Raw genomic sequence first — 56,828 nt, forward strand, 5'->3', positions numbered from 1 at the left:
CCATCAGTTCGTCCTCCTTGCGCGTGCCGGGCAATGCCGCGCCCAGGGCCGCGCCGAGGGCGATGCCGATCGCGGCCAGCACCAGCGGCTGGTCCTTGAGCAGGTGGTCGAACTGGCCCTTGAGCTGCGCGGCCTGGGCCTGCACCCGGTCGCTGGCGTGGTGCGCGGCCTGGCGCACCTTGTCGGCCGAGCTGCCCAGGCTGTCGCCGGCGTCGCGCGCCTTGTCGTGGGCCACGTCCGAGGCGTGGTGCAGGTGCTCGCCGGCCTGGGCCATGGCGCCCTTGATGCCGCTGGCAGCGTCGCCCAGCGTGTCGGCCAGGCCGCTGCCGCCAAAGGTCGGCGAGCCGGGTGAGAAGGGGCGGTTCTGGTTCAGCACCAGCCACGCCAGGCCCACGCCGGTGAGCACGGTGGGCACCGGGTTGTGCTTCAGTGTGGTGCCCAGGTTCTGGAAGAACTCGCCGCCGTTGCCCTTGAAGTACGCCATGCCCTGGTCGATCAGCTGGCCGGGGGTGAGGCGGTGTTCCAGCGAGTCCACCAGGTGGCTGATGCTGGCGCGCTTGGCGTCGATCTCCTGCTCCAGGGTTTCCGGGCTCTTGTGCGATTCGGCTTCGAATGAGGTGCTCATGAGACTTTCCTCTTCAGTGCGTCCTTGTCCTGTTGCAGAGCATGCAGGGTGCGGTCAGGGGTGAGGTTGGACGGGTCGAACTGCTTCTTGCCGGCCTGCAGCATCACGAAGCCGATGACCAGGGTCACCGCGCCCACGATCAGCGCCGCCAGCCAGGGCGCGACCACGTAGGCCAGGCCGTACACCGCCGCCATCAGCAGGATGATCAGGCCCGCCAGCAGCACCATGGCGCCGCCGGCCACGGCGGCTGTACCGGCCTTGAGGGTGGTCAGGCTGCGTTGCAGTTCGGCCTTGGCCAGTGCCAGCTCCTTGGTGAACAGCTCGGGCACTTCACGGGTGAGCTGGCGCAGCAGGCTGCCGATGCTGGTGTTGTCGTGCTCGCCCGGTGGCGCGGGGGGCAGGGTATCGAGTGGGTCGCGTTCCATCACACACCTCCCTTGAAGCTGTCCTGGGTGTTGGGGCCATCGGCCAGGGTGCGGCCCAGCGGGTCGGCGGGCACGGGGTTGTCGCGCAGCGGCGGTACCGAGCTCTGGTAGGGCGTGCTGGCGCCGTAGGCCTGCGTGGGGGTGCCCGACGCGGTCGGGTGGCTGCTGCTGGCGCGCAGGAAGCGCGACAGGCCAAAGCCGATGGCGACGCTGCCGGCCAGGAACAGCGTGGGGTTGTCGCGGGCCAGTTGCGCGCCCTTGTGCACCATGTCCTCGATGCTGTTGTCGCGGACCTGGTCGGCAAAATCGCCCAGCCCGCTGGCCAGTTGCGCCATGTACTGGGCCAGCCCGAGGGAATCCTTGCCTTCAAGGGCCGAGGCTGCCGACTGGGCGCCTTCGACCAGCGAGTCGAGCTGTTCGGCGGCCAGGTCGCGATACTGCTCGTACTGTCTGGCGCCGTGTTCCCTGGCGTCGTCGAGCAATGCCCCGGCGTCTTCGGCCAGGGTGTGCAGGTGTTCCTGCGGGGTGCCCTGGGGCGACTGCGAGGCGTCGCCGTGGGCCGACTGATCAGTCCCGTTCATTGTGGTTCTCCCTTACGTTCGGATAAACGCCGGGCACACTGCGCTGATTGCCAAGCACTGTTTTACGGACTCTCAGGCGGATGACGATGGACGTGGCGGCAGAGTTCAAGGCAAGTGACAGGTGACTGCCAAGGGCACGACCAAAGGTGGGACGGGCCCGCCCGGCGGCGGGCCTGGGGAAGGGATCAGTGGCTGGTGGTATTCTTGAGGGCCTTCATGTAGTTGGCCTTGAACGCCTGCATCTGTTCGCCAAGGGCCTCGAGTTCGGCCTTTTTCAGCAGCTTGCGGGCCTGCGGGAACATCTCGGACTCTTCTTCCTCGATATGGTGCTCGAGCAGCTCCTTCACCACCTTCACGCGGCCGGTGAACTCCGGGGTCGACGGGTCGGTGGTCTTGAGGTCGGGTAGCACCAGGGAGTCGACGGTGCGGTGCTCTTCCTTGGCCTCGTAGTACATCACGTCCTGTTCCTTGCCGCCGGCCTGCTTGAACGCCGGGTAGAGGATCTGCTCCTCGATCTCGGTGTGCACGGTGATTTCCATCTCCAGTTCGGCAAGCAGCTGGGTGCGCGTCTTGACGCCGCGCTCGGTGGATGCGCTCAGTTTTGCCAACAGGGCCTTTACGCGCTTGTGATCGGCTTCGAGCAGTTCAATGGCATTCATGGTGATCTCCGGTGGCGGGTACGGTGGCGTGTTCGCCTCGGTAGTCGTTGCATCAACGATGCCAGCCTGCACCGCTGGAAAAACCTCGTTGAATCAACGGCGTCGCCAGCGCATGGGCAGCGTCAGGCTTGCAAATTGCCCGAAACGGCCACCGGATCATGCAGTTTGGATGAAGGCACACTGCCCACGCCCACGCCGCCTCAGCGAAGTGGCGTGGGCATGCAATCAGCGCTTGCGCTTGGGCAGCACCGCGCTGAGCACCTGCTTGGCGGTCTGGGTGATCACGCCGGCTTCGTCGGGGTCGCCCTTGAGCAGGGTGGTGGCGAAGTTCTTCGCCTGTTGCACGGTGATGTGCGGCGGCAGGGGCGCCACGTTGGGGTCGGTCTTGAACTCGATCAGCACCGGGCAGTCGCTGGCCAGGGCCTGCTCCCAGGCGGCGGCAACGTCTTCTTCACGCTCGACGAAAATGCCCTTGAGCCCGATGGAGATGGCAAACAGGTGGTAGGGCACGTCGGGAATGTTCTGCGACGCCTCGAACTTGGGGTCGCCCTCCATTACCCGCTGCTCCCAGGTGACCTGGTTGAGGTCCTCGTTGTTGAACACCGCGCAGATCCAGTTCGGGGTCTGCCACTGACGCCAGTACTTGGCCACGGTGATCAGCTCGGCCATGTTGTTCATCTGCATGGCGCCGTCGCCCACCAGCGCGATCACCGGGCGCTCGGGGTGGGCGAACTTGGCCGCGATGGCGTAGGGCACGGCCGCACCCATCGAGGCCAGGCCGCCGGACAGCGAGCACTGCATGCCGCGGCGGATCTTCAGGTCGCGGGCGTACCAGTTGGCGCACGAACCCGAGTCGCTGGTGATGATGGCCTGGTCGGGCAGCCGCGGGGACAGCTCGTGCACCACCCGCTGCGGGTTGATCGGGTTGGCGCTGACCAGTGCGCGTTTTTCCAGGGTCTTGTCCCAGCGGGCGCGCCAGCCTTCGACCTTCTTGCGCCAGCTGCGGCTGGTCTTGCTGTCGAGCAGCGGCAGCAGGGCGCTCAGGGTTTCGGCCGCATCGCCCACCAGGTTGACCTCCATCGGGTAGCGCAGGCTGAGCATGTCGGGCTGGATATCGATCTGCACCGCGCGGGCCTGGCCCTCCTTGGGCAGAAACTCGGCGTAGGGGAAGCCCGAGCCGATCATCAGCAGGGTGTCGCACTCCTGCATCAGCTTGTAGCTGGGCTCGGTGCCGAGCAGGCCGATGGCGCCGGTGACCCAGGGCAGTTCGTCGGGCAGGGCGGCCTTGCCCAGCAGCGCCTTGGCCACGCCGGCGCCGAGTTTTTCGGCCACGGCGATGACCTCGTCGGTGGCGTTCAGCGCGCCCGCACCGACCAGCACGGCGACCTTCCTGCCCGCATTGAGGATGTCGGCGGCGCGCTGCAGGTCGGCCTCGTAGGGCACCACCCTGGGCTTGCTGTAGCCGACGCCCGAATGCAGGGTGCCGTGGGCGCGGGCGGGTTCTTTATAGGGCAGGTCCTGCAGGTCGTTGGGCAGGATCACCGCCGTGACGCGGCGCTCGCCCACCGCCGTGCGCACGGCACGGTCGATCAGGTGGCGTACCTGGGAGGGTTCGGAGGCCTGCTGCACGAAGGCGCCGGCCACGTCCTTGAACATCGACAACAGGTCCAGTTCCTGCTGGTAATGGCCGCCCAGCGCGGTGCGGGCCTGCTGGCCGACGATGGCGAGTACCGGCATGTGGTCCATGCGCGCATCGTAGAGACCGGTGAGCAGGTGCGAGGCGCCGGGGCCGGAGGTGGCGATGCATACCCCCAGCTCGCCGGTGAACTTGGCATGGGCTGCGGCCATGAACGCGGCCATTTCCTCGTGCCGCGCCTGGATGAATTCGATCTTGCCCCGGGCCCGGTCGAGCGCGCCGAACACGCCGTTGATGCCATCGCCAGGGTAGCCGTAGATACGTCGCACGCCCCATTGATACAGCCGCTCAACCAGGAAGTCGCCCACTGTCGTCGTCATTCGATCCCTCACGTTTACAAGTGATAGTCAGAGGTCTGGACCGGGGGCGCGCGCAGAAAGTTTCAACTGTCGAGTGTGGCGACGACTATCGCGGCGGGGGCATTTGAAGGCATATTGCCGTGCCACCCGGCGTGCTCTGCACGCTTTACCAGAACAACCAGAAGAGGCAGAACGTGGTGCAACGGCGGCAGTTCAGCGGTGCCCTGCAGGGCTCGAACCTGCGTTTTGTAGGCGGGCAGGGTCACGGCAGCGGGCCCCGGGCGCGGGTGGGCTTTGTGCTGCTCGAACATTTTTCGTTGCCGGCCTTCACCCAGGCGCTCGATACCCTGGTCACCGCCAACCTGATCCAGGCCGATGCCTTCGCCACCACCACCTTCAGCCTTGACGGTGCCTCGGTGGTCAGCGACCTGGGGCTGGTGATCTGCCCGGATGCGCCGCTGGGGCTGAAGACGCTCGAAGGCCTGGACCTGCTGGTGGTGTGCGGTGGCCTGCGCACCGTGCTGCGCCCGCTGCCGGAGCTGGCCCTGTTGCTGCAACGGGCTGCGCAGGCGGGGGTGGCGTTGGCGGGGCTGTGGAATGGTGCCTGGTTTCTGGCCCAGGCCGGCCTGCTCGATGGCTACCAGTGTGCGGTGCACCCGGAGAACCGTGCGGCGCTGGCCGAGCTGGCCAGGCATAGCCAGGTGACAGGGGAGAGCTACACGGTGGACCGAGACCGCCTGACGGCGGGCAGCCCGGCGGGGGCGTTCAACATGGTGCTGGAATGGATCGGCCAGCGTCATGGGCGTGGCCTGGTGGATGCCGTGGTCGATATCCTGGCCTACGAGGCCTCGCGCTTTCGCCGGGTGCAGCCGACCGTGCACCAGAACATGAGTGCGCCGCTGCGCGAGGCGATCAAGCTGATGGGGGCCAACCTTGAAGAGCCGCTGAGCCAGGTGCAGTTGGCGCAGTATGTGGGGTTGTCCCGGCGTCAGATCGAGCGGCTGTTCCAGTCGCAGTTGGGGACCACGCCGGTCCGTTACTACCTGGAGTTGCGCATTACCGAGAGTCGCCGGTTGTTGCAGCACTCGGACCTGGCGTTGATCGATGTGGCCCTGGCGTGCGGCTTTGTTTCGCCCAGCCATTTCAGCAAGTGCTACACCTCTTTTTATGGGTACGGCCCGTCGAAGGAGACGCGATTTGGCTGCGTGAATGGGCCGCAAAAGCCGGATATGCCGTAAGCCATGCGGTAACCACCTGTTTTTTCTTTATTTTTTAGCGTGGGGGCTTCCCTGGCGAAGCGAAAGTTGGTACATTTCCGCTCATTCCTGCCGAGGCCTTTCATGGGCTTCCAGTTGCATCACAGGGGCGTCGCCAAGCGGTAAGGCAGCAGGTTTTGATCCTGCCATGCGTTGGTTCGAATCCAGCCGCCCCTGCCATTTTTTCTCGTATCAACCTTCCCCAACTATCAAAAGCTGCTTGATTGCGGTCGGCTTCCGTTCGTGTTGCGTTTCGCTGCCGGGCCAGCGGCGCCAAGGCATGCAGGCCATGGCGCTCGGTTTAAGCAATGCAGGTTCAAGCGCTGGCCGCAGGGCTAGTGATCGTTGTGCTTGACCTTGCGCACCCGCACCAGAATCAACCCCAGCACGCCGATGGCCAGCGGCGCCATGCCCAGCAGTGCGTCCCGTGCGCTGACCTGCAGCCCCATCACCGTCAGGCCTGAATAGATCAGCTTGAACAGGTTGAGCAGGTAGTAGGTGATGGCGATGATCGACAACCCTTCCACTGCGCGCTGGATCTTGATCTGGGTGTCGGCGCGGGTGCTCAGGCTCTTGAGGATCTCCGCGTTCTGCTCCTCCATTTCCACCTGCACCCGTGCCTGCAGCAGGTCGCCCAGGTTGGCCACGCTCTTGGCCAGCTGGTCCAGGCGCTGTTCGGTCACGGCGCAGTAGCGCACCGTGGGCTTGAAGCGCCGTTCGATGAAGATACCCAACCGCTGGCAATCGCCCAGGTGGCTTTCGCGCAGCTCGCCCAGGCGCTCGAACACCAGTTGCGCATAGGCCTGGGTGGCGCTGAAGCGGTGGCGGGTCTTCGCGGCGCTGCGCACCATCTGCGCCGACAGCCCGGCAATGTCGCCCAGCAGTGCCTTGGCGTTGCCCGGCTGCGGGTCGGCGTTGCGCTCGGACAGGCTCACCAGGGTTCTGTCGTAGGCATTGAGCTCCACGCTCAGGGCCTTGGCGGTGTCCAGCGACAGCGAGGCCATCATGCGGTAGGTCTCGATCTCCAGCAGGCGCCGGATCATGCGGCCCTGGCGGTAGGCATTGAGGCGCCTGTTGACGAACAGGAAGCGGTTGGTGCCGTCCTCGCCCAGGCGAAAATCGCTCCATACCCGCGCATCGCCCCCGCCAATGCACGAGCCGCACGGGTCCTTGAAACCGTAGCGCGACAGCTCGCCGGCAAATGCCGCGTCGTTGTGCACCATGATCTGCACGGCATTGATCAGGTACGGCAAAAAGGCATCGACCCTGTCCATCAGCAGCGCGGGCAGGGGCTGCCAGTCCGGCGTCTGCTCGGTGGTGGTGACCACCAGGGTGAGGGTGACGAACTCGGCGTGCCGTTCCCATTTCAGGGCGTGGCCTTGCAGTCGGGTGATGCCCTGCACGGCGCCGGGGCTCACCGGCTCCGGGCAGCACTGCTGCAGTAGCGCCTCGCAACGTGCGTCGTCGCTGAGAAAGGCCAGGTGGTAGACGTGGGCGGGCTCGTCGAAGTACAGCGAGGGGCGGGCGTGCAGCTCGTTGTGCAAGGTCTTGCGCTGTGGGTGCATGTAGATCAGGCCATGTTGGAATTGTTCTTGGCGCTTTCGATGATGCCCGTGACGAAGGTGATCAGGGCCTGGGTCAGGCCCTGTTCGCTGACCTGCACCCCGCGCCACTGCGCGTGCCCGTACAGCATGCCGATGACGGCATGGGTGACGAGGCCGATCGCGCCTCCCTGGCGCCCGTCGCGTGCACACTCGCTAGCAATGATGCCGCTCAGGATCGACGCATGGCTGCGGTTGAGCGCGTCGATCTGCAACTGCTGTTCGTGGGACAGGTTGACGTACTCGCGAGTCACCAATTGCACGCGATGGGCGTGCGCCAGGTTGAACCGCACAAACGCCTGGACGAAGCGCTGCAGGCGTTCTTCGGGGGTTCTGGCGCCTTTCATGCAGCGTTTTGTGTCGAACACCAGGTCGGCCAGGGTCGACTCGATCAGCTCGAACAACAGGCACTGCTTGTTCTCGATGTGGTGGTACAGCGAGCCGGCACGCAGGCCCAGATGGCTGGCCAGGTCGCGCAGGCCGATGGCCTGGTAGCCGCGGGTGGCGAACAGTTCGGTGGCCGCGTCGAGCAGGCGGTCCCGGGGCGAGCAGGCAGTAGCGGCAGCGGGCATGGCGCAGTCCTGTATGGGCATCGAGCGGGGCAAATTCGGTTTGACCAAATGTAAGACAACAGGCATCTTACGTAAAGACTAATGCGCGGAGGTGGTTATGGAAGGTCAGACGGTCGTAATCGTTGGCGGGGCTTCGGGTTTGGGCCTGGAGACCGCCAGGTTGATGGTCAAGCGTGGGGCACGAAAAATCGGCTTGATCGATCGCAATGAGCAGTTGATGGCCGAGGCGGCAAGCACCTTGCGCGCCCTGGATTGCGAGGTGGCCACGGCGGCGGCGGACATTTCGCGCCAGGCCAGCGCCCATGCAGCCTTCGGGCAGGTCGTCGAGGCACTGGGGCGGGTGCACTGCCTGGTCAACAGCGCGGCGATCTACCCGCGCCAGGACATCTTCGAGATCACCGACGAAGAGTGGGACCTGGAAAACGCGGTCAACATCAAGGGCACCTACCACATGATGGTCGCCGCCGTGCGCCACATGCAGGGCTTCGTCGCGGCGCCGCAGGTGACCGGGCGCATCGTCAACGTGACCTCGGTGGACGCCTTCAAGGCGCACCCGCAGAACGCCCACTATGCCGCCACCAAGGCGGCGGTGGTGAGCCTGACCAAATCCTTCGCCCAGGCCTGTGCCAAGGACCAGATCCTGGTCAACTCGGTGGCGCCGGCCGGCTTTGCCACCGAGCGCGCCCGCCAGCTGGGTTTTCTCGGCGAGCTGGCCGCCGCCAACCCGCTGGGCCGCGCGGCGGAACCTGCAGAGATCGCCGAATGGATCGTGATGATGGGCAGCAGCCGCAACAGCTATGCCACGGGTGAGAACGTGATTGTCAGCGGGGGTTACATCTATGCCTGAAGCAGCCGCATTACCGGCGTCCTACCGATGTGCACTGGTGACCGGTGCCACCAGCGGCATCGGCAAGGCCATCGTGCTGGCCCTGCGCGATGCCGGCCTGCAGGTGATTGCCGTGGGCCGCAGCCGTGAGGCGCTGCAGGCGTTGGGCCAGGAGCAGGGCGTGGTGACGGTGGAGGCCGACGTGCGCCAGGCCGACGCCTTTGCCCAGGTGCTGAGCCAGTACCCGGTGGACGTGCTGGTCAACAATGCCGGGGTGCTGTCGAGCCGAGCCGCGTTCCAGGACATGGACCCGGCCGAGATCGACACCATGCTCGACATCAACCTCAAGGCGCCCCTGCACCTGACCCGTCAGGTGCTGCCGGGCATGGTGCAGCGCGGCCATGGCCACCTGTTCTTCATCGGCTCGAGTGCCGGGCGTGCGCCGCACCCCGGGGCGGCGGTGTATGGTTCGTCGAAGGCCGGCATCAGCCTGTTCTGCGACGCGCTGCGCTGCGACCTGCTGGGCAGCGGGGTGCGGGTGACCGAAATCGCCCCGGGTCGCGTGCAGACCCAGCTGTACCGCACTGCCATGGGCATGCAGGCCGCGGGCAGCGAGCTGTATGACGGCTACGCCTCGATCATGCCCGAGGACATCGCCCATCTGCTGCTGGCGGCCTTGCGCCTGCCCGAGCAGGTGGACGTTTCGCGTCTGGAGGTGTTCCCCACGGCCCAGGCCGTGGGCGGCGCGCGGATGGTCAAGACGCTCGGCTGAGGCAGGCGGTGCCGGTGCGCACGGCGCATCGGCACGCCAGCCCGGGCGAGGGTGGAAAAGCGTGGTGTTAGTGCTTGACCACCTGTAAGACAACATATAACTTACATTAAGCCCGCCAACCAGTCGGGTGTGACAAGCACAAGAATTCAGGGGAACGACGATGACTGCTACAGCATGCCGAGTCGGCGTGGACATAGGTGGGACCTTTACGGATATCGCGCTGGATGTCGGCGGGGTGTTGCACTCGACCAAGATTCTGACGGACTACGCATTGCCCGAGCGTGCGATCCTCACGGGTGTGCAGGCGGTCGTCGACGCGGCAGGCCTGAAGCTGTCGGATATCGAGCAACTGATCCACGGCACCACCCTGGCCACCAATGCCCTGATCGAGCGCCGCGGCGCGCGCACTGCGTTCATCACCACCGAAGGTTTTCGCGACACGCTGGAGATGCGCACCGAAAACCGTTTCGAGCAGTACGACATCAACATTGCGCTGCCACCGCCGCTGATCGAGCGCGAGCACCGCTACACCCTGCGCGAGCGCCTGGACGTACGCGGCAACGTGCTGATCGCCCCGCAACAGGCCGATATCGACGCGCTGGTGCAGCGCATCGGCGAGGGCGACTACCAGAGCGTGGCCATCGGCCTGATCCACAGCTACATCAATGGTGCCCACGAGCGCCTGTTGCGCGACGCCCTGCAGGCGCGCCTGCCACACCTGTCGATTTCGATCTCCAGCGAAGTCTCGCCGCAGATGCGCGAGTTCGAACGCTTCAACACCGTGTGCGCCAACGCCTACGTCAAACCCCTGATCAAGTCGTACCTGGACCGCCTGGTGATCACCCTCAAGGCCGCCGGCGCCGATTGCCCGGTGTTCATGATCCATTCCGGCGGCGGCATCATCTCGGTGCAGAGCGCCGCCGAGTTTCCGGTGCGCCTGGTGGAGTCGGGCCCGGCGGGCGGGGCGATCTTCGCCGCCGACATTGCGCGCAAATACGCGCTCGACGCGGTGGTGTCGTTCGACATGGGCGGCACCACGGCCAAGATCTGCCTGATCGAGAACCAGGTGCCCAAGACCGCCAAGACCTTCGAAGTGGCGCGCACCTACCGCTTCAAGAAGGGCAGCGGCATGCCGATTTCCATCCCGGTGGTGGAGATGGTCGAGATCGGCGCCGGCGGCGGTTCCATCGCCAGCATCGACAGCATGCGCCAGATTCGTGTGGGCCCGCACAGCGCGGCGTCCGAGCCGGGCCCGGCCTGCTATGACCGCGGTGGCCTTGAGCCGACCATCACCGATGCCAACCTGCTGCTGGGCCGCCTGGATGCCGACAATTTCGCCGGCGGCGCGCTGCGCCTGTCGGTCGACAATGCCGCCAGCGCGGTGGACCGGGTGATCGGCCAGCCGCTGGGCATGGACCCGCGCACCGCCGCCTTCGGCATCTGCGAAGTGGTCGACGAGAACATGGCCAACGCCGGCCGGGTGCACGCGGTGGAGAGCGGCAAGGACATTGCCGACTACACCATGATCACCTTTGGTGGCGGTGGCCCGCTGCACGCTGCGCGTCTGTGCGAAAAGATGGGTGTGTCGCGCTTTCTGGTGCCGGCCGGCGCCGGGGTAGGGTCGGCCATCGGTTTTCTGCGTGCGCCGTTCGGCTATGAAGCGGTACGCAGCGCCTTCGTGCGCCTGGCCGAGTTCGAGGCGGGGCAGGTCAATGCACTGATCGACGACATGAAGGCCGAGGCCCTGGGCTTCCTGCGCCAGGGCATGCCCGAGGGCGAGCCGGAGATGGAGTGCACCGCGTTCATGCGCTACGTCGGCCAGGGCTGGGAGATCCCCGTGAGCCTGCCGTTCAAGGCTTTCAGCAACAGCGACACGGCGCAGTTCAAGACGCTGTTCGAGGCGGCCTACACGGTGTTCTTCGGCCGCCCGATCGAAGGCCCGGACGTGGAGATCGTCAGCTGGTCGGTCAAGGCCAGTTCGCCCTTGCCGCCCGTGGCGCTGGCCAGCCAGGTCAAGGCCTCGCACCGCGCCCACGAAGTGGCGCGTCGCCAGGTGTTCGACGTGGTCGCCGGCGGTTTCGTCGATGCCGGCATCTACCAGCGCGAAGCGCTGCAGGCCGGTGCGCGCATCGATGGCCCGGCGATCATCGCCGAGCGCGAAACCTCGACCTTCGTGTCGTCCTCGTTCACCGCCACGGTCCAGCCCGACGGCTGCCTGCTGGTCGTCCGGCGCTAAGCCGCATTCGTTTGGAAGGCGATAACCCATGAGCGAAACAATGATCGATATTCAAATGCAGGTGATGTGGAACCGCCTGGTGTCGGTGGTCGAAGAACAGGCCCTGACCCTGATTCGCACCGCGTTCTCCACCAGCGTGCGCGAAGCCGGCGACCTCTCGGCCGGGGTGTTCGACCGCGCCGGCAACATGCTGGCCCAGGCCGTTACCGGCACCCCCGGCCACGTCAACACCATGGCCGAGGCGGTGGTGCACTTCATCAACGACATCGGCCCGGACAACATCTTCGAAGGCGACGTGTACGTCACCAACGACCCGTGGAAGGGCACCGGGCACCTGCACGACATCACCATCGTCTCGCCCTCTTTCTACAAGGGCCGGCTGATCGGCTACTTCGCCAGTACCGCCCACGTGGTGGACATCGGCGGGCGCGGTTTCGGCCCTGATGCCCGCGAGGTGTACGAGGAAGGCCTGTTCATCCCGATCATGAAGCTGTTCGAGCGCGGCCAGGTGAACCGCGACCTGATCAACATCCTGCGCAACAACGTGCGCGAGAACGACCGCGTGGTCGGCGACTTCTACGCACTGTCGGCCTGCAACGAGACCGGGCACAAACGCCTGCTGAGCATGCTCGACGAGTTTGCCCTGGACGACCTGGAGCACATCGGCGGGTTCATCCTGGAGCACAGCCGCCGCGCCACCCTGGAATGCTTCAAGTCGCTGCCCCATGGCACCTACCACAACAGCATGACCCTGGACGGCTACGACGTGCCGGTGACGCTGGCGGTGACCCTGACGGTGGGCCCGGACGGCATTCTCACCGACTTCAGCGGCACCTCGGGCATGAGCCAGTTCGGCATCAACGTGCCGCTGGGCTACGCCAAGGCCTATGCCTGCTACGGGCTCAAGTGCATCGTGGCGCCGGAGATCCCCAACAACAGCGCCTCGCTGGAGCCTTTTGCGGTCACTGCGCCCGAGGGCTGCATTCTCAATGCCAAGCACCCGGCGCCGGTATCGGTACGCCATGTACTGGGCCACTTCGTGCCCGACCTGGTGCTGGGTGCGCTGCACAAGTGCCTGCCCGGCCAGGTGCCGGCCGAGGGCGCCAGCGCACTGTGGAACCTGCACCTGAGCGTGCGCCCGCTGGACAGCAACCCGACCGGGCGCAACGCCGAGATGCTGATGTTCAACAGCGGCGGCATGGGCGCGCGCTCCGGCATGGACGGCCTGAGCGCCACCGCGTTCCCCAGCGGCGTGCACACCATGCCGGTGGAAGCCACCGAACAGGCCGGCCCGGTGGTGGTGTGGCGCAAGGAACTGCGCGAAGGCTCCGGCGGTGCCGGCCTGCTGCGCGGCGGCCTGGGCCAGGAAATCGAGGTGTCGGCCGCCGAAGGCTACAGCTTCCGCTTCAGCGCCATGTTCGACCGCATCCAGTACCCGGCGCGTGGGCTCGAGGGGGGCAAGGAGGGGGCCCAGGGCTACGTGGGCCTGGACGACGGCACCCTGCTGCGCGGCAAGGGCCAGCAGTTCGTGCCGGCCGATCGGCGCCTGGTGCTGCGCCTGCCGGGTGGCGGCGGTTACGGCGACCCGCGCCAGCGGCCACGCCACGAGGTGGCGCGCGACCTGCGCTTTGGCTACATCAGTGCCAGCCAGGCACGCGACGACTACGCCTTCGAACCCGGCCAGGAGGGCTGACCTATGGACTTTCAGAGTGCCCGTGTGCGGGCGGTGAAAAGCTCGCCGAGCATGGCGGTATCGGTGCTGGCCAAGCAGATGCTGGCCAAGGGCGAGCCGGTGATCAACCTGAGCCTGGGCGAACCGGACTTCAACACCCCGGCCCACGTGATCGAGGCCGCGCACCAGGCGATGCTCGAGGGCAACAACCACTACACCGCGCCCAATGGCCTGGAGGTGCTGCGCCAGGCCATCGTCGACAAGTTCGAGCGGGAAAACGGCCTGCGCTACGCACTGGACGAAATCTGCGTGGGCAATGGCGCCAAGCAGCTGCTGTTCAATGCGTTTCTCGCCACCCTGGAGCAGGGCGATGAAGTGCTCACGCCAGCGCCGTACTGGGTGTCGTACACCGACATGGCGATGCTCAACGGCGGCGTGCCGAAGGTGGTGCCGTGCGGCGCCGAACACGGCTTCAAGCTGGATGCCGCGCGCCTTGAGGCCGCCATCACCCCGCGTACCCGCTGGCTGATGCTGAACTCGCCGAACAACCCCTGCGGGGCGATCTACAGCCGTGAAGAGTTCGCGGCCCTGGGCGCCGTGCTGGAGCGCCACCCCCGGGTGCTGGTGATCTCGGACGAGATCTACGAGCACATCGTGCTGGGCAGGCAGCCGTTCGTGTCGTTCGTCAGCGCCTGCCCGCACCTGCGCGAGCGCACCCTGCTGATCAACGGCGTGTCCAAGGCCTACGCCATGACCGGCTACCGCCTGGGCTATGCGGCCGGGCCACGCGAGCTGATCGTGGCAATGAACAAGACCCAGTCGCAGACCACCACCTGCCCGTCGACCATTTCGCAACTGGCGGCTGCTGCGGCGCTCAACGGCCCGCAGGATTTCGTGCGCCAGGCCAATCGCGAGTACCAGGCCCGAGGGGCGCTGGTGGTCGAGGGCCTGGCGGCCATCGAGGGGCTGAGCCTGCAGATGCCCGAGGGCGCGTTCTATGCCTTCCCGCAATGCGCCGCGTTCATCGGCAGGCGCACGCCGGACGGGCAGGTGATCGAAACCGACGCCGACCTTGCCAGCTACCTGCTGCGGGTGGGCAAGGTGGCCACGGTGCCGGGCTCGGCCTTTGGCCTCGAACCCTACATTCGCCTGTCGTTCGCCACCTCGCGCCAGGAGCTGGAGCAGGCCCTGGGGCAGCTGCGCGATGCGTTCGCGGCGCTGGCCTAGTAACGACAAACCGACTTTCACGAGGTTTCAAGCATGAGCAAGCCGTTCAAACGTTTGTTGATCACCGGTGCAGCCGGCCGCCTGGGCAGCGTGTTGCGCAAGCACATGCAGGCCTTTGCCGACGAGCTGCGCCTGACCGATATCGCCGACATGGGCAGCGCCGCGCCGCACGAAGAACTGGTGCGCTGCGACCTGAGCAACCTGGCCGATGTGCTGCCGCTGGCCGAGGGCGTGGATGCCATCATCCATGCCGGCGGCGTGCCGGTGGAGGACACCTTCGCGGCGATCCTCAACGGCAACATCGTGGGCACCTACAACATCTATGAAGCGGCGCGCCAGCATGGCGTCAAGCGCGTGATCTACACCAGCTCCAACCACGCCATCGGCTTCTATGACCGCACCGAAACCATCGACGCCAGCGCAGCGCACCGCCCCGACAGCCTGTACGGGGTGAGCAAGTGCTTTGCCGAGGACCTGGGCCGCTACTACTGGGACAAGTTCGCCATCGAGTCGGTGAACCTGCGCATCGGCTCCTCGTTCCCCGAGCCGCTGGACCGGCGCATGCTCGCCACCTGGCTGTCGTTCGCCGACTTCGCGCAGCTGTGCGAGCGCTCGCTGCTGGCGCCACGGGTCGGCCACATGATCGTGTACGGCATGTCCGACAACCGCGAAACCCTGTGGGACAACCGCCTGGCGTCCTCCCTCGGCTACGTGCCCAGGGACAGCGCCGACGACTACCGCGAGAAGGTCCTGGCCGAGCACCCGCCGCTGGACCCGAACGAGCCGGCGGCGCGCTACCACGGCGGCAACTTCGCCGGCGCCGGCCACTTCGAAGACCCGAAATGACCTTTTCCGAGCACTTTTGAAGAGACCCCAGCCATGGCTTCGACAGCAACAAAGCAGCATTACGATGTGGTGATCGTCGGCGGTGCGGTGAATGGCAGCGCCACCGCGTACTTTCTGGCCAGCAACCCGGACTTCACCGGCTCGGTGCTGGTGGTGGAGCGCGACTGGACCTATGCCCAATCGGCCACGGCGTTGTCCAGCAGCTCTATCCGGGTGCAGTTCTCCAACCCGATCAACATCCAGATCTCGCGCTTTGGCGCGCAGTTCATCCGCGACTTCCCCGAACTGATGGCGGTCAATGGCGACAGGCCCGACCTGGCCTTCAAGGAGAACGGCTACCTGTTCCTGGCCGACCAGAAAGGCTTCGACGTGCTCAAGCGTCTGCACCAGACCCAGCTGGACAACGGTGCCGACGTCACGTTGCTGGACACCGAGGCGCTGATCCGCCGCTTCCCGTGGGTCAACCCCGACAGCCTGGCCGGCGGCACCTATGGCGAGAGGGACGAGGGATGGTTCGACAACTACGGGATCATGAACGGCTTTCGCAAAAAGGCCCGCAGCCTGGGCGTGGAGTATGTCGAGAACGAAGTGGTCCAGGTGCTGCGCGAGGGTGATGTGATCACCGGTGTGCGCCTGGGCGATGGCCAGTTGATCGGCTGTGGCCAGCTGGTCAACACCGCCGGCACCCGTGGACGCCAGGTGGCGCGCCTGGCCGGGCTGGACATTCCGGTGGAGGCGCGGCGCCGTTCGCTGTTCGTGTTCGACTGCCATACCCCGCTGCCCGGCACCGTGCCGCTGACCATCGACCCCACCGGGGTGTTCTTCCGCCCCGAAGGCCACCTGTACCTGGGCGGCACCTACCCACGCCACGACCCGGAGGTGGATTTCAGCGACTTCGACGTGATGCACGACGAGTTCGAGGAAGAGGTGTGGCCGGTGCTGGCCGAGCGTGTGCCGGCGTTCGAGGCGATCAAGGTGGTCAACTCCTGGGCCGGGCACTACGACTTCTGCGTGCTCGACCACAACGCCATCGTCGGCCCCCATGACCAGGTGCGCAACTTCCTGTTCTGCAACGGTTTCAGTGGCCACGGCCTGCAGCAGGCACCGGCCATCGGCCGCGGCCTGAGCGAGCTGATCATCTACGGGGGCTACCGCACCCTGGACCTGAGTGCCCTGAGTTATCAACGGGTGATCGAGAACCGTCCTTTCCTGGAAGACTCGGTCATCTGACCGCGCCGCCTGATGGAGAACAACAAGATGAACACTGACAACAACGGGCTGCGCACGGGCGGGCAGGTGCTGGTCGATGCCTTGCGCATCAATGGCGTGGAACGCGCGTTCTGCGTGCCCGGCGAGAGCTACCTGGCGGTGCTCGATGCCTTGCACGATGCCAGGGACGACATCGAGCTGATCGTGTGCCGCCAGGAGGGCGGCGCCGCCTACATGGCCGAAGCCTACGGCAAGCTCACCGGCAAGCCGGGTATCTGCTTCGTCACCCGCGGGCCGGGGGCGACCAATGCCTCGGTCGGCGTGCACACCGCCTTCCAGGACTCCACGCCGATGATCCTGTTCATCGGCCAGGTGGCCCGCGACCAGGTGGAGCGCGAAGCCTTCCAGGAGATCGACTACCGCCGCATGTTCGGCCAGATGGCCAAGTGGGTGGTGGAGGTCGACGATGCCGCGCGCCTGCCCGAGCTGCTCAGCCAGGCGTTCCACCGCGCCACCAACGGCCGCCCCGGCCCGGTGGTGGTGGCCCTGCCCGAAGACATGCTGACGGATCGGGTGGCAGTGGCCGATGCCGGCCCGGCCCGGCGGATCGAGGCGGCGGCGGCACCTGCCGACCTGCAGCGCCTGCAGGCTCTGCTGGGCGAGGCACAGCGCCCGTTGGTGGTGCTGGGCGGTGGCGGCTGGACCGCCGAGGCGGTGGCCGATGCGCGGCGCTTCATCCAGGCCCAGAACCTGCCTGTGGCGGCTTCGTTCCGCTGCCAGGACCTGTTCGACAACACCTTGCCCCAGTACGCCGGCGACCTGGGCCTTGCCGCCGGCCCCGAGCTGGTGGAGGCGGTGAAAAGCAGTGACCTGCTGCTGGTGATCGGTGCACGCCTGGGCGAGATGAGCACCGGCGGCTATGCCCTGGTGGACATTCCGGTGCCCAGACAGGCGCTGGTGCACATTCACCCCGGCATCGAGGAACTGGGCCGGGTGTACCAGCCGACCCTGGCGATCAACGCCGGCATGCCGACCATCGCCGCGCAACTGGCGGCGCTGGCGCCGGTCAAGCCACAGGCATTCGCCGAGTGGGTACAGCGCCTGAACAGCGGCTACCGGGCCAACTTCGAATGCCCGCGTTCGCCCGGTGCGGTGCAGATGAGCGAGGTGATCGCCTGGCTCAACCAGCACCTGGCCGCCGACAGCATCATCACCTGCGGTGCCGGCAACTACACCGGCTGGGTGCACCGCGGCTACCAGCACCAGGCGTTTCGCACCTTGCTGGGGCCCACCAACGGCTCGATGGGCTATGGCGTGCCGGCGGCGATTGCGGCCAAGCTCACCGCGCCGCAGCGCAGCGTGGTGGCGTTCGCCGGTGATGGCTGCTTTCTGATGAACGGCCAGGAGCTGGCCACTGCCGCGCACTATGACGCCCGGGTCATCGTGGTGGTGGTGAACAACGGCATGTACGGCACCATCCGCATGCACCAGGAGCGCAGCTACCCGGGGCGGGTGTCGGGTACCGACCTGCACAACCCCGACTTCGCCGCGCTGGCACGGGCCTATGGCCTGCATGCCGAAACGGTGAGCGCCACCGAGCAGTTCGCGGGTGCGTTCGAGCGTTGCGAGGCGTCGGGCAAGCCGGCGCTGATCGAGGTGCAGATCGACCCCGAGGCGCTGACCCCGCGCATGACCCTCAGCCAGATCCGCGAAAAGGCCCTGGCGTCGCGTTGACCCTCCAGGCGGGGGCAGGGTCTGCCTCCCGCCGTTTCCTTCATTCCCCTGCGAGCCCATCAGCATGAACCTTGCCGATCCTGATCTGCTGCGTGAACGTTGCTATATCGATGGAACCTGGGTGGGCGCCGACAGCGCCCGCAGCATTGACGTGACCAACCCGGCCACCGGCCAACGCCTGGGTGGCGTGCCGCGCATGGGCGCCGACGAAACCCGCCGCGCCGTGCTCGCCGCCCAGGCGGCGCTGCCGGCCTGGCGCGCCCTCACCGCCAAGGAACGCGCCAGCCGCTTGCAGGCGTGGTTTCGCGAAATTCTCCTGCACCAGGAAGACCTGGCGCGCATCATGACCGCCGAGCAGGGCAAGCCCCTGGCCGAGGCCCGTGGCGAGATCGCCTTCGCCGCAGCCTATGTGGAGTTCTATGCCGAGGAGGGCAAGCGCCTGTATGGCGACGTGATCCCCTCGCCGCAGGCCGACCGGCGCCTGCTGGTGACCAAGGAGCCGATTGGCGTGTGCGCGGCGATCACGCCGTGGAACTTCCCGGCGGCGATGATCACGCGCAAGGCCGCCCCGGCCCTGGCGGCCGGGTGCACGCTGGTGCTCAAGCCCGCCTCGCAGACCCCGTTCAGCGCCCTGGCGCTGTGCGTGCTGGCCGAACGCGCCGGCATACCGCGTGGCGTGCTCAACGTGGTGACCGGCGACTCGGCCGCCATCGGTGGCGAACTGACCGCCAACCCGGTGGTGCGCAAGCTGTCGTTCACCGGCTCTACGCCCATCGGCATCCAGTTGCTGCAGCAAAGCGCGGCCACGGTGAAGAAGGTGACCCTGGAGCTGGGCGGCAACGCACCCTTCATCGTGTTCGACGACGCGGACCTTGAGGCGGCGGTGGAGGGCGCACTGGTGGCCAAGTTCCGCAACAGCGGGCAGACCTGCGTGTGCGCCAATCGCTTCTACATCCAGGACGGCATCTACGAGCGCTTTGTCGAGCGTTTTGCCCAGCGGGTCGGCGAGCTGGTGGTGGGCGAGGGCAGCCAGGCCGGCACCACCGTCGGCCCGCTGATCGATGCCAAGGCCGTGGCCGGGGTCGAGGCGATGGTGAGCGACGCACTGGAAGGCGGCGCGCGACTGGTCGCCGGTGGCCGGCGCCACCCCCTTGGCGAGGCGTTCTACCAGCCCACCGTGCTGGCCGAGGTGACACCGGACATGCGCGTGGCCCGCGAGGAGATTTTCGGGCCGGTGGCGCCGCTGTTTCGCTTTCACAGCGAAGAACAGGTCATCGCCCAGGCCAATGCCACCGAGTTCGGCCTGGCCTGCTACCTGTATGCACGGGATGTGGGGCGGATCTGGCGGGTCTCGGAGGCCCTGGAGTACGGCATGGTCGGCGTCAATGTCGGCGTGCTGGCCACCGAGGTCGCACCGTTTGGCGGTGTGAAGTCATCGGGGCTGGGGCGCGAAGGCTCGCGCTACGGGATCGAGGATTACCTCGAGATCAAGTACGTGTGCCTGGGCCTGGGCTGACCCGCGAGGGCAGGGCGACAGCGCCGCTCAGTCGCCGCTGTCGACCAGGCGCTGGTAACGCGACAGGCTTTCTTCCAGGTGCTTGCGCACCGCCGAACGGGCGGCGTTGACGTCGCCCATGCTGATGGCCGAGAGAATCGCGCCGTGTTCGCGGCCGATCTTCTTGATGTGCGCCAGGCGGTTCTTGCCGGTGGACTGGCCGTGCTTGAGGTTGAGGTCGAAGATGATGTCCGGGCCCAGGGCTTCGAGCAGCTGCGGGAAGTGCGGGTTGTTGGTGGCGCGGGCAATCGCCAGGTGGAACTCGAAGTCGGCACGGGCCTCTTCCTCGAGGTTGGAGCCATCCAGCGCGTTGAAGCGGTCGAAGGCCTCGGTGATCTGCGCCACGCTGCTGGGGCTGCGGCGCTCGGCGGCACGCGCGACCGACTCGGTCTCGATGCCCAGGCGCAGTTCCAGCACGTGGGCGGCGGCGCGCACGTCATCGACTGCGGTGCTCAGGGCAAAGCCCAGGCGCTTGACGTCCTGCTCGACCACGAACACGCCTACACCCTGGCGGGCGATCAGCCGACCGCCCAAACGCAACGAGGCCACGGCCTCGCGAATCACAGGGCGGCTGACGCCGAATTCCTTGCACAGCTCCTGTTCGGACGGAAGCTTCTGCCCCGGCCCGTATGTGCCATTGTCGATCCGGTTGGACAGCTCGTGGATCACTGTCTCCGCCAGATTGGCCCTGCGCGTTCCAAACGACGCATTCATAGTTGTGTAGCTCCTGAAACTGATGTGCTCATCACGATGGATTGAATGGTTGAACAGGTTGGCGCATCCGTCAAACGCGATCTGCGTCGATTTCACCCGACCCGCTAAAAACCCGAAGTAGCGGCGAAAATGTAGCCATATGTTATCAAACAACTGACTTGTTATGGTGCAAGCGCCTGATTCTACTGCAATCCCATGCCTCGTTAAGGTGCATGGATCAAGGCGTGCGTGGCTTTTGTCAGCATTTTCATTTTCCTCAAGCATACACCCATTGACAGTTGCCTGCTGACTGTTATCTTACAAGTGCGCCGGCGAGGTTGGCCAGGCGTGTGCAGTTCGTCCAATGATTACTGGGAGCTGAGAATGAATAAGAACAACCGGGGTTTGACCGCCCTTGCTGCACTGATGGCAACACTGATGGGGGCTGGCACGGCGAACGCGGCGGACACCCAGCTGGTACGGATCGGCTTCGCCGGCCCGCTGACCGGGCCCTCTGCACACCAGGGGCTGGATGTGGAACATGGCGTGAGCATCGCCATCGAAGAGGCCAACCAGCAGCAGTTGAAGCTGGGCGACAAGGTGGCCCAGTTCAAGCTGGTGTCCGAGGACGATGTGGCCGACCCGCGTACCGGTACCGCCGTGGCGCAACGCCTGGTGGATTCGAAGGTGGCGGTGGTGATCGGGCACTACAACTCGGGCACCAGCATCCCGGCCTCGAAGATCTACGCCGATGCCGGCATCCCGCAGATCTCGCCGTCGGCGACCAACCCGGCGCTGACCCGCCAGGGCATCAAGACCGTGTTTCGCGTGGTCAACGACGACGCCACCCTCGGCCGCTATGCCGGCAACTACCTGGTCAAGACCCTGCAGGCCCAGCGCATCGCGATCTTCGACGACCGCACCGCCTACGGCCAGGGCCTGGCCGACGAAGTGACCAAGGCGGTCAAGGCCGCTGGTGGCAACGTGGTGGTACGCGAATACACCAACGACAAGTCCACCGACTTCAATGCCATCCTCACCACCGCCAAGTCGCAGAAGGTCGATGCGGTGTTCTTCGCCGCCCTCGACTACCAGGCCGCCCCCATGGCCAAGCAGATGAAGAACCTGGGCCTGAAGGCCAGGTTCATGAACATCGGCAACCTGCCCAACGACGAGTTCAAGAAGATGGCCGGCAGCGCCGCCGAGGGCGTGTACGCCTGGAACTACGGCACCCCGTTGCTGGAGATGCCCAAGGGCGCGGCGTTCGAGCAGAAGCTCAAGGCCAAGTTCGGCACGGGTGTGGTGCAGTCCTCGCCTGCGGCGTACGACGCCACCTGGGCGGCGATCACCGCCATGGTCAAGGCGCAGTCGGCCGACCCTGCCGTGTACCTGCCGGTACTCAAGAGCGAAAGCTACGAGGGCGTCACCGGCACCATCGCATTCGATGAATTCGGCAACCTGAAAAGCCCGGCCGCCACGGTGTTCCAGTTTGCCGACGGCGGCTGGAAAACCCTCTCGGTCGAGCGCGACTGAGCCGTTGCTCTACCTCGAATAACAAGCGGGCCGCCCGGCTCGCAACAATAAGAAGCGTTCATTTCTGACCTGCCAGGCATGCCGCCGCGTCGCTGTTGCCAGCGCACGCGGTGAGCGACAACGCAGTTTTGAGGATTCAGCTCGTGGAAGGCAATTTCGATATCTTGTTGCAGCAGGTCCTCAACGGCCTGGTGCTGGGCAGCATCTATGCCCTGGTAGCCCTGGGCTACACCATGGTCTACGGCATCATCGGCCTGATCAACTTCGCCCACGGCGAGGTGGTGATGGTGGGCGCCATGGTGACCATCTCGGTGCTGAGCATGCTCGCGGGCATGGGCTTTGCGCCCGGCATCCTGACCCTGCTGCTGGCGATCATGGTGGCGGCGGCGGTGTGCATGCTGATGGCCCAGGGCATGGAGAAGTTCGCCTACCGGCCCTTGCGCAAGGCCCCGCGCCTGACCCCGCTGATCCTCGCGATCGGCATCTCGATCGCCTTGCAGAACCTGGCGATGATGATCTGGGGGCGTGGCTACAAGACCTTCCCCGAAGTGGTCGAAACCCGCCCGATCGAGGTGTTCGGCGCCACCGTCACCAACGTGCAGATGAGCATCATGATCATCTCGGTGGTGATCATGCTGGGGCTGTGGCTGCTGGTCGACAAGACCCGCCTGGGCAAGGCCATGCGCGCCACCGCGCAGAACCAGGAAGTGGCCGGGCTGATGGGTATCAACATCAACCGGGTGATTTCCGCGACCTTCCTGATCGGTGCCGGGCTTGGCGCCATCGCCGGGGTGATGCGCGCGGTCAACTACGGCCAGGCCGACGCCTACATGGGCCTGCTGCTGGGGCTCAAGGCCTTCTCGGCGGCGGTGCTGGGCGGTATCGGCAACCTGTTCGGGGCCATGGCCGGCGGGCTGCTGCTGGGCCTGATCGAGTCGCTGGCCGCCGGCTACACCGGCCACCTCACCGGGGGCTTCCTGGGCGCCAACTACCAGGACATCTTCGCGTTCGCCGTGCTCATTCTGGTGCTGCTGTTCCGACCCAACGGCCTGATGGGCGAACGCCAGGCCGACCGGGCCTAGGAGGCAACGCACATGAAAAACCAAACCGCACAGTACCTGCTGCTGATCCTGGCGTTCGTGGCCTTGCCCTTCGTCGTCGACAGCATTCCGTTCCTGGGGCCCACCTGGGTACGCATCCTCGGCTTTGCCATGCTCTACGTGCTGCTGGCACTGGGCCTGAACATCGTGATCGGCTACGCCGGCCTGCTCGACATGGGCTACATCGGCTTCTACGCCATCGGCGCCTACCTGTACGCCTTGCTGGCCTCGCCGCACCTGAACATGGCCGGGCTGGTGGACGGCGTGCTGAACTGGCCGCTGTGGGTGATCATCCCGCTGGCAGCGATTGCCGCGGCCATCTGCGGGGTGCTGATCGGCGCCCCGGTGCTCAAGCTGCGCGGCGACTACCTGGCCATCGTGACCCTGGGCTTTGGCGAGATCATCCGCATCTTCATGAACAACCTCGACCAGCCGGTGAACATCACCAACGGGCCGCAGGGCATCAGCAACATCGCACCCTTGCACATCGACGGTGGGGCCTGGTCGCATGCCGCAGGGCAGGCGCCCGAGGCGCTGCTGTCGCTGCAGACCTCATGGAGCCTGTTCGGGCTCAAGGTCACCCCGGTGATCAGCTACTACCTGTTCTTCCTGGTGGTGGTGATCTTCGCCATCGTGCTGTCCAAGCGCCTCGAAGTCTCGCGCATCGGGCGGGCCTGGATGGCCCTGCGCGAGGACGAGGTGGCGGCCGAGGCCATGGGCCTGAACAAGCGCAACCTCAAGCTGCTGGCATTTGCCATGGGCGCGACCTTTGGCGGGGTGTCCGGGGTGCTGTTCTCCAGCTACCAGGGCTTCGTCAGCCCCGAGTCGTTCACCCTGATGGAGTCGATCATGGTGCTGGCGATGGTGGTGCTCGGCGGCATGGGCTCGATTCGCGGCGTGGTGCTGGGGGCGTTGATCCTGTCGGTGATGCCCGAGGTGTTCCGCGACCTGGTCAACTGGATACAGCCGTTCGTGATGGACAACGTGACCTTCGTCAGCCGCGAGGTGCTGCGCAACGTGCTGGATGCCTCGACCCTGCGCATGCTGGTGTTCGGCCTGGCGCTGATTCTGGTGATGCGCTACCGGCCCGAGGGCCTGTGGCCGTCCAACCGGCGCCGCGCCGAGCTGCATGACGGCGACCCCGAGCCCATCCCGGCGGCGACCGCGCTGAGCACCACGGTGCCCGCGAGCACGCCGGCCTTCGATCACCCGGCCCAACAGGCGGACAAGGTATGAGCGACGTATTACTGGAGCTGCGTTCGGTCAGCAAGTTCTTTGGCGGCCTGCAGGCCCTGCACGGCATCGACCTGTCGATCCGGCGCGGCGAGATCCGCGGCCTGCTGGGCCCCAACGGCGCGGGCAAGACCACCCTGTTCAACGTGCTTACCGGGCTGTACCGGGCCGAAGAGGGCAAGGTCGAATTCGACGGCAAGCCGCTGAACATCAGCAAGCCGCACAAGGTGGTGGAGGCGGGTATCTCGCGCACCTTCCAGAACATCCGGCTGTTCCACAACATGACCGCGCTGGAAAACGTGATGATCGGTCGCCATGTACGCACCCGCTGCGGGGTGTTCGGGGCCGTGTTCCGCACCCCGGCCTGCGTGCGCGAAGAGCGCGAGATTCGCCAGGCTGCGCGGCACTGGCTGGCCTACGTGGGCATCGGGCACCTGGCCGGGGAACTGGCCAAGAACCTCTCCTACGGCGACCAGCGGCGTCTGGAAATTGCCCGCTCGCTGGCCACTGAACCCTTGCTGATTGCCCTGGACGAACCGGCGGCCGGCATGAACGCCTCCGAGACCGAAGGCCTGCGCCAGCTGATGTGCAAGATGAAGGCCGACGGCAAGACGGTGCTGCTGATTGAGCATGACGTGAAGCTGGTGATGGGCTTGTGCGATCACGTCACCGTGCTGGAATTCGGCAGGAAGATCGCCGATGGCCTGCCGGCCGATGTGCAAAGGGATCCTCGGGTAATCGAGGCCTATCTGGGTTCGGAGGCGGTGGCCTGAACATGAAGAACATTCTTGAAGTACGCGACCTGCAGGTGGCCTACGGGGCCATCCAGGCGATCAAGGGCATCGACCTGCACATCCGCGAGGGCGAAATGGTCGCGCTGATCGGCGCCAACGGCGCCGGCAAGACCACCACCCTCAAGACCCTGGCCGGCCTGCTCAGCCCGGTGGCCGGGCAGATCACCTTCGATGGCAAGGCGCATGCGGCGATCAAGAGCTACGACCTGATCCGCCAGGGCCTGGCGCTGGTGCCGGAAGGCCGCGGGATCTTCCCCAAGCTGACGGTGTACGAAAACCTGGAGATGGGCGCGTTCTCGCGAACCGACGGCAAGGACGCGATCCAGGCCGATATCGAACGCATGTTCGGCATCTTCCCGCGGCTCAAGGAGCGCGCCTTTCAGCTGGCCGGCACCATGTCGGGCGGCGAGCAGCAGATGCTGGCGATTTCCCGGGCATTGATGGGCAGGCCCAAGCTGCTGTTGCTTGACGAGCCGTCGATGGGCCTGGCGCCGATCATCGTGCAGAAGATCTTCGAAACCATCGTCGAGGTGGTCAAGGGCGGCGTGACCCTGCTGCTGGTGGAGCAGAACGCCAGGCTTGCCTTGCAGACCTGCCAGCGCGCCTATGTGATCGATGGCGGGCGCATCGCGCTGCAGGGCCAGGCCAGCGACCTGCTGCACAACGAGCAGGTGCAGAAGGCGTACCTGGGCGAGTAGGCGCCGTTCAGGGGTGCCGGCGCTGCACCAGGGCCGGGCCCTGGTTGCGACTGTTGCCCACGGCGCTGTCCACGGGGTACCACTCGAACACCTGGGCGGGCTCGGCGAGGTCCAGCAGCAGCTGTTCGGCGTATGCCTTGGAGGTGGCGGGGTCCAGCCAGTGGCGTGCCGCATCTGCAGCCAGCACCACCGGGCGCCGGTCATGCACATCCAGCAGGCCGCCCTGGCTGTCGGCCGTGATGATCACGCAGCCGTCCTGTTCGCCGGGTGGGTCGCCCAGCTGGCCGATGGCCGCGCACAGGGCAGGGCGTCCATCGCGGCGGCGGATCAGGTAGGGCTGCTTCTTAGGCCCGCCTTCATCGACCCATTCGAACCAGTTGTCGACCGGCACGATCAGCCGGTGCGGCCAGATGGCGCGAAAGAACGGGCCGTGGGCCACCTTCTCGACGCGGGCATTGATCGGTGCCGGCTTGTCGCGCGCCCAGTGCGGCCGCCAGCCCCAGCGCAGCAGGTCGGCGTGCAGGGTGTCATGCTGCAGGCCGAGTACCGCCAGCTGGGTGGTGGGGGCCACGTTGTAGTGCCCAAGCGGCGCATCGCCCACGCGGTTGACTAGTGGGTTGGGCATGCTCAGGGCGTCCACGAACTCGTGGATGCCGTGGTACTGGCTCAGTCGTCCGCACATGTGCACCTCCGCCGGCAGGCCTGTTTGAGCATAGGCCGATTTGGTGGGCGGCGGTGCGTGGCCGGTCGGCCGCTGTCAGCCGGGGGCGAGGGTCACGGCGCTTCCTGGCTCAGCGCCGAGCGCCCGGCACTGTGGAACACCACGTCATCCTGCGGGGTGTGGATGCGGCTGCACAGCACGTTGCGGTAGTGCCGCTCCAGCGGGTTGTGCCGCGAAAGCCCTGGGTTGCCGCTGGCCTCGATGGCCAGCTCCACGGCCTGGATGGCGTTGTGCGTGACCAGTTGCTTGAGCTGCCCGGCGTGCTGCGCGGTGACCTGGCCGCTGGCCGCGGAGTCGAGCAGGTTGCGGTTGGCGAACAGCAGGGTATCGATGCGCCCGACCCGCTCCTGAAAGCGCGGCAGGCTGGCCAGCGGCTGGCCGAGGTTGGACGGCACCCGCTCGCGCAGGAAGCTCACCAGCCAGTCGCGTGCGGCCTGGGCCACGCCGTCGTAGAGGCTGGCCAGCAGCACCGCCATCCACAGCTGAGCTTCGCCATCGAGCTCGGCGCGCGGTGCGCTGGCCGGGCTGACGGCCACGGCGTGCTCCAGCGGCAGCAGCACATCGTCGAACTCGACGCGGTGGCTGCAGGTGGCACGCATGCCCAGGTGATCCCACTCATCGACGATGCGGATGCCGGGGCTGTCCTTGTGCACCAGAAAGCCACCCACCAGCGGGTCGGCATCGTCGCTGCGCGCCCACACCAGGTACCAGCTCAGGCCGTGGCTGCCGGTGGAGTAGAGCTTGGTGCCGGACAGGCGCCAGCCTTCGGCGGTACGCCGCGCGAGGGTCGCGGGCAGGCCGCCACGGGCCGGGGTGCCCAGCTCGGGTTCGACCCTGAAGGCATTGATCAGCGCGCCGTGCTCCACCGCTTCGCGGGCCAGGCGCTGGCGCAGCGACACCGGCCAGCGCTGGTCGTCCTGCAGGCGCACATGCTGCAGGTACTGCATGACCAGAATCAGTGCGGTGGAGGGCTCGCCCTTGGCCACGGCGGCCACCACCTTGCGCGCGGTGGCGAGGTCGGCACCGGCACCCCCCAGCTCGCGCGGCACGGTGAGCGCGAGCAGGCCATGGCGTTGCAGCAGGGCAAAGTTGGCGGTGGGGAAGGCACCGCTGCGGTCCACCTCGGCGGCGCTGGCGGCCAGCTCGCGGGTCAGGGTAAACAGCAGTGGGTCCAGGTCGGCCAGGGCAGGGGCCGACTCGATCGAACGGTACGGCGCGGCAATAGAAGACAGGCTCATCAGGCACTCATCGCAGAAAATCCAGGGAGCACCCGGGGGTGCCGTCATCCCGCCCCGAGTTGTGTGTGCAGATCGGCGGGCTTATGACCGTATGCGTTAAATTTTCTGATGTAAAATTCTTTATGGTTATAAGCTAATGGCGATAATTAAACGTTATTTGCATATTAGGATATTCATAAAATGCACTTCACTGATTTATGACGAGCCGGTAGAGTCGCTCTACAATCGCCTTCAGGAGTGCACTGCATGCCACCCATTTCACGACTTCTCGCCCTCGCTGGCGCCTTGCTGCTGGCCGGGCAGGTGCTGGCCGAACCGCGTATCGAACTGCGTATCGGCGACCAGAAGGGCAACATGCGTGCCCAGCTGGAGGCCGCCGACGGGCTGCGCGACCTGCCGTATGACATCAAGTGGGCGGAGTTTCCGGCTGCCGCGCCGCTGGCCGAGGCGCTCAATGCCGGCGCGGTGGACGCCGGCATCATCGGTGATGCGCCGCTGCTGTTCGCCCTGGCGTCCGGCGCGCAGGTCAAGGCGATTGCCGTGGACAAGTCCGACGCCTATGGCACAGCCGTGCTGGTGGACCCCGGGTCGGCGCTGCACGCGGCGGCCGACCTCAAGGGCAAGCGCATCGCCACCGGGCGCGGCTCGATTGGCCATTACGTGGCGCTCAAGGCGCTGGCCAGCGCGGGGCTGAGCGAGAAGGACGTCGAGTTCCGCTTCCTTGGCCCGGTGGATGCCAGGATGGCCCTGGCCAACGGTTCGGTGGATGCCTGGGCGACGTGGGAGCCCTACACCGCGCTGGCCGAAACCACCGGCCAGGGCCGGGTGCTGGTCAATGGTCGCGGCTTGTCCAGTGGCAACAGCTTTCTGGCGGCGACCGACAAGGCGTTGGCCGACCCGGCCCGGCGCGCGGCCCTGCAGGACTACCTGGCGCGCCTGGCCAAGGCCCAGGTGTGGGCCAACCAGAACCTGGACAGCTACTCCAAGACCCTGGCGCAGATCATCGGCTTCCCGCAGGACGCGGCCCGGCTGCAGTTCGAGCGTCGCCAGTTGCGCTGGCAGGTCGTGGACGCCGGCACCATCGCCGAACAGCAGGAAACCGCCGACTTCTACCAGGCCCACGGCCTGATTGCCCAACGTCTGGACGTGGCGCCGACCTTTGCCGGCGGCTTCGTGCTGCCCGCCAGGGTCGCCGTGACCCAGGCCCACTGACAGGAGCTGACCCCATGCAACCGTTCAAACGTCTGCGACAACTGGCCATCGGCGCGCTGCTTGGCGCCAGCCTGGTCGGTAGCGCCAGCGCGGGGCAAACCCTGCGCATCGGTTACCAGAAATCCTCGACGCTGCTGATTCTGCTCAAGGCCCAGGGTACGTTGGAGCAGCAGCTGGCGCAGCAGGGCATACAGGTCAGCTGGCATGAGTTCGCCAGCGGCCTGCCGCTGCTGGAGGCCTTGAACCTGGGCAATGTCGATGTGTCGGCGGATGTGGCCGACACCGTGCCGGTGTTCGCCCAGGCGGCGGGGGCGCGGCTGACCTATTTTGCCCGCGAGACACCATCGCCACTGGCCCAGGCCATTCTGGTGCCGGCGGATTCGCCGCTGCACAGCCTGGCGGACCTCAAGGGCAAGAAGGTAGCGGTGACCAAGGCCGCGGGGAGCCATTACCTGTTGATACAGGCCCTGGCCAGGGCCGGGTTGACCTTCAGCGATATCCAGCCGGCCTACCTGATCCCGGCCGATGGCCGTGCGGCGTTCGAGAACCGCAAGGTCGATGCCTGGGTCACCTGGGACCCGTTCGTGGCCAGCGCCCAGCGCCAGCAACATGCGCGGGTGCTGAGCGACGGGCAGGGGCTGGCCAGTTACCAGCGTTACTACCTGGCGGGCAGCGATTACGCCAAGGCGCATCCGCAGGTGCTTGAAACCGTGTTCGGTGCGTTGCAGAAGGCGGGGCAGTGGACCAAGGCCAACCCTACGCAGGCGGCGCAGGTGCTGGGGCCGTTGTGGGGCAACCTGGATGTGGCCACGGTGGAGCAGGCCAATGCGCGGCGCAGTTACGACGTGCAGTTGGTGAAGCCGGAGCATCTGGCCGAACAGCAGCAGATTGCCGATGTGTTCTTTGCCCAGGGCCTGTTGCCGTGCAAGGTGGATGCGGCGGCGGTGTCGTTGTTCGAGCCGGTGGCAGGGCGCTGATTGCGGCTCGGCGGCTGGGGGCTGCCTGATCCACGGTGGGTTCAGGTTGTACGAGCGCTTCGCGCTCGATTCGCCGGCAAGGCCGGCGCCTACTGTGCTTGTGCCCGAAGGGCGCAGGAGCGGGCCTTGCCCGCACCTGCGTATGCGGCCTGTCGGCCAGGGGCAGACCTCATACGGTCTGCTCAAGAGGTTCAGATCACCCGGAACCCATGGGTGCCATCACGCCCCAGCTGCGCCACCAACCCGAACTCCCAATCCAGGTACCCCTGCATCGCCTCACGCGGGTTGTCGGTGCCTTCATACGGCCGGCGGTAACGGTCGCTGCGCGGCACTGCCAGGTGCGTCTCGCCCGACTCCAGCGGCCGCCCCTCGGCAATCCAGCGGCCCGTACCACCCTCCAGCACGAACACCGGCACTCGGGTCAGGCGTTGCAGGTCCTGCGCCGCAAACCGCGCCAGCAAGCTGCTGCCGCAGGTCAGCACGTAACGTCCCGCCACCGGCAAGCGCTCCAGTGCCTGCTCCAGCTGTGCCCTGATCGCCCAGTGCGCACCCGGTATGTGCCGCTGCACGTAATTGGCACTGGTGGTGAAGTCGAGCAGCACCGTGTCGGCGTCCGCCTGCCACTGCACCAACTGCTCGGGGTCGATGGTCGAAGGCTGCGGCAACGCCGGCAACGGCGGCTGCCAATCACCCGTTTCGCTGAAGTCGCCTGCGCCCAAGCCATCGAGCACCGCCACCTCCCAGCCCATCTGCGCCAACCACGACGCACTCATGTTGGCACGCACGCCATCGTCATCGATCAGCACGATGCGCGCCCCGCGCACACTGGCCACATGGTCGGTTTCCTGCACCATCTGACCACCCGGTGTCGAGCGGCTGCCTGGCAGGTGGCCCCGGGAAAATTCCTCGGGGGTGCGCACATCGAACACATAAGTACTGCGATCGGCCTGGGCGCGCCACGCCGCCAGCGTCTGGCTGTCCGCACGCACGACGCCGGCCTTGTCGGCCACGGCACGGGCCTGTTCGGCGGCGCGCTGCCGGTTGGCCGGGCTCACGTCGCCAAAGCGCCGCGATTGGCCATGGGCCAGGGTCTGCCCCGCCAATGTCCAGCCAATGGTGCCGTTGCGCAAAGCCGATACCGGGTTGGGAATGCCGGCGTTGACCAGCGACTGGGTGCCGATGATGCTGCGGGTGCGCCCGGCGCAATTGACGATCACGCGGGTGGCCGGGTTCGGTGCCAGCTCGGCTACCCGCAGCACAAGTTCGGCACCCGGCACGCTGATGCCGCCCGGAATGCTCATGGTCTGGTATTCGTCGAAGCGACGCGCATCCAGCACCACCACGTCGGCCTTTTCGTTCAGCAGCGCCTGCACTTCTTCGGCCGCCAGCGAAGGGGTGTGGCGCTGGCTTTCCACCAGTTCGCCAAACGCCTTGCTCGGTACGTTCACATCCTGGAACAGCTCGCCGCCGGCCTCGCGCCAGCCGGCCAGGCCGCCTTCGAGCAGGGCCACGTCGCTGTAGCCAAGTTGACCCAGGCGCTGGAGCGCAATCTGCGCCAGGCCCTCGCCATCGTCATACACGGTGATCGGTGTATCGCGCCGGGGCACTCGCGCGTAGATTTCGATTTCAAGCCTGGACAGCGGGATGTTGGCCGCGAACAGCGGATGTTCCACGGCGAAGGGCGCTTCTTCGCGCACATCGATCAGGGCCAGTTCATGCCTGGCCAGCAAGTGCTGGCGCAGGTGGGCGTAGGTGCGGGTGGTCGGGGTGCTCATGGCGCAAGGTTCTCTTTTGACAGGTCCCACAGATTGGGCAGTTGGGTGTTGGAATAACCGGAAATGAAGGGTTTCTCGCTGCCGTCGGCCAGGTACACGGCACGCCTGACCGCGCCGATGTTGGCGCCGTACACGTGGATGCTGATCGACACCTGGTCGTCGAAGGCATTGCTGACCTGATGGATGTCGCCGATGCGCGGCGACACCGCCTCGACCTGGCCGCGCTCGAGGCGCACCGGGCTGCCGGACGGCAGCAGCGCGCCGTGCTCGTTGCGGGCAAACCCCTGGGCGTATTCGGCGCCGCGCAGCATGCCGATCAGGCCCCATACCCGGTGGTCGTGGACCGGCGTGGTCTGCCCAGGCCCCCACACGAAGCTGACGATGGAGAAGCGCTGGCGCGAATCGCAGTGCAGCAGGTACTGCTGATAGCGTTCGGGGCTGGGCTGGGCCAGCTCTGGCGGCAGCCAGTCGTCATGGGCCACCAGTTGCTGCAACAGGCGCTGGCCATCATCGAGAAGGGTCGCTTCATCGGTTTCTCGGTCGAGCAGGCTGGCCAGTTCGTCGATGAACTGACGCAAGCGGTCCAGGCGAAGGGGGTCGGTCATGGTCGGGGCTCTGGCTACGGTTTCGAATCACCCTAGCAACCGCCTGATGATTCTCAAAATTCAAATTGAGCATAAGCTAATATGCGCAAAGTGAATTTTAAAGCTGTTTCGATATAAATCATTTTTTATATTAGGTTATGCCTAAAATGAATTTCACAAGGGGTGGCGGGCTCGGTAGCTTATAAGCGTTCGTTTTGAAGAAAGAACCTTCTATAACCAATAAGCTTTCTTCGCCCTCTTCAAGGAGCCCCCCATGAGCGTTCAATTCATCGGCATGATCGGCCACCGCCTGTCTTCGGAGACCCTCGATCCGGCTGGCCCGATCTTCGACAAGGCGTACATCACCCGTTTTGCCCAGGTGCACGAGCAGGCAGGCTTCGACCGGATTCTGGTGGGGTACTGGTCGGATCAGCCCGACGGCTTTCTGGTCACGGCCCTGGCCGGGCTGGCGGCGCCGCGTATCGGCTTTCTGCTGGCGCATCGCCCCGGCTTCGTGGCGCCGACCCTGGCCGCGCGCAAGCTGGCAACCCTCGATCACCTGCTCGACGGACGCCTGGCGCTGCACGTGATCAGTGGCGGCAATGACGGCGAGCAACGCAAGGACGGCGACTACCTCGACCACGACCAGCGCTATGCGCGCAGCGACGAGTTTCTGGAGGTGGTGCGCAAGGTCTGGACCGAAGACACCCCCTTCGATCATCACGGCACCTTCTACCAGGCGCAGAACGCCTTCTCCGCCATCAAGCCTGTGCAAAAGCCGCACCTGCCGGTGTTCTTCGGTGGTTCTTCGGCGGCGGCCCTGGAAGTGGCCGGCAAGCATGCCGATGTGTTCGCGCTGTGGGGCGAGTCGCTGGAGCAGACCCGCGAAACCATTCAGGCAGTACGTGCCCAGGCGGCCTTGCACGGGCGCCAGGTGCAGTTCAGCGTGTCGTTCCGGCCGATCATCGCCGATACCGAAGCTGCGGCCTGGGCCAAGGCCGATGCCATTCTCGATACCGCTCGCCAGCGCCTGGAGCGCGCCGGCCCGGTGGTGGCCAACAAGCCGCAGAGCGTCGGTGCGCAGCGCCTGCTGGACACCGTGGCGCAAGGCGAGCGCGTGGATGAGCGCCTGTGGACCGGTATGGCCGCACTGGTTGGCGGTGGGCACAACTCCACCGCGCTGGTGGGAACCCCCGAGCAGGTGGCCGATGCCTTGCTGGCGTACTACGACCTGGGCGTGACCACCTTTCTGATTCGCGGGTTCGACCCGATCAACGACGCCGCCGACTACGGCCGCGAGCTGATCCCGCTGACCCACGCCAAGGTCGCGGCGCGCCAGGCACAACGCAGCGCCTGAACGGCGCAGCTACCCCAACCCCACCCCGAGACCGCACGCGCGGATCGCCTTGCCTTGTGCCGTACCGGCACCTGGAGACCTGCGTGCGAGATGCTCTGCAACGGGCCGCCACTGCGCGCCCGCATTCCCTGACCCTGAACCTCGATGCCCGCGAAGTGCTGGCCGGCTGCCTGTTCCTGGGCTTCGGCCTGACCGGGCTGCTGGTGGGCAGCGCCTATGCCAGCGGCACGGCGATGCGCATGGGCGCAGGCTACTTTCCCTGGCTGGTGAGCCTGGCCCTGTGCGGGCTGGGCGTCGCCTTGCTGGTGCGCGGCCTGTGGCTGGGCCGCGAGAAGGTCACGCTGGACGGGTTGTTCATCGTCCGCCCGGCGCTGGCCATCAGTGCCAGCGTGGTGGCGTTCGCGCTGCTGCTGCCCAGCCTTGGCCTGGCGCTGGCGACCCTGTGCATGACGCTGCTCAGCGGCCTGGGCCGGCACAAGGCGCACCTGGGCGAACTGCTGGCGGTGGGCAGCGCGCTGGGGCTGTTCAGCGTGCTGGTGTTCGGCTACGGGCTGGGCCTGAACCTGCCGGCCTGGCCTGTCTGAGGAGTGACCCATGGAGCTGTTGGCACACCTGGGTATCGGCCTTGAAGCCGCCTTCACCCTGAACAACCTGCTGTACTGCCTGATCGGTGTGACCCTGGGCACGCTGGTGGGGGTGCTGCCCGGCCTGGGGCCGGTGGCCACCATCGCCATGCTGCTGCCGATCACCTACGGCCTGAGCCCGGCCGCGGCATTGATCATGCTGTCGGGCATCTATTACGGCGCCCAGTACGGCGGCTCGACCACGGCGATCCTGGTCAACCTGCCGGGCGAGTCGTCCTCGGTGGTGACCTGTCTGGACGGCCATGCCATGGCACGCAAGGGCCGGGCCGGGGCGGCCCTGGCCATTGCCGCGATCGGTTCGTTCATCGCCGGCAGCCTGTCGATCCTGCTGCTGGCCGCTGCTGCCGCACCGCTGGCCGAGGTGGCGCTGAAGTTCGGCCCGGCCGAGTACTTCTCGCTGATGCTGCTGGGCCTGGTGGCCGCCGTGGTGCTGGCCCAGGGCGACGTGCTCAAGGCCGTGGCCATGACCCTGCTGGGGCTGCTGCTGGGCCTGGTGGGCACCGACGTGAATTCCGGGGTGGAGCGCTTTACCTTCGGCCTGCCCCAGTTGAGCGACGGCATCAGTTTCGTGGTGATCTCGATGGGCATCTTCGGCATCGCCGAAATCATCGCCAACCTGGAGCGCAGCCGCGGTCAGCCGCCCCAGGTGGCGCGGGTCGGCAGCCTGATGCCGACCCGCGAAGACTACCGGCGCAGCTGGAAGCCGATGCTGCGCGGCACCGGCCTGGGCGCGGTGCTGGGCGTGCTGCCGGGGGGCGGGGCGATGCTGGGCGCGTTTGCCTCGTACATGGTCGAAAAGCGTATCGCCAGGCACCCCGAGCGCTTCGGCCAGGGCGCCATCGAGGGCGTGGCCGGGCCGGAGTCTGCCAACAACGCCGGGGCGCAGACCTCGTTCATCCCGATGCTGGTGCTGGGCCTGCCTTCCAACGCGGTGATGGCGCTGATGGCCGGGGCCATGATGATCCACGGCATCGTGCCGGGCCCGCAGGTGATCGACGAGCGCCCCGAGCTGTTCTGGGGGCTGATCGTGAGCATGTGGATCGGCAACCTGTTGCTGCTGGTGCTCAACCTGCCGCTGGTGGGGATCTGGGTGCGGCTGCTGTCGGTGCCGTACCGCCTGCTGTACCCGTCGATCCTGCTGTTCTGCTGCATTGGCGTGTACAGCGTCAACAACAGCCTGTTCGACGTGCTGCTCACGGTGGCGTTCGGGTTGCTGGGCTACCTGTTCATCAAGCTGCGCTGCGAGCCGGCGCCACTGCTTCTGGGCTATCTGCTCGGCCCGTTGATGGAGGAGAACCTGCGCCGGGCGATGCTGCTGTCGCGGGGCGACCCCACGGTGTTCGTCACCCGGCCATTGAGCCTGACCCTGTTGATTCTGTGCGTGCTGGCGGTGGGGCTGATGCTCATCCCGCGGGTGCGCGCCACGCGCCATGTGGCCTTCAGTGAAGACTGAGGGCTGCTTCAACCCTGACTGTTCCAGGACCTTTGCATGAAAATCATCCTACCGCTCAAGTTTGCCCTGGCCGCACTGGCCCTGGGCGTTGCCGCACTGGCCCAGGCCGATACCTACCCGAGCCGCGCCGTGACCCTGGTGGTGCCGTTCCCGCCGGGCGGTGCTGCCGATACCGTGGGGCGCTACTACGCCGAGCAGTTGTCGGCCTCGTTGGGCCAGCCGGTGGTGGTCGACAACAAGCCCGGTGCCGGCACCGCAATCGCCGCCGAGGCGGTGGCCAAGGCCAAACCCGATGGCTACACGCTGTCGCTGGCCACCGCCGGGCAGCTGACCATACTGCCCAACCTGCAGAAGGGCCTGCGCTACGACCCGCTGCAGGACTTCACGCCCGTGGCGGTGCTGGCCTCGGTGCCCAACGTGGTGGCCGTACCGGCTGCCAGCAAGGTCGACACGCTGCAGGCGCTGATCGACCAGGCCAAGGCGCGCCCGGGCGCGTTGAGCTATTCGTCGTGCGGCAACGGCACCCTGTGCCACCTGTCCGGGGAGTTGCTGAAGAACCTGGCGGGCATCGACCTGCTGCACGTGCCGTACAAGGGCAGTGCGCCGGCGGTCACGGCGGTGCTGGGCGGCGAGGTGGATGTGGCGGTGGATACCCTCACCGTGCTGGCCCCGCAGATCCAGGCCGGCAAGCTCAAGGGGCTGGTGCTCAGCAGCGCGCAGCGCTCGCCGTTGCTGCCAGGGGTGCCGAGTGCCAGCGAGGCAGGCCTGCCGGGGTTCGAGGCATCGGGCTGGTTCGGCCTGGTGCTGCCCAAGGGCGCTTCGCCGCAGCTGGTCGAGCAGTTGAGCGCGGCGATTGCCGCGATTGCCCAGGCGCCGCAGACCGCCGAGCGGTTCGCGCAGAACGGGATCAGCGTCGAGCACAGTACCCCGGCGGGGTTTGCCAAGCTGATCGCCGATGACGGCGCACGGTGGGGCGAGGTGATCCGGGCGGGTAACATCACGCTGGAGTGAGGCCCGCTGCCTTGGCTGATGCGGGGCAGGGCGGGGCTGCTACAGCGCCAGCTGCTGCGCCGTGACGCTGCCGAACAGCTCCACCGGCTCCTGCAGGTTGCCCAGGTAGCTGGGGTAAAACAGCCACAGGTCGACCTGGGGCTTGAAGTCGCTGACGTTGACCACTTCAAGCAGGTCGCGATGACGGCTGGCGGCCAGCAGCGGCTCGGGCACCAGCCCCAGGCCCTGGCCGTTGGCGACCAGGCCCAGTTGCAGTTCGGTGCCGAAGGTTTCCAGGTTGATCTGCAGCGACAGCCCCTGCTCGCTCAAGGCGCGCTGCAAGCCGGCGCGAAACCCGCAGCCATCGGGGTTGAGCACCCAGCCCTGGCTGTAGCAGTCCTTGAGCTTGTAGCTGCGCTTGCTGGCGCTGCCCTTGGCGGCCACCACCCGCAGGTGCATGCGGCCGATGGAACGGCTGGCGATACCTTCGGGGAAGATCTTGCCGGAGGGGAACAGCGCGGCGGCCGCATCCAGCTCGCCGTTTTCCATCCTGGCGATCAGCGCGCTGCCCCAGCCGCTGGCGACCTGGGTCCGCAGCTCGGGGTAGGCCTGGCGAATCTGCGCCAGGGCATCGAGCAGCACCACATCGCCGATGGTCTGCGGCACGCCCAGGCGCAGGGTACCGCTGGGCGAGCCGTGGCTGGCCACCAGCTCGCGCAGGGTGTCGATCTCGCGCAGGATGGCCTTGCACTGTTCGTACACGCGCCAGCCCATGGGCGTGGGCTTGAGCGGCTTGGTGTTGCGGTCGAGCAGGTTGGCGCCCAGGTCTTCCTCGAAGTTCTGCACGCGTCGTGTGATGGCCGGCTGCGTCAACTGCAGCGACTGCGCCGCAAGGTTGGTCGACTGGCAGCGGATGACGGCGACGAAGGCGTCCATGTCATCGATCTTCATATTCGGCTCTCACATAGTCTGGCGTTGAAAAATGTCATTCAAGAATAATCTTTTTTGCTCGGCCAGGTAGAAAGCGTGTACAGGTTTTTTCAACGCGCCAGCGCTGCCCAGATCTTGCTGCGCAAGTCGCGCTCGCTGAACGGCTTCTGGATCACCGTCGAATGGCTCAGCCCCAGCACGTCGGTATTGGCATAGCCAGTCACGAACACCACCGGCAACTGCGGGTAGGAGCGCTTGACCAGGGCCGCCAGCTCGCCGCCGGTCATGCCCGGCATGGCGTAGTCGGTCAGCAGCAGGTCGATCTCGGGGCTCAGCATGTTCAGTGCATCCGGGCCGTTGCGCGCCTGCACCACCTTCAGGCCAAACGATTCCAGCAAGGTGGCCGTGAGGGTACGCACGGTGCTGTCATCGTCCACCAGCAGGATGGTCGAGCCCAGCGGCTGATGCGGTTCACTCACCGGCGCAGGGCTGGGCAGCACGGCCACGGCGTCGCCCTGGATCCGCGGCAGGTACACGCTGACCGTGGTGCCGACATCCAGGGTGGTTTCGATGCGCACCCCGCCACCGGACTGCTTGGCGAAACCGAACACCTGGGCCAGCCCCAGCCCCGATCCATGCCCGACCGGCTTGGTGGTGAAGAACGGCTCGAAGGCCCTGAGCAGGGTGTCCTCGTTCATGCCGCTGCCCTAGTCGACGATGGAGAACACCACGTAGTGGCCGGGTTCCGGGTCTTCGGGCCGCAGGGGCGCGGCCTCCACGGTGACGTTGTGGGTACGCAGCAGCACCGAGCCGGGCCCGTTGGCCATGGCGTCGCGGGCGTTGATGATGAGGTTGAGGATGATCATCTCGGTCTGGGTCAGGTCCGCCGAGGCGGTCCACAGGTCCGGGGCCAGCGACATCTCTACCCAGATATTGGCCCCCAGCGCCTTGTTCAGCAGGCTCTGCATGCCGCGCACGGTGGCGTTCAGGTCCACCGGGCGCGGTTGCAGGCGCTGGCGGCGCGAGAACGACAGCAGCTGGGCCGTGAGCCGGGCGCCACGTTCACCGGCATCGGTGATGTGTTCCAGCCGGGTGCGGGCCTTGTCCAGGTTGCCGCGGGCAATGTCGCGCGTGGCAAAGGTCGCGCTGGTGAGGATCACCGTGAGCAGGTTGTTGAAGTCGTGGGCCACTCCAGCCGTCAGCTGGCCGACCACTTCCAGGCGCTGCATCTGCTGCAGCGTGGCTTCCACGCGTTCCTTCTCGTCGATCTGTTCGCGCAGGCGCTTGTTGGTGGCGGCCAGTTCCTCGACCACCGCACGCTCATCGGTGATGTCGCGCACGGCGGCGTACATCAGGCCGTTCTCCGGCACGATGGTCCAGGACAGCCACCGGTAGTCGCCGTTGGCGTGGCGCATGCGGTTGACGAAGCGGGTCGATACGTTGCCGCTGGCGATGCTGCGGGTTTCCTTGATGGTGGCGTCCAGATCGAGGGGGTGGATCAGCTCCCACAGGCGCAGGCTGCCGATCTGGTCCCGCGACCAGCCCAGCGCCGCCTCCCAGGCCGGGTTGAAGTTGATCGGGGTCATGTCGAAGCGCAGCACCCCCAGCAGTTCACGCGACAGCTCCCAGGTGCGGTCGCGCTCGCGGGTGCGTTGCTCTACGCGCTCGCCCAGGGTTTCGGTCAACTGCACCAGGGCCTGGGTGGCGACCTTGCGCTCGCTGATGTCCTGCATCACCCCGCTGAAACGCACGCAACGGCCATCCTTGAACAGCGAACGGCCGTTGGAGTTGATCCAGCGCAGGCGACCGCCCGACAACTGCACGCGGTATTCGGCATGGAACACCGATTCGCAGCTCAGGGCCTGCTCGACCTTGGCCCGCAGCATAGCCCGGTCGTCGGGGTGGCAGTGCTCCAGCACCTGGTCAAGGTGCAGGTTGCAGCTGGGCGTGACTTCGTACAGGGCGCGGCAGCGCTCGTCCCACAGCACCGAGCCGCTGGGCACGCTCAGTTCCCACACGCCCATCTCGGCAGCCTGGATGGCCAGGCGGGCGCGGGTCTCGACCTCTTCGAGGGCGTTTTCCGCAGCGCGGCGCTTCTCGCGTTCGCGCACTTCGAGCACGGCGCGGCGGATGGCCTTGGGCAGCACCTTGAGGTTCTGCTTGAGCACGTAGTCGACCGCGCCCAGGCGCATGGTCTCCACCGCCTGCTGTTCGCCGAAGATGCCGGACAGGAAGATGAACGGCGTTTCCGGGGCCGCCCGCTGGGCCACCTCGAGCACCTGGATGCCCGACGAGGAGGGCAGCAGGTAGTCGCACACGATCACGTCGAAGGTGTGCTGCTGCATGGCCTCGCAGGCGCCGATGTGATCGTGCACCACCACCGGGTCGACCTGCAGGCCATAGCGCTCCAGCGTCAACAGCGTGAGCTCGACGTCGTGGGTGCTGTCTTCGATCAGCAGCAGCTTTATTCTGGGGAGCGGCGTCGGCGCTCCGGGCTCTCGTCTAGGCATGTCTTGTCATCATGACTTGGGGCGACGCACGACCCGGGTGGAACCGGGCGGTGGCTCGTTGAGCACGGCCCAGAAAATCCCCAGGTCGGAGATGGCGCCGACGAACTCCTTGAACTCCACGGGTTTGACCACGTAGGCATTCACGCCCAGCTGATAGGCGCGGTCCAGGTCCGGCTCTTCGCGGGACGAGGTCAGCATCACCACCGGAATGCTGCGCAGGTCGGCCGAGTCGCGCACCTGTTCGAGCACCTCCAGGCCATCGACCTTGGGCAGCTTGAGGTCGAGCAGCAGCACTGCCGGGTTGCCTTGCGGGCGGTCGGCATGGCTGTTCCTGCGGAACAGGTAGTCCAGCGCCTCGGCGCCGTCGCGTACCACGATCACCTCGTTGGCCAGCTGGCTGCGCTCGAGCGCGAGCAGGGTCAGTTCGAGGTCGTTGGGGTTGTCTTCTACCAGGAGTATCGGTTTGAGCATGGAGCGCCCTCGTGTGGGTCATGCAGTGGGCATGAGGGTTTTCTTTGGAAGTGAAAAATAGAACGTCGCGCCCTGGTCCGGGACACCGTGGGCCCATACCGTGCCACCATGGCGCTCGATGATGCGCCGCACATTGGCCAGGCCGATGCCGGTGCCTTCGAACTCTTCCATGCGGTGCAGGCGCTGGAACACGCCGAACAGCTTGTTGGCGTACTGCATGTCGAAGCCGACGCCGTTGTCGCGCACGCTGATCACGTGGGCGTCGTCGCGTTCCTGCACGTCGACCTCGATCAGCGCCACCGGCCGGCCGCGGGTGTACTTGATGGCGTTGGCGATGAGGTTGCGCAGGGCCAGGTGCAGGAAGGCCGGGTCGGCCACCACGATCGGCAGGGCGTTGAAGGTCCAGCGGATGTCGCGGCCCTCGTAGTCGGGCAGCATCTCCAGCTTGATGGAGGCGACCATCGCCGACAGGTTGACGTCGGACAGGTGCATGGCGCACCGGCCCATCTGCGAGAAGCTCAGCAGGTTGTCCACCAGGGTGCCGGCGAACTTGGCGGAGTTCTCGATGGTGCCCAGAAAGCGCAGGCTGCGCTCGGACATGTTGGCGCCTTCGGCATCGCTGAGCAGCTCGGCGTAGCCGGCGATATGCCGCAGCGGCGCGCGCAGGTCGTGGGAAACGCTGTAGGAGAAGGCTTCCAGTTCCTTGTTGGTCTTTTCCAGGGATTCGGACAGTTGCGCCAGTTCTTCGGCCTTGCGCAGCACGATGCCGAGGATGGCCTGGCGCAGCTCCTGCACGCCCTCGATTTCGCTGGGGTCCCAGGGGGTCGAGAAACCTTCGACGATCTGCTGCCACTGCTCGAAGCTTTCGCGCGGGTTCAGCGAGCCGCTCTGGGCGATGCTTTTTTCCGGGCGGCCGGCCCAGTGCACCACCTGGGACTGCTGGGGTTTGAACCAGATCAGGTAATGCGGGTGCAGTTCGGAAATGGACACGGCAAGGATGCCGCTGGCCATGTCGGCCAGCCCTGCCAGGTGCGGGATATCGCGCCCGGCGTTGTCGGTATGGAACACCTCGGCGTCGCCGCGGGCGGTCAGCCAGCCCACCAGGGCCATGATCCGCGCCTGGGGCGGGGTGTGCCCGTAGGTGTCGCAGCCGGTGCTGGACACCACTGCGGCACCGGCGGCGCCGACGAAGTCGGTGAAGATGTCGGGCAGGGCGCGCAGGCCCAGGCGCACGCTGTCCTGGTCGGCGATGGCGCCCAGCAGCTGCACGATGCGCTGGCGGATCTCGAGCATGCGCGCGTGGCGCAGGTGGGCTTCGCGGGTCTCGATCTGCAGCGACAGCACCCGGCCCAGCAGTTCGCAGGCAGTACGCACCTGAAAGCTCACGCTGCGCGGGGTGCGGTGATGACACGACACCAGCCCCCACAACCGGCCCTCGACCACGATGGAAACCGACATCGAGGCCCAGGTCTGCATGTTGCGCATGTATTGCAGGTGCACGGGCGAGACGCTGCGCAGGGTCGAGAAGCTCAGGTCCAGGGGTTGGCCGGTGAGCAGGTTGGCGGCCGGCAGCAGGCGCGCCGGCTGGTAGTCGGCATCCTCGATCACGCGGATGCGGTTGGCACAGTACAGCGCCCGGGCCTGCGCCGGGATGTCCGAAGCAGGGAAGCACAGGCCCTTGTAGCTGGGGTAGTCGTCGTCGACCAGTTCGGCGTTGACCAGCCCGTTGCCCTCGGTGTCGAAGCGGTAGGACTTGACCCGGCCGAACCCGGTCAGGCGCTTGATCACGCGCACCGCCCGCTCGCACAGCTCGTCGATGCTCTCGCTGTCCGGTGCGCCGCCAACGAAGGAGCGCACCAGCGGGTACAGGCGCGAGCTCGGCGCCGGCACAGCGGCCGGGCGCTGGAATTCGGCGATCAGCACCTGGTCGTGGCGGTGCAGCATCATCGGCAGGCGCTGCGCCTGCTGGCCGATCAGAAACTGTACGTCGGCCACGTGATAGGGCTGGGACTGGTCTTCGTCGAGTTCGCCCAGCTGCTCGACGAAACTGCAACCGTCCTGCACCACCGCATCGAAATGCACGCCCAGCAAGGCGTCGATCTCCACCCCCAGCCAGTCCGGCAGGTTCTCGCTGACCTGGCGGATCAACATGGCCGGCTCCTGCACCACGACCATGAACCCCTGGGGCTGAATGCTGCCGGGGGTACGGATCTGTTCACGGGCGCAGTTGGCCAGGGCGATCTGGAAAGCGTCGCTGGGGTGGGTGGTGGTCACAAGATCCCTCCTGAAGGCGTGTTGGCAGGCCGTGCAGGGGAAGGGCACAAGCGATCCCGGCCAAGTGTAGAAAGCGCGGACAAGGTATCAAATCCTGTGGTTTCACGATGCTAAAACTGATCCTTAGCTGATGAATTGGTTCAGTTTGATAGCGTTTTGCCCGTGCCCTGGCGCCGCCGCGGCCCGATCCAAGGGAACCCCACTGACTGCACCGGGTCGCTTGTACGGCTTGTCATGCGCGATCCATGAGCCACACTCACTGGATCGTCTCGTAATGCAATTGGGGGGATATGCCATGAAGTTCGCAAGGAACGTGGCCACATTGGGCCTGGCCGTGTCGCTGGCGGCCGGCCAGGCGCAGGGGGCGGAATCGAAGAAGGTCGATGTACTGCTGGTGGGGGGCGGCATCATGAGCGCCACGCTGGCAATCTGGCTCAACGAGCTGGAGCCGGGCTGGTCGATGGAGATGGTCGAGCGCCTGGACGGGGTGGCCGAGGAAAGCTCCAACGGCTGGAACAACGCCGGCACCGGTCACTCGGCGCTGGCCGAGCTGAACTACACGCCCGAGGACAAGGACGGCAAGATCAACATCACCAAGGCGGTCGAGATCAACGAGGCGTTCCAGGTGACGCGCCAGTTCCTGGCCTGGCAGGTCAAGAACGGGGTGCTGAAGAACCCGCGCTCGTTCATCAATTCCACGCCGCACATGAGCTTCGTGTGGGGTGACGACAACATCAGTTTCCTCAAGCGCCGCTACGAGGCGCTGCAGGCCAGCCCCCTGTTCCGGCCGATGCAGTATTCCGAAGACCCGGCGCAGATCCGCAATTGGGTGCCGCTGATGATGGAGGGCCGCGACCCCAACCAGAAGATCGCCGCCACCTGGACGCCGATCGGCACCGACGTGAACTTCGGCGAGATCACCCGCCAGTTCGTGGCGCACCTGCAGCAGCAGGAGAATTTCTCGCTCAAGCTGTCCAGCGAGGTCGAGGACATCCGTCGCAATGACGACGGCTCCTGGCACGTGGAGTACAAGAACCTCAAGAGCGGCGAGAAGTCGACCGCCGATGCCAAGTTCCTGTTCATCGGTGCCGGCGGCGCGGCGCTGCCGCTGCTGCAGAAGTCCGGCATTCCCGAGGCCCAGGACTACGCGGGCTTCCCGGTGGGCGGCTCGTTCCTGGTCACCGACAACCCCACCATCGCCCAGCAGCACATGGCCAAGGCCTACGGCATCGCCGCCACGGGCGCGCCACCGATGTCGGTGCCGCACCTGGATACCCGGGTACTCGATGGCAAGCGGGTGATCCTGTTCGGGCCGTTCGCGACCTTCTCCACCAAGTTTCTCAAGGAAGGCTCGTACCTGGACCTGTTCTCCAGCATGACCACCCATAACCTGTGGCCCATGACCAAGGTGGGGATCGATCAGTTCGACCTGGTGCAGTACCTGGCAGGCCAGCTGATGCAATCGGACGACGACCGCTTCGAGGCGCTGCAGACCTACTTCCCCCAGGCCAAGAAGGAAGACTGGCGCCTGTGGCAGGCCGGGCAGCGGGTGCAGATCATCAAGCGCGACAAGGAAAAGGGCGGGGTGCTCAAGCTGGGCACCGAGGTGGTGAGCGCGGCCGATGGCAGCATTGCCGGGCTGCTGGGCGCATCGCCCGGCGCATCCACCGCGGCGCCGATCATGCTCGAAGTGCTGCAGAAGGTGTTCAAGGACAAGGTCGCCAGCCCGGCCTGGCAGCAGAAGCTGCACCAGATCGTGCCCAGCTACGGCACCCACCTGAACGACGACCCGGCCCGGGTGCAGCAGGAGTGGGCCTACACCAGCGAGATACTGCAGCTTGCGCCGCCACCGGGCATCGATACCCAGGCGCCGCAGCAGTCGCCGGCCACCGACCCGATCGGCCAGAAGCACAGCGACTCGGACCCTGACCTGGCGCCATGACCTCGGCGCTTCGTGCTCAGGGCAGGGGCGACGCCCAGGTACCGGCCGGGGCGTCGCGCAGCGCGGCGTGCAGCAGGCGCAGCACCGGGTGCTCCAGCGCAGTGCCGCTGTAGCACAGGCCCACCCGGCGACTGGGTAGCGGGCTGTTGAGCGCATGCACCTGCACCCCTTGTGCCGCGCTCACCAGCGAGTGCGGCAGCGCCGCCACGCCGACCCCGGCCGCCACCAGCAGCAGAGACTGATGCAGCGAGCCGCTGCTGGCCACCGCCGACGCGGTGGAGTTGCCATACAGCGCCATCAGGCGCTGGTGGGAGGGGTGTTCGGGGCAGATGACCCAGGGGTACAGGCTGGTGACCGTGCCCGGTTGCCTGCCGGCTGCGCTCACCAGCACGAACGGGTCGTCCCACACCGGCAGGAACAGCTCGTCTTCGCAGCACTGTTCTTCTACCGCCAGGCGCGCATCGCCGGCACAGCCCTCGTGCAGCGTGATGTACAGGTGCGCCACCACCTGGTGGGCAAAGCGCAGAAACGCAGCGACCTGCGCGGGGCTCAGGTCCGGCTCGATGCCCAGGCTCAGGTGCTGGCGCGCATCGCTGGTGCGAAAGCGCTGGCGCAGGGCCTCGGCCTCGCTGACCAGCGCGCAGGCCTGCGGGTACAGCGAACGCGCCGCCTCGCTCACCTCCACCCCTCGCGACTGGCGGTTGAACAGGGTGGCGCCCAGGGCTTCTTCGAGCTGGCGGATGGTCACCGACAAGGTCGGCTGGCTGATGCACAGGCGCTGGGCGGCGCTGGTGATGTTGCGTTCTTCGAACACCGCCACAAAGGCTTTGAGGTGCCGGATATCCATAGGTAAGGCCGATGTCTGCAAGAGGAATTAAGCATTTTATCTGCTGTGGCCGGCACTATACGCTTTGCGTCATCTGATAAACCAATGGCGGAAGCACTTTCATGAACAAACCCCTGATCATCGTGACCGGCGCCAGCTCGGGCATCGGCGAGGCCGTCGCGCGCCTGTTCTCTGCCCAGGGCCACCCCCTGCTGCTGCTGGCCCGGCGCGTGGAGCGCCTGCTCGCACTGGGCTTGCCCGCCACCCTGTGCAAGGGTGTCGACGTCACCGACCGCGAGGCGCTGCTGGCTGCGGTGAAGGAGGCCGAGGCGCAGTACGGCCCGGCCGATGCGATCGTCAACAATGCGGGTGTGATGCTGCTGGGTGATACCGCCACCCAGGCCCCCGAGCAGTGGGAGCGCATGCTGGATGTGAACGTCAAGGGCCTGCTCAACGGCATCCATGCGGTACTGGGCGGCATGATCGAACGCAACCACGGCACGGTGATCAACGTCGGCTCGGTGGCCGGGCGCAAGACCTTCCCCAACCATGTGGCCTACGTGGGCACCAAGTTTGCCGTGCACGCGATCTCGGAAAACCTGCGCGAAGAAGTGGCGGCGCACAACGTGCGGGTCATCACCATCGCGCCGGGTGCGGTGGAAACCGAGCTGCTCGGCCACACCACCGATGAGGCGATCAAGTCCGGCTACCAGGACTGGAAGGCCGGCATGGGCGGTGTGGTGCTGTCGGCGGACGATGTGGCCAATGCGATCCGCTACGCCTACGAACAGCCTCAGGGCGTGTGCATCCGCGAGATCGTGCTGGCGGCGACCCGCCAGCAGGCCTGATGGCGTGCGCGTTGCGCGTCAGAAACTGTACCTGACGTTGAACATCACGTTGCGGGGGTCGCCGTAGTAGACCGAGTAGTAGTTGCCGATGCCGCTGTAGTACGTCTTGTCGAACAGGTTGTTGAGGTTGGCCGACACCTTCAGTTGCTTGCTCACGTCATACGCGGCCATCAGGCCGACCACGCCGTAGGCGTCCTGGAAGAACTTGTGGCTGGGCAGCGCCACGTCGTTGACGTCGTCGTAGAAGGTGTCGTCGACGAAGTAGGTGCGGCTCTGCCACTGCCAGTTGCCGCCCACGGTGAGCTTGTTCAGCTCGGCCGGTAGGCGGTAGCTGGTGGCGACCTTGAGCAGGTGCTGGGGCTGGTTGGTCGCCACGCGCCGGTGATCGGCGTCGTAGGAGGCCTGATAGACGTAGCCGGCGTTGATGTTCCAGTCGGGCAGGATCTCGCCGGACATTTCCAGCTCCACACCGCGGGTGGTGGCGCCCTGCACGGCGCGCATCACTTCATTGCCGAACTCCCCGGTGGTGCCGGTCGACTGCGCCAGGTTGTCCTGCTTGAGCTCGAACAGCGCCAGGCTGGCATTCAGGCGACGGTCGAAATACTCGCCCTTGATTCCCACTTCGTAGCTTTGCCCGGTGAGCGGGTCCAGCGGCTTGTTGTCGGCACCCCGGTTGTAGGGCTGCGGCTTGAAGATGTCGGTGTAGCTGGCGTACACGGTGTGCTGGTCGTCGAGGTCGTAGGTGATGCCGGCATAGGGGATCACTTCACCGGTGTCGCGGGTGGCGGTGCGGCTGCTGCGCGGCAGCGCGTTGATGCTGTCCAGGCTCCACGCGTAGTCGGTGACCCGCGCCCCCAGCACCAGGTTGAGTGCGTCGGTGGGCTTGAGCACGACCGCAGCGTAGCCGACCTTCTGCGTGGTCTTGATATCGAAGGTCGACCACCAGGCCCAGTCGGTGGGGTAGGCGGCGTTGTTGTTCCAGTCGAAGGCATCGGGTGCCACGGCGTCGGTGCTGCCGTCGGTACGGTCCGATTGCGCGGTGGTGTGGGCATAGGTGTAGCCCACCACCAGGTCGTGGCTTCTGCCCAGCAGCGAGAACGGGCCCTTGGCGTAGATATCGAAGGACTTCTCGTCGGTATCGGTGTTGAACTTGGCCGCACCGCCCGGGTAGTAGCCGTGGGCGACGCTGTTGTCGTTCGGGTCGACATGGGCGGTGGCCAGGCCTGCGATGATCTCGCGCGAGGCATAGTTGCGGTAGCTGGCGGTGGCCTTGAGCGACCACTCGTTGTCGAACTGGTGATCGATGCTGGCGAATGCGCGCTGGGTGCGATGGTTGCGGTAGGCCCACTTGTCCGCCGGGTTGGTGGAGCGCGAGAAGCGCACCGGCGTGCCGTTCTTGTAGAAGGCCGGCAGGTGGGTGGTGGAGGACGCGTCGTTGTCGTTCTGCTGGTACTCGTAGCCCACGCTCAGCACGGTGGCGTCAGACAGGTCGCCGTCGAGCACGCCGTAGAAGATGTCCTGTTGCTGCTTCTGGTAGTCGATGAAGGTGTGCTGCTGTTCACGGGCCGCGACGAAACGCCCGCGCAGGGCGCCGCTGTCGAGCAGCGGTCCGGACACGTCCAGCTCGGTGCGGTAGTGATCCCACGAGCCTGCGCCGGCGGACACATGGCCCTGAAACTGGGCAGTGGGCCGCTTGCGCACCAGGTTGATCACCCCCGACGGGTAGCCGATGCCGTTGACCAGCCCGGTGGCACCCTTGAGCACCTCGACGCGGTCGTAGATCACCGAGTTGGTGATGCTGTAGTTGTCGCGCAGGTTGCCGGCGTCGGTGCTCAGGCTGGGCACGCCGTCATACTGGAAGTTCTGGATCTCGAAGCCGCGCGAGTAGAAGGTGAAGCCTTCGGAGTTCTCGCGGTTGACGGTGATGCCCGGGGTTTGCTGCATCACCTCGGACAGGTTGTTCAGGCCCTGGTCGTCCATCTGCTGGCGGGTGATCACGCTGATCGACTGCGGGGTCTTGCGCAGCGACATGTCCAGGCGCGTGGCGGTGCTGGTCTGCCCGGTGGTGTAGGAGCCGCTGCCCTCGGTGGTGCTGCCCAGGCTCCAGGCGCTGTTGATGGTGGTGGCACCCAGTTCGATGTTGTTGCCGGCGCTGTCTGGCAGCGGTACCAGGTACAGGGTCGAGGCGTCACTGCGCCCGAAGGTGAAGCCGCTGCCGGCCAGCAGTTGGGCCAGGGCCTGATCGGCGGAGTAGCTGCCCTTGACCGGTGCGCTGCGCAGGCCGGCGTCCAAGTTGCCGTCGAGCATCACGTTCTGCCCGGTCTGCTGGCTGAAAACCAGCAATGCCTGGCGCAGTTGCTGGGCGGGGATATCGAATGCCGTGTGCACGCTGACCGCCCCTGTACCGGGCGCGGGCACCTGGGCCTGGGCCGGTTGTGCCAGCAGCGCGCAACTGATCGCGGCGCCCAGCGCCGACATGCGCCAGCATGAACCCTGGGGGAACAACGTCTGGGGTGTTGCCATTTCCTTGACTCCTCGGCAGAACGACTTCGCCTGTTTGCGAATGGGTTTCATCTGCTGGTGATGACGCACGAGGAGTGCAAATGTCTGATGGGTACTGCAAATAATTTTCAATCAGCCATCGGCGGGTCAGGCAGGGCGGATGATGGTCACCAGGTCGGTGTAGCGGCTCAGGCGGATCGGCAGGGTGCGCGCCAGCACATCGAGCATCTGCTCTGGGTGCTGGCGATTGAGGATCAGGCTCACCGGGCGTGCCGCCAGGCGCTCGTCGGCGATGAAGATGCGGCCCTCGCGCCAGCGCTGCAGGTGATTGACCACCTTGGCCAGGGGCGTGTCGAAGAACACCAGGCTGCCGTTGCGCCAGGCCAGCACCTGGTCGAGTTCGGCGCGCTGCACCGGGCCGAGCCCGGCGGCGCCGAAGGTCACGGCCTCGCCCTGGCCCAGTTGTGCCTGCTGGCCGGGGATTTGCACCCCGGCATTGTGCTCACTGACGGCCAGGTCGGCGCTGCCGGCGTCGCAGGACAGGCAGAACGCACCCTGGTGGCTGACCACGGTGCCGGCCTCGGTGTCGATGCGCAGCGGGCGGGTATCGGCGGCCACCTTGAAATAGGCCTGACCACGCAGCATGCGCAGGCGCCGCGTGGTGCCGGAAAAGTCGAGGTCCAGGGCGGTGTTGCCGGCCAGTTCGATCACGCTGCCATCGGGCAGGCGCTCGGTGCGGGTTTCACCCACGCGCGTGTGCAGGTCGGCAAACGACAGGCCTTCGCCCTTGAGCCACAGCGTGGCCGAGCCGGTGGCCACTGCGGCGGTGCACGCCGCCATGGCCAGTTGCATGAAGCGCCGCCGCGAGACGCCGCGGGCCTTGGGGGCAGGCGGCGCCTGCACGGCAGGCAGCTCGGCGGCCAGGGCCCACAGCGCTTCGAGTTCCAGGTAGGCCTTGGCATGGCGCGGGTCGGCCAGCATCCACTCAAGCCACTGCTCGTGCTCGGCCTGGCTGGCCGAGCCTTCGAAGATCAGCGCGAACCAGGCGCAGGCCTGCTGCGAGATGGGGTCGGCCTGGGGCTCGTCGGGCGAGGCCGGGGCCGGCGTGGGGAAGGGCGGTTCAGCCATGGGTCGGGTCACTGTGCGGGCGGTGAGGTGTACAGGGGCGCATGATAGTCCACTCTCACTCGGACATGCCCAGCTTGAGCAATTCCAGTGCCCGCACCATGCGGCTGTAGGCGGTCTTGGGCGAAATGCCCAGGCGTTCACCGATCTCCACGTAGGTCAGGCCTTCGCCGCGCGCTAGCAGAAACACCTCGCGGCAAGGCTCGGGCATGCGCTGCATCACGCGGTTGAGCGTGGCCAGCTGGTCCTGGGCGATCACCGTGCGTTCCAGGCTCGGGGTCTTCTGCTCCAGCGCCTGCAGCTCGGTGGGCTCGACCACCTCGCCCTTGCGGTGGCGCTCGCGACGCAGGTAGTCGATGAACAGGTTGCGCGCGCACAGAAACAGGTATGCGCGAAAGTTGTCGATGGGCGTGCGCCCCAGCTGTTCGGACAGGCGGATGAAGGTTTCCTGAGTCAGGTCTGCGGCGGTGTCCTTGCAGCGCACCTGACGATTCAGGTAGTCCTGAATTTCTTCACGGTGGGCAAGGTACAACGCCTTGAGGTCTGCGCTTGACACGAAACACCTGCGAGCTGGGGGTCAGGGAGCGCAGGAAGATAACAGGAATTAATATCATTTAAAACAACGCGGCCGAGGCGCTGGGGTAGCGTCTCTAGCGGTTCGGGAGCAATCGGTAGTGGCTCTGCACGAAACCGTTGTCCGACGCGCAGGTGGCGACATGCTGCAGCTGGCGTTCGCTGCCTGCGTGGCTGAACAGCGCGATGCCCTGGCCAAGCAGTACCGGAATGCGCGTGATGATCAATTCGTTGATCAGCCCGGCCTGCAGAAACGCCTGGAGGGTCTGGCCGCCATCGATGTAGAGGTGCTTGAGCCCTCGTGCTGCCAGTTGCTCGACGATGTCGGTCACGTCGCCTGCCAGCACCTCGACGTTGGCCTGCGGGTGCGCAGACATGTCCACGGGCCGGTTGGACAGCACGATGACCGGGATGCCTGCATACGGCCATTCGGGGAAGGACAGCACCTTGTCCAGGGTCTTGCGGCCCATCACCAGGGCATCGACGCCGGCGATGAACTGTTCGTAGGTCACGCCGTTGAGCTCAGCGGTTTCATAGTCGGGGCGGTGCAGCCACTCGATGTCGCCGTCGGGGCGCGCGATGAAGCCGTCGATGCTCGCGGCGATGAATACGGAGCACTTGATTGTCATTGAACGTGAATTCCTCGTTGCTGTAGGCACGCCTTTGAAAACGGGCGGTTGGTTGGCGACCGAATATACCGCGTTGTCAGCTCGTTACCAGTCATCAGCCAAAGGGCCTGGGCCTGCTGGAGCCAGACGCTGCCCTTCAACGCTGGTTGAGCCAATGCTGCTGGTAGGCCCCTTGCGGGTCCTGCACCGGGCCGTGATCGGGAAAGGGCAGGTTGGCGATACACGCAAGCTGGGCCTGGGTTGGCGCTTCGCGTCGGATGTCTGCGTGCTGCCCGGGCGGGTAGGCCCCCACCACCAGAAAGCCCGGGCTGCAATGGAGTTTGCAGTGGCCCGTGCCGGCGGGCAGCAACAGCACATCGCCTGCACTCACCTGTACTTCGCGGCCCCGCGGGCCGCCCAGCATCAGCCTTGCCTGGCCACACACCACGCCGAGCGCTTCGTGGCCCTCGGTGTGGTAGTGGTGGTAGGCGTAGATGCCATCGCGCCATTGCGCCGGCCAGCCATTGGCCTCGAAAGTGCGTTCGATTTGCGCCGCCGGATCACTGCCGTGCAGCGCAATCGCGTGGGGGTAGATCAGCACCGGCAGCCGGGTGTTGTTGGGCACCCAGTCGTCGGGTTGCAGCCTCAGTACCTGCGAGGCTGTTGAAGGTGTGTGTCGAGTGTTCATGGTCGACCCTCGGCGATGAAGCCGGGGCGGCATCGGGTTGCCAGCCCGGCGTGGTGACAGGGAAGGGGCAGGTGGATGCCTGCCCCGGTCATCTAGCTTCGCAGGAACGCGAGCAGATCGGCGTTGATCGTGTCGGCGTCGGTGGTCGGCATGCCATGCGGCAAGCCCGCATAGGTTTTCAGGGTGCCGTTCTGCAACAGCTTCGCTGACCGCGGCCCTGAGTTTGCATAGGGCACGATCTGGTCATCGTCCCCGTGCATCACCAGGACGGGAATCGTGATGCGCTTGAGGTCGTCGGTGAAGTCGGTCTGGGAGAAGGCCACGATCCCGTCAAGGTGTGCCTTGGCGCAGCCCATCAAGCCCTGGCGCCACCAGTTCAGGATGGTGCCCTCGCTGGCGTTTGCGCCTGGGCGGTTGTAGCCATAGAACGGGCCTGACGGCAGGTCATGGTAGAACTGTGCGCGGTTGGCCTTGAGCTGCGCCTGCAAGTCATCGAATACCGACCTGGGCAAGCCGTCCGGATTGTTCGGGGTCTGGACCATCAGCGGTGGCACGGCACTGATGAGGACAGCCTTCGACACACGCTCCTGGCCATGGCGAACGATGTAGCGGATCACCTCGCCGCCGCCGGTGGAGTGCCCCACGTGGGCTGCACCCTGCACGCCAAGATGGTCGACCACGGCCGCAACGTCGTCCGCATAGTGATCCATGTCGTGCCCGTCCCACACCTGGCTGGAGCGCCCGTGGCCGCGGCGGTCGTGTGCGACGACCCGGTAGCCGTGATCAAGGAAGAACAGCATCTGCGCATCCCAGTCGTCGGCACTGAGTGGCCATCCGTGGTGAAAGACGATCACCGGGGCATCGCGTGGGCCCCAGTCCTTGTAGAAGATCTCGACACCGTCCCGCGTAGTGACATACCCCATGTTCGTGGCTCCCGAGTGAAGTGGAGGGCGTGGTCAGTATCGTGTTGTGATCATGACCAGGTGAACAAAGTGCAGATCAGCGGATGAACGGCCTGCGCCGACGCTGCGATAGCCGTTGACCACGGACCATCGCAGGCTTGTACGGCTCAGTCCTGGTGCATGGCCTGTGCTACCCCCTGATCCTCACCCAGGAACCCGCCACTCTGGTGGTGCCACAGCTGCGCATAGGTGCCATTTCTGGCAAGCAACTCGGCGTGGGTACCCTGCTCGATGATGCGCCCGTCATCCATCACCACCAGCCGGTCCATGGCCGCAATGGTGGACAGACGGTGGGCGATGGCGATCACGGTCTTGCCCTGCATCATCTCGTCGAGGCTTTCCTGGATGGCCACTTCGACCTCGGAGTCCAGTGCGCTGGTGGCTTCGTCCAGCAGCAGGATCGGGGCGTTCTTGAGCATTACTCGGGCGATCGCGACGCGCTGGCGCTGGCCCCCGGACAGCTTGATGCCGCGCTCACCCACCAGGGTGTCGTAGCCGCTATGGCCTTGCTGGTCGCTCAACTGGCTGATGAAACCGTCGGCCTGGGCACTGGCGGCTGCGCTGCGGACCTGTTCGTCGGTGGCGTCGGGCCGGCCATAGGCGATGTTGTCGCGAATGGAACGGTGCAGCAGCGAGGTGTCCTGGGTGACCATGCCGATGGCGCTGCGCAGGCTGTCCTGGGTCACATGGGCGATGTCCTGCCCGTCGATGCGGATCTGGCCGCTGTCGACGTCATAGAAGCGCAGCAGCAGGTTGATGAGCGTGGACTTGCCCGCGCCGGAGCGCCCCACCAGGCCGATCTTTTCACCCGGGCGAATGCTCAGGCTCAGGCCGTCGAGCACCTGGCGCTCGCCGTTGTAGTTGAAGCTCACCTTGTCGAAGGTGACCGCGCCGCCGCGGGTCTGCAGCACCTTGGCGTCCGGGGCATCCTTGACCTTGGGGCCGCGGGTCAGGGTGGCCATGCCGTCCTGCACGGTGCCGATGTTCTCGAACAGCGAGGTCATCTGCCACATGATCCAGTGCGACATGCCATTGATGCGCAGCGCCATGGCGGTGATCGCCGCCACGGCACCTGCGCCGACCTCGCCCTGGTGCCACAGCCACAGGGCATAGCCGCCGGCGGCCATGATCAGGGCCACCACCAGCGCCTGGTTGACGATCTCGAACTGGCTGACCAGGCGCATCTGGCGAAAGCCGGTCTGCTTGAAGTCTTCCATCGCCGCACGGGCGAAGTGCGCCTCGCGGTTGGAGTGGGAGAACAGCTTCACCGTGGTGATGTTGGTGTAGGCGTCGGAAATGCGCCCGGTCATCATCGAGCGGGCGTTGGCCTGCTCCTGCCCGACCTTGCCCAGGCGCGGCACGAAGTACAGCATGGCCAGGCCGAACAGCACCACCCAGGCAACGAAGGGCAGCATGAGCTTGAGCGCGAAGCCGCCGGCCAGCGCGATGATCGCGATGAAGTACACCCCGATGCCGGGGGCGATCTCGATCAGGGTGAACAGCAGGTCGCGCACCGCCAGTGCGGTCTGCATGACCTTGGTGGTGACGCGCCCGGAGAATTCGTCGGAAAAGAACGACAGGCTCTGGCGCAGCATCAGGCGGTGGAAGTCCCAGCGCAGGCGCAAGGGCAGGTTGATTGCCAGTATCTGGTGCTGAACCATGGTGCGCAGGGCCACCAGCCCGACGCTGCACAGCATCACGATGCCGATGCCCCACAGCACGCGGCGTTCCTGCGCTGCCGCATCGCCCCCGGCCTGCCAGGTGGAGAGCAGGTCCACGACCTGGCCCAGGAACGAAAACAGCCAGGCTTCATAGATGGACACCGCAGCGCTGAGCAGTGCGAACGCCAGGATGTAGCCGCGCGCACCCCGCGTGCACGCCCACAGAAAGCGTGCCAGGCCCACGGGCGGCGGGGGCACCTCGTCAGGAGGGAAAGGGTCGAGCCTTCGTTCAAATGCACGAAGCATGGTGGTCTCCAAAACGATCGAATGGGGGCAATTCTGACATCGAACGGCGGGCTTGCGGGATTTGTGGGGAGTGAAGAGGCGGTGGTGGTTTGCTGCGCTGGTTGAGAGAAAGCCGCAATCGACCCAACGCGGGTTCCCGTTTCAGGATTTCAACAATAAATTGATAATTCAACGCCTAGTTGATATTTTCTAGGCCCGACGAACATTACTTGGGTGCCCGATGCAACTCGATATTTTCCAGGTGGACGCTTTTTCTTCCGAGACGTTCGGCGGCAACCCGGCGGCTGTGTGCCCGCTGGACGCCTGGCTGCCTGATGCAACGCTGCAACGGATCGCAGCAGAGAACAATGTGTCCGAGACGGCCTATTGGGTACGCAACGGTGAGGTGTTCGAGCTGCGCTGGTTTACCCCCGCAGTTGAGGTCGATCTGTGCGGGCACGCCACGCTGGCAGCCGCCTGGGTGCTGTTCGAACAGCTTGGTGAATGCCGCGACACGCTGCGTTTTTCCACCCGCAGCGGTGAACTGCGAGTGCGCCGCGAAGGCGGTCGCCTGGCCATGGACTTTCCGGCCAAGCAGCCTGAAGCCGTAGCCCTGCCGCCTGGCCTGCTGCAGGCCCTGGGGCTGCAACAGGCCGAGGCGCTGTATCGCACGGACGATTACCTGGTAGTGGTCGAGGATGAAAGCATCGTCGCCGGGCTCGCCCCCGACTTTGCCGCCCTGGCCGCATTCGAGGTGCGCGGGGTTGCCGTGACCGCGCCGGGTCGTCACATGGACTTCGTCTCGCGCTGGTTCGGGCCGCGAGTGGGGGTCAACGAAGACCCTGTCACCGGCTCGGCCCACACTTCGCTGGCGACCTACTGGTCCCAACGCCTGGGCAAGCGCAGCCTGAGTGCCGAGCAGGGCGGGGCGCGCAAGGGCCAACTGCACTGCGAAGTCCTGGACAACGACCGGGTCATCATCAGCGGTCACGCGGCGCTCTACCTGCGCGGCACCATCTTCATCTGAGGCCGGCCGGCCAAATCACTTCAAACTTTTCCTACCTCACGGGTTCTGCTTAGTAACACCCCGCACTTGAAGGAGAACCCGATGAAACCCACCGATACCAAGCAGGGCGACAAGGTCCCGCGGCCACTCTCGTCGGACCAGGCGCAGAAGGGCACGCCATCCCCCGACCCGGTGCTGGAACAACCGGACCCGGATACCGAGGCAGTGGACAAGGTGATCACGCCGACGTCCATCAAGGAGCAGGAAGAAAAGACCCGCGAAATCCAGCGGCGCCTGGCCGAGGCGCAAAGGAAGGGCTGAAAGCGGCCCTGCCGGGCCCTGCGTGCCTTGGCGTGCCAGCGCCAGTCACAGCTTGGCGAGCAGGTGCTGCAGTTTTTTCGTGGCTTCGCGCCCGGAACAGGCGCGGCTGAGCAGGTCGCTGGACATGTTCTTGTACATGTCCACGGCCTGGGCAGAGGAGGTGACGCTGGCAATGCCCACATGCAGGTTGGGCAGCTCCCCTAGCCGGTAAGGGCTCACCGCCACGTAGCTGGTGGTCTTCTGCTCGAAGATCTGGAAGGTGGCGCTGGGCAGTGCCTCGTCGATCAGGTAGATACCCGGGTGATCGCTGTTGGTCTCGACGATGGAGATCAGGTTCTCGATTTCCTTGCGTGCCAGCAGGGCGCGCTCCATTCGCACGCTGGGGGGCAGGTCCAGGCGGCCTACCAGGCCGATGTGCAGGTAACGCTCGATCTGACGCAGGCTGACAATCGACCTGACCTGGAATTTTTCGCGAAAGAAGGTGGATTTGCGCTCGTCCAGAA

The 56,828-nt window shown here is 66.1% G+C and carries 49 protein-coding genes, 1 tRNA gene and 1 pseudogene (1 of these 51 running past the window's edge); 26 read left to right on the plus strand and 25 right to left on the minus strand.

The annotated features are described in order from the left end of the window. The 5 genes from B4I46_RS08065 to B4I46_RS08085 all read right to left on the minus strand — a co-directional run. Positions 1–625 (minus strand): DUF3618 domain-containing protein (locus B4I46_RS08065; RefSeq protein ID WP_286899519.1); only part of this gene is annotated, 625 nt, incomplete at its 3' end. Continuing rightward, on the minus strand, positions 622–1,050 hold the full coding sequence (locus tag B4I46_RS08070; RefSeq protein ID WP_080922937.1) for a phage holin family protein: 429 nt from the start codon (positions 1,048–1,050) through the stop codon (positions 622–624). The genes B4I46_RS08065 and B4I46_RS08070, both read right to left, overlap by 4 nt. Then, a complete protein-coding gene (locus B4I46_RS08075) occupies positions 1,050–1,631 on the minus strand; it encodes a hypothetical protein (RefSeq protein ID WP_286899522.1) in 582 nt (193 codons plus the stop codon). The genes B4I46_RS08070 and B4I46_RS08075 overlap by 1 nt, the downstream gene beginning before the upstream one ends. A 185-nt stretch (positions 1,632–1,816) precedes the next feature. Continuing rightward, positions 1,817–2,290, minus strand: a complete 474-nt coding sequence (locus tag B4I46_RS08080; RefSeq protein WP_043864060.1) for a hemerythrin domain-containing protein — start codon at positions 2,288–2,290, stop codon at positions 1,817–1,819. Between the two features lie 225 nt (positions 2,291–2,515). Further along, on the minus strand, positions 2,516–4,306 hold the full coding sequence (locus B4I46_RS08085; protein WP_043864059.1) for a thiamine pyrophosphate-requiring protein: 1,791 nt from the start codon (positions 4,304–4,306) through the stop codon (positions 2,516–2,518). Between the two features lie 176 nt (positions 4,307–4,482). Between B4I46_RS08085 and B4I46_RS08090 the strand changes: the two genes are divergently transcribed. Together B4I46_RS08090 and B4I46_RS08095 are read left to right on the plus strand one after the other, a co-directional pair. Next, positions 4,483–5,523 carry a GlxA family transcriptional regulator gene (locus B4I46_RS08090; protein WP_229590272.1) on the plus strand — a complete coding sequence of 347 codons (1,041 nt, stop codon included), beginning with the start codon at positions 4,483–4,485 and terminating at the stop codon, positions 5,521–5,523. A 123-nt stretch (positions 5,524–5,646) separates the two neighbouring features. Next, positions 5,647–5,721 (plus strand) — tRNA-Gln (locus B4I46_RS08095). Between the two features lie 155 nt (positions 5,722–5,876). Here the strand turns inward: B4I46_RS08095 and B4I46_RS08100 are convergent. Next, positions 5,877–7,106, minus strand: coding sequence for a DUF3422 domain-containing protein (locus B4I46_RS08100; protein WP_088514421.1), 1,230 nt, complete (start codon positions 7,104–7,106; stop codon positions 5,877–5,879). Positions 7,107–7,111: 5 nt separating this feature from the next. Beyond that, entirely contained in the window at positions 7,112–7,714 is a 603-nt protein-coding gene (locus tag B4I46_RS08105) for a TetR/AcrR family transcriptional regulator (protein ID WP_054914335.1), read from the minus strand. A gap of 97 nt (positions 7,715–7,811) precedes the next feature. On the opposite strand from B4I46_RS08105, the gene B4I46_RS08110 reads away from it, so the two are divergent. The 9 genes from B4I46_RS08110 (at position 7,812) to B4I46_RS08150 (ending at position 19,752) form a co-directional block, all read left to right on the plus strand. Next, a complete protein-coding gene (locus B4I46_RS08110; RefSeq protein ID WP_043864056.1) occupies positions 7,812–8,561 on the plus strand; it encodes an SDR family NAD(P)-dependent oxidoreductase in 750 nt (249 codons plus the stop codon). Beyond that, positions 8,554–9,312: an SDR family oxidoreductase gene (locus B4I46_RS08115; protein WP_282362399.1), complete on the plus strand. Its 759-nt coding sequence runs from the start codon at positions 8,554–8,556 to the stop codon at positions 9,310–9,312. Before B4I46_RS08110 ends, B4I46_RS08115 begins: the two co-directional genes overlap by 8 nt. A 160-nt stretch (positions 9,313–9,472) precedes the next feature. Beyond that, on the plus strand, positions 9,473–11,548 hold the full coding sequence (locus B4I46_RS08120) for a hydantoinase/oxoprolinase family protein (RefSeq protein WP_054914337.1): 2,076 nt from the start codon (positions 9,473–9,475) through the stop codon (positions 11,546–11,548). A gap of 40 nt (positions 11,549–11,588) precedes the next feature. After that, a complete protein-coding gene (locus tag B4I46_RS08125; protein ID WP_236171901.1) occupies positions 11,589–13,241 on the plus strand; it encodes a hydantoinase B/oxoprolinase family protein in 1,653 nt (550 codons plus the stop codon). Between the two features lie 3 nt (positions 13,242–13,244). Then, the gene (locus B4I46_RS08130) at positions 13,245–14,447 is read left to right on the plus strand and encodes an aminotransferase class I/II-fold pyridoxal phosphate-dependent enzyme (RefSeq protein ID WP_043864052.1); all 1,203 of its coding nucleotides are present in this window, start codon (positions 13,245–13,247) and stop codon (positions 14,445–14,447) included. Between the two features lie 33 nt (positions 14,448–14,480). After that, positions 14,481–15,293, plus strand: a complete 813-nt coding sequence (locus B4I46_RS08135) for an NAD-dependent epimerase/dehydratase family protein (protein ID WP_286899537.1) — start codon at positions 14,481–14,483, stop codon at positions 15,291–15,293. Positions 15,294–15,326: 33 nt separating this feature from the next. Continuing rightward, positions 15,327–16,523 carry an NAD(P)/FAD-dependent oxidoreductase gene (locus B4I46_RS08140; RefSeq protein ID WP_286899539.1) on the plus strand — a complete coding sequence of 399 codons (1,197 nt, stop codon included), beginning with the start codon at positions 15,327–15,329 and terminating at the stop codon, positions 16,521–16,523. 27 nt (positions 16,524–16,550) lie between these two features. Continuing rightward, positions 16,551–18,236: a thiamine pyrophosphate-binding protein gene (locus B4I46_RS08145; protein WP_286899540.1), complete on the plus strand. Its 1,686-nt coding sequence runs from the start codon at positions 16,551–16,553 to the stop codon at positions 18,234–18,236. Positions 18,237–18,300: 64 nt separating this feature from the next. Continuing rightward, positions 18,301–19,752 carry an NAD-dependent succinate-semialdehyde dehydrogenase gene (locus tag B4I46_RS08150; RefSeq protein ID WP_043864048.1) on the plus strand — a complete coding sequence of 484 codons (1,452 nt, stop codon included), beginning with the start codon at positions 18,301–18,303 and terminating at the stop codon, positions 19,750–19,752. 27 nt (positions 19,753–19,779) lie between these two features. Here the strand turns inward: B4I46_RS08150 and B4I46_RS08155 are convergent, their stop codons facing one another. Next, positions 19,780–20,505 (minus strand): FadR/GntR family transcriptional regulator, encoded by a 726-nt coding sequence (locus B4I46_RS08155; RefSeq protein WP_286899542.1) that lies wholly within the window; start codon positions 20,503–20,505, stop codon positions 19,780–19,782. Positions 20,506–20,868: 363 nt separating this feature from the next. On the opposite strand from B4I46_RS08155, the gene B4I46_RS08160 reads away from it, so the two are divergent. The 5 genes from B4I46_RS08160 (at position 20,869) to B4I46_RS08180 (ending at position 25,842) form a co-directional block, all read left to right on the plus strand. Beyond that, positions 20,869–22,017, plus strand: coding sequence for a branched-chain amino acid ABC transporter substrate-binding protein (locus tag B4I46_RS08160; RefSeq protein WP_078481146.1), 1,149 nt, complete (start codon positions 20,869–20,871; stop codon positions 22,015–22,017). 143 nt (positions 22,018–22,160) lie between these two features. Then, positions 22,161–23,099: a branched-chain amino acid ABC transporter permease gene (locus B4I46_RS08165; RefSeq protein WP_043864046.1), complete on the plus strand. Its 939-nt coding sequence runs from the start codon at positions 22,161–22,163 to the stop codon at positions 23,097–23,099. A 12-nt stretch (positions 23,100–23,111) separates the two neighbouring features. After that, complete coding sequence (locus B4I46_RS08170) at positions 23,112–24,353, plus strand: ABC transporter permease subunit (RefSeq protein ID WP_100632635.1); 1,242 nt, start codon at positions 23,112–23,114, stop codon at positions 24,351–24,353. Next, positions 24,350–25,123, plus strand: a complete 774-nt coding sequence (locus B4I46_RS08175) for an ABC transporter ATP-binding protein (protein WP_054914344.1) — start codon at positions 24,350–24,352, stop codon at positions 25,121–25,123. The genes B4I46_RS08170 and B4I46_RS08175 overlap by 4 nt, the downstream gene beginning before the upstream one ends. Positions 25,124–25,125: 2 nt before the next feature. Then, the gene (locus B4I46_RS08180; protein ID WP_286899548.1) at positions 25,126–25,842 is read left to right on the plus strand and encodes an ABC transporter ATP-binding protein; all 717 of its coding nucleotides are present in this window, start codon (positions 25,126–25,128) and stop codon (positions 25,840–25,842) included. 7 nt (positions 25,843–25,849) lie between these two features. Here the strand turns inward: B4I46_RS08180 and B4I46_RS08185 are convergent, their stop codons facing one another. Continuing rightward, complete coding sequence (locus B4I46_RS08185; RefSeq protein ID WP_229590201.1) at positions 25,850–26,524, minus strand: SOS response-associated peptidase; 675 nt, start codon at positions 26,522–26,524, stop codon at positions 25,850–25,852. Positions 26,525–26,616: 92 nt separating this feature from the next. After that, positions 26,617–27,801 carry an acyl-CoA dehydrogenase family protein gene (locus tag B4I46_RS08190; RefSeq protein WP_286899552.1) on the minus strand — a complete coding sequence of 395 codons (1,185 nt, stop codon included), beginning with the start codon at positions 27,799–27,801 and terminating at the stop codon, positions 26,617–26,619. A 246-nt stretch (positions 27,802–28,047) separates the two neighbouring features. Between B4I46_RS08190 and B4I46_RS08195 the strand changes: the two genes are divergently transcribed. Together B4I46_RS08195 and B4I46_RS08200 are read left to right on the plus strand one after the other, a co-directional pair. Next, on the plus strand, positions 28,048–29,013 hold the full coding sequence (locus B4I46_RS08195) for an ABC transporter substrate-binding protein (protein WP_213085786.1): 966 nt from the start codon (positions 28,048–28,050) through the stop codon (positions 29,011–29,013). A 14-nt stretch (positions 29,014–29,027) separates the two neighbouring features. Then, the gene (locus tag B4I46_RS08200) at positions 29,028–29,990 is read left to right on the plus strand and encodes an aliphatic sulfonate ABC transporter substrate-binding protein (RefSeq protein WP_286899554.1); all 963 of its coding nucleotides are present in this window, start codon (positions 29,028–29,030) and stop codon (positions 29,988–29,990) included. 191 nt (positions 29,991–30,181) lie between these two features. On the opposite strand, the gene B4I46_RS08205 is transcribed toward B4I46_RS08200, so the two are convergent. Continuing rightward, positions 30,182–31,765 (minus strand): rhodanese-related sulfurtransferase, encoded by a 1,584-nt coding sequence (locus B4I46_RS08205; protein ID WP_286899556.1) that lies wholly within the window; start codon positions 31,763–31,765, stop codon positions 30,182–30,184. Further along, a complete protein-coding gene (locus B4I46_RS08210; protein ID WP_286899557.1) occupies positions 31,762–32,370 on the minus strand; it encodes a cysteine dioxygenase in 609 nt (202 codons plus the stop codon). The genes B4I46_RS08205 and B4I46_RS08210 overlap by 4 nt, the downstream gene beginning before the upstream one ends. Positions 32,371–32,623: 253 nt before the next feature. Here B4I46_RS08210 and B4I46_RS08215 point away from each other — a divergent pair, with 253 nt between their 5' ends. The 4 genes from B4I46_RS08215 to B4I46_RS08230 all read left to right on the plus strand — a co-directional run bounded on the left by B4I46_RS08215 (position 32,624) and on the right by B4I46_RS08230 (position 36,814). Further along, complete coding sequence (locus B4I46_RS08215; protein ID WP_100632639.1) at positions 32,624–33,706, plus strand: LLM class flavin-dependent oxidoreductase; 1,083 nt, start codon at positions 32,624–32,626, stop codon at positions 33,704–33,706. Between the two features lie 83 nt (positions 33,707–33,789). Next, positions 33,790–34,290 (plus strand): tripartite tricarboxylate transporter TctB family protein, encoded by a 501-nt coding sequence (locus tag B4I46_RS08220; RefSeq protein ID WP_235384379.1) that lies wholly within the window; start codon positions 33,790–33,792, stop codon positions 34,288–34,290. 10 nt (positions 34,291–34,300) lie between these two features. Further along, positions 34,301–35,803, plus strand: a complete 1,503-nt coding sequence (locus tag B4I46_RS08225) for a tripartite tricarboxylate transporter permease (RefSeq protein WP_043864035.1) — start codon at positions 34,301–34,303, stop codon at positions 35,801–35,803. A gap of 36 nt (positions 35,804–35,839) precedes the next feature. Then, complete coding sequence (locus tag B4I46_RS08230; RefSeq protein WP_043864034.1) at positions 35,840–36,814, plus strand: Bug family tripartite tricarboxylate transporter substrate binding protein; 975 nt, start codon at positions 35,840–35,842, stop codon at positions 36,812–36,814. A gap of 39 nt (positions 36,815–36,853) precedes the next feature. On the opposite strand, the gene B4I46_RS08235 is transcribed toward B4I46_RS08230, so the two are convergent. From B4I46_RS08235 to B4I46_RS08250, 4 genes and pseudogenes are all read right to left on the minus strand, one after another. Then, complete coding sequence (locus B4I46_RS08235; RefSeq protein WP_286899563.1) at positions 36,854–37,744, minus strand: LysR family transcriptional regulator; 891 nt, start codon at positions 37,742–37,744, stop codon at positions 36,854–36,856. An 89-nt stretch (positions 37,745–37,833) separates the two neighbouring features. Next, a pseudogene (locus B4I46_RS08240) lies at positions 37,834–40,233 on the minus strand (response regulator). A gap of 9 nt (positions 40,234–40,242) precedes the next feature. Next, on the minus strand, positions 40,243–40,704 hold the full coding sequence (locus B4I46_RS08245; protein WP_043864031.1) for a response regulator: 462 nt from the start codon (positions 40,702–40,704) through the stop codon (positions 40,243–40,245). 18 nt (positions 40,705–40,722) lie between these two features. Continuing rightward, positions 40,723–42,978 (minus strand): ATP-binding protein, encoded by a 2,256-nt coding sequence (locus B4I46_RS08250; RefSeq protein WP_054914354.1) that lies wholly within the window; start codon positions 42,976–42,978, stop codon positions 40,723–40,725. A gap of 295 nt (positions 42,979–43,273) precedes the next feature. Here B4I46_RS08250 and mqo point away from each other — a divergent pair, with 295 nt between their 5' ends. After that, positions 43,274–44,920, plus strand: coding sequence for a malate dehydrogenase (quinone) (mqo, locus tag B4I46_RS08255; protein WP_286899567.1), 1,647 nt, complete (start codon positions 43,274–43,276; stop codon positions 44,918–44,920). A gap of 16 nt (positions 44,921–44,936) precedes the next feature. On the opposite strand, the gene B4I46_RS08260 is transcribed toward mqo, so the two are convergent. Then, a complete protein-coding gene (locus B4I46_RS08260) occupies positions 44,937–45,767 on the minus strand; it encodes a LysR family transcriptional regulator (RefSeq protein ID WP_286899568.1) in 831 nt (276 codons plus the stop codon). A 101-nt stretch (positions 45,768–45,868) separates the two neighbouring features. Between B4I46_RS08260 and B4I46_RS08265 the strand changes: the two genes are divergently transcribed. Then, positions 45,869–46,594, plus strand: a complete 726-nt coding sequence (locus B4I46_RS08265) for an SDR family oxidoreductase (protein WP_043864027.1) — start codon at positions 45,869–45,871, stop codon at positions 46,592–46,594. An 18-nt stretch (positions 46,595–46,612) separates the two neighbouring features. Here B4I46_RS08265 and B4I46_RS08270 read toward each other — a convergent pair whose 3' ends face one another. From B4I46_RS08270 to B4I46_RS08300, 7 genes are all read right to left on the minus strand, one after another. Then, complete coding sequence (locus B4I46_RS08270; RefSeq protein WP_148071545.1) at positions 46,613–49,117, minus strand: TonB-dependent siderophore receptor; 2,505 nt, start codon at positions 49,115–49,117, stop codon at positions 46,613–46,615. 126 nt (positions 49,118–49,243) lie between these two features. Continuing rightward, positions 49,244–50,224, minus strand: a complete 981-nt coding sequence (locus B4I46_RS08275; protein WP_286899572.1) for a FecR family protein — start codon at positions 50,222–50,224, stop codon at positions 49,244–49,246. Between the two features lie 55 nt (positions 50,225–50,279). After that, positions 50,280–50,777 carry an RNA polymerase sigma factor gene (locus B4I46_RS08280; RefSeq protein ID WP_043864025.1) on the minus strand — a complete coding sequence of 166 codons (498 nt, stop codon included), beginning with the start codon at positions 50,775–50,777 and terminating at the stop codon, positions 50,280–50,282. A 94-nt stretch (positions 50,778–50,871) separates the two neighbouring features. Beyond that, positions 50,872–51,423 (minus strand): dihydrofolate reductase family protein, encoded by a 552-nt coding sequence (locus tag B4I46_RS08285; protein ID WP_286899576.1) that lies wholly within the window; start codon positions 51,421–51,423, stop codon positions 50,872–50,874. 136 nt (positions 51,424–51,559) lie between these two features. Then, entirely contained in the window at positions 51,560–52,090 is a 531-nt protein-coding gene (locus B4I46_RS08290; RefSeq protein WP_286899577.1) for a cupin, read from the minus strand. Between the two features lie 92 nt (positions 52,091–52,182). Continuing rightward, on the minus strand, positions 52,183–53,013 hold the full coding sequence (locus B4I46_RS08295; RefSeq protein WP_116053735.1) for an alpha/beta fold hydrolase: 831 nt from the start codon (positions 53,011–53,013) through the stop codon (positions 52,183–52,185). Between the two features lie 146 nt (positions 53,014–53,159). Then, the gene (locus B4I46_RS08300) at positions 53,160–55,019 is read right to left on the minus strand and encodes an ABC transporter ATP-binding protein (RefSeq protein WP_054914368.1); all 1,860 of its coding nucleotides are present in this window, start codon (positions 55,017–55,019) and stop codon (positions 53,160–53,162) included. A gap of 220 nt (positions 55,020–55,239) precedes the next feature. Here B4I46_RS08300 and B4I46_RS08305 point away from each other — a divergent pair, with 220 nt between their 5' ends. Continuing rightward, entirely contained in the window at positions 55,240–56,025 is a 786-nt protein-coding gene (locus B4I46_RS08305) for a PhzF family phenazine biosynthesis protein (RefSeq protein ID WP_286899580.1), read from the plus strand. Positions 56,026–56,106: 81 nt separating this feature from the next. Then, entirely contained in the window at positions 56,107–56,325 is a 219-nt protein-coding gene (locus tag B4I46_RS08310; RefSeq protein ID WP_043864019.1) for a hypothetical protein, read from the plus strand. A gap of 45 nt (positions 56,326–56,370) precedes the next feature. Here the strand turns inward: B4I46_RS08310 and B4I46_RS08315 are convergent, their stop codons facing one another. Beyond that, positions 56,371–56,828 carry the 3' portion of a helix-turn-helix domain-containing protein gene (locus tag B4I46_RS08315; protein WP_052504313.1) on the minus strand. The gene runs 418 nt beyond the window's last position, so the window shows 458 of its 876 coding nt (coding positions 419–876); its start codon lies off the right edge, out of view; the stop codon is at positions 56,371–56,373.

The organism is Pseudomonas sp. UBA7500 (assembly GCF_002478435.1).
GTDB classification, from domain to species: domain Bacteria; phylum Pseudomonadota; class Gammaproteobacteria; order Pseudomonadales; family Pseudomonadaceae; genus Aquipseudomonas; species Aquipseudomonas palmensis.

What these genes read in the sequence shown, in the direction of transcription:
- B4I46_RS08085 (WP_043864059.1), bottom strand. Translation starts at nt 4,306, where the DNA reads ATGACGACGACAGTGGGCGACTTCCTGGTTGAGCGGCTGTATCAATGG.
- B4I46_RS08235 (WP_286899563.1), bottom strand. Translation starts at nt 37,744, where the DNA reads ATGAAGATCGATGACATGGACGCCTTCGTCGCCGTCATCCGCTGCCAG.
- B4I46_RS08185 (WP_229590201.1), bottom strand. Translation starts at nt 26,524, where the DNA reads ATGTGCGGACGACTGAGCCAGTACCACGGCATCCACGAGTTCGTGGAC.
- B4I46_RS08120 (WP_054914337.1), top strand. Translation starts at nt 9,473, where the DNA reads ATGACTGCTACAGCATGCCGAGTCGGCGTGGACATAGGTGGGACCTTT.
- B4I46_RS08170 (WP_100632635.1), top strand. Translation starts at nt 23,112, where the DNA reads ATGAAAAACCAAACCGCACAGTACCTGCTGCTGATCCTGGCGTTCGTG.
- B4I46_RS08140 (WP_286899539.1), top strand. Translation starts at nt 15,327, where the DNA reads ATGGCTTCGACAGCAACAAAGCAGCATTACGATGTGGTGATCGTCGGC.
- B4I46_RS08265 (WP_043864027.1), top strand. Translation starts at nt 45,869, where the DNA reads ATGAACAAACCCCTGATCATCGTGACCGGCGCCAGCTCGGGCATCGGC.
- B4I46_RS08245 (WP_043864031.1), bottom strand. Translation starts at nt 40,704, where the DNA reads ATGCTCAAACCGATACTCCTGGTAGAAGACAACCCCAACGACCTCGAA.
- B4I46_RS08290 (WP_286899577.1), bottom strand. Translation starts at nt 52,090, where the DNA reads ATGAACACTCGACACACACCTTCAACAGCCTCGCAGGTACTGAGGCTG.
- B4I46_RS08175 (WP_054914344.1), top strand. Translation starts at nt 24,350, where the DNA reads ATGAGCGACGTATTACTGGAGCTGCGTTCGGTCAGCAAGTTCTTTGGC.
- B4I46_RS08080 (WP_043864060.1), bottom strand. Translation starts at nt 2,290, where the DNA reads ATGAATGCCATTGAACTGCTCGAAGCCGATCACAAGCGCGTAAAGGCC.
- B4I46_RS08100 (WP_088514421.1), bottom strand. Translation starts at nt 7,106, where the DNA reads ATGCACCCACAGCGCAAGACCTTGCACAACGAGCTGCACGCCCGCCCC.
- mqo (WP_286899567.1), top strand. Translation starts at nt 43,274, where the DNA reads ATGAAGTTCGCAAGGAACGTGGCCACATTGGGCCTGGCCGTGTCGCTG.
- B4I46_RS08130 (WP_043864052.1), top strand. Translation starts at nt 13,245, where the DNA reads ATGGACTTTCAGAGTGCCCGTGTGCGGGCGGTGAAAAGCTCGCCGAGC.
- B4I46_RS08125 (WP_236171901.1), top strand. Translation starts at nt 11,589, where the DNA reads ATGATCGATATTCAAATGCAGGTGATGTGGAACCGCCTGGTGTCGGTG.
- B4I46_RS08160 (WP_078481146.1), top strand. Translation starts at nt 20,869, where the DNA reads ATGAATAAGAACAACCGGGGTTTGACCGCCCTTGCTGCACTGATGGCA.
- B4I46_RS08260 (WP_286899568.1), bottom strand. Translation starts at nt 45,767, where the DNA reads ATGGATATCCGGCACCTCAAAGCCTTTGTGGCGGTGTTCGAAGAACGC.
- B4I46_RS08295 (WP_116053735.1), bottom strand. Translation starts at nt 53,013, where the DNA reads ATGGGGTATGTCACTACGCGGGACGGTGTCGAGATCTTCTACAAGGAC.
- B4I46_RS08230 (WP_043864034.1), top strand. Translation starts at nt 35,840, where the DNA reads ATGAAAATCATCCTACCGCTCAAGTTTGCCCTGGCCGCACTGGCCCTG.
- B4I46_RS08105 (WP_054914335.1), bottom strand. Translation starts at nt 7,714, where the DNA reads ATGCCCGCTGCCGCTACTGCCTGCTCGCCCCGGGACCGCCTGCTCGAC.
- B4I46_RS08150 (WP_043864048.1), top strand. Translation starts at nt 18,301, where the DNA reads ATGAACCTTGCCGATCCTGATCTGCTGCGTGAACGTTGCTATATCGAT.
- B4I46_RS08285 (WP_286899576.1), bottom strand. Translation starts at nt 51,423, where the DNA reads ATGACAATCAAGTGCTCCGTATTCATCGCCGCGAGCATCGACGGCTTC.
- B4I46_RS08305 (WP_286899580.1), top strand. Translation starts at nt 55,240, where the DNA reads ATGCAACTCGATATTTTCCAGGTGGACGCTTTTTCTTCCGAGACGTTC.
- B4I46_RS08200 (WP_286899554.1), top strand. Translation starts at nt 29,028, where the DNA reads ATGCAACCGTTCAAACGTCTGCGACAACTGGCCATCGGCGCGCTGCTT.
- B4I46_RS08300 (WP_054914368.1), bottom strand. Translation starts at nt 55,019, where the DNA reads ATGCTTCGTGCATTTGAACGAAGGCTCGACCCTTTCCCTCCTGACGAG.
- B4I46_RS08215 (WP_100632639.1), top strand. Translation starts at nt 32,624, where the DNA reads ATGAGCGTTCAATTCATCGGCATGATCGGCCACCGCCTGTCTTCGGAG.
- B4I46_RS08075 (WP_286899522.1), bottom strand. Translation starts at nt 1,631, where the DNA reads ATGAACGGGACTGATCAGTCGGCCCACGGCGACGCCTCGCAGTCGCCC.
- B4I46_RS08180 (WP_286899548.1), top strand. Translation starts at nt 25,126, where the DNA reads ATGAAGAACATTCTTGAAGTACGCGACCTGCAGGTGGCCTACGGGGCC.
- B4I46_RS08195 (WP_213085786.1), top strand. Translation starts at nt 28,048, where the DNA reads ATGCCACCCATTTCACGACTTCTCGCCCTCGCTGGCGCCTTGCTGCTG.
- B4I46_RS08135 (WP_286899537.1), top strand. Translation starts at nt 14,481, where the DNA reads ATGAGCAAGCCGTTCAAACGTTTGTTGATCACCGGTGCAGCCGGCCGC.
- B4I46_RS08145 (WP_286899540.1), top strand. Translation starts at nt 16,551, where the DNA reads ATGAACACTGACAACAACGGGCTGCGCACGGGCGGGCAGGTGCTGGTC.
- B4I46_RS08155 (WP_286899542.1), bottom strand. Translation starts at nt 20,505, where the DNA reads ATGAATGCGTCGTTTGGAACGCGCAGGGCCAATCTGGCGGAGACAGTG.
- B4I46_RS08205 (WP_286899556.1), bottom strand. Translation starts at nt 31,765, where the DNA reads ATGAGCACCCCGACCACCCGCACCTACGCCCACCTGCGCCAGCACTTG.
- B4I46_RS08110 (WP_043864056.1), top strand. Translation starts at nt 7,812, where the DNA reads ATGGAAGGTCAGACGGTCGTAATCGTTGGCGGGGCTTCGGGTTTGGGC.
- B4I46_RS08225 (WP_043864035.1), top strand. Translation starts at nt 34,301, where the DNA reads ATGGAGCTGTTGGCACACCTGGGTATCGGCCTTGAAGCCGCCTTCACC.
- B4I46_RS08275 (WP_286899572.1), bottom strand. Translation starts at nt 50,224, where the DNA reads ATGGCTGAACCGCCCTTCCCCACGCCGGCCCCGGCCTCGCCCGACGAG.
- B4I46_RS08310 (WP_043864019.1), top strand. Translation starts at nt 56,107, where the DNA reads ATGAAACCCACCGATACCAAGCAGGGCGACAAGGTCCCGCGGCCACTC.
- B4I46_RS08210 (WP_286899557.1), bottom strand. Translation starts at nt 32,370, where the DNA reads ATGACCGACCCCCTTCGCCTGGACCGCTTGCGTCAGTTCATCGACGAA.
- B4I46_RS08270 (WP_148071545.1), bottom strand. Translation starts at nt 49,117, where the DNA reads ATGGCAACACCCCAGACGTTGTTCCCCCAGGGTTCATGCTGGCGCATG.
- B4I46_RS08115 (WP_282362399.1), top strand. Translation starts at nt 8,554, where the DNA reads ATGCCTGAAGCAGCCGCATTACCGGCGTCCTACCGATGTGCACTGGTG.
- B4I46_RS08070 (WP_080922937.1), bottom strand. Translation starts at nt 1,050, where the DNA reads ATGGAACGCGACCCACTCGATACCCTGCCCCCCGCGCCACCGGGCGAG.
- B4I46_RS08190 (WP_286899552.1), bottom strand. Translation starts at nt 27,801, where the DNA reads ATGAGCCTGTCTTCTATTGCCGCGCCGTACCGTTCGATCGAGTCGGCC.